Origin of the sequence: uncultured Helicobacter sp., assembly GCF_910577135.1 — a bacterium.
GTDB classification, from domain to species: Bacteria; Campylobacterota; Campylobacteria; order Campylobacterales; family Helicobacteraceae; genus Helicobacter_C; species Helicobacter_C mastomyrinus.
In genome coordinates this window covers 1-57,671 of the sequence record NZ_CAJTLL010000012.1, presented here as the reverse complement: position 1 = coordinate 57,671, position 57,671 = coordinate 1, and the positions used below count along the sequence as shown (strand labels likewise).

The following is a 57,671-nucleotide window of genomic DNA, read 5'->3' as shown; positions in this document are numbered from 1 at the left end:
GATGAGATAGTGCTACTTGATATTACGGCAAGTTATGAGCAGCGAGGCACGATGATAGAGATTGTAAAAAATATTGCTAGAGAAATCTTTATACCCTTTAGCGTGGGTGGAGGAATACGTTCTTTAGAGGATATGTCTGCCTTACTTAATGCGGGGTGTGATAAGATTAGTATTAATAGCGCAGCGATTAAGAATCCACAGCTGATTGATGAGGGTGCAAAGCGATTTGGCTCACAATGTACTGTCGTGGCTATTGATGCGAAGATGATAGCCCCGCATTTATGGCATATTTATATCAATGGTGGGCGAGTAGATACGGGGAAAGATATGGTAGAATGGGTAAAAGAAGTGTGTGATAGAGGTGCGGGAGAAATCTTGCTTACAAGTATGGACACTGATGGTACAAAAAATGGCTATGATAAAGCGATGATAGAATCTTTAGCTTCTTGTGTGAATGTGCCTATTATCGCAAGTGGAGGTGCGGGGAAAATGGAGGATTTTGCCAATGCGTTTATATATGGAGCTGATGCGGCATTAGCAGCGAGTGTGTTTCATTATGGAGAGATTGAAATCAATGCCTTGAAACATTATCTGCAGCAAAAGGGTATTTCGGTGAGAATCTAGTGTGTTTAAAATATGGGGAATGGTAGGCGTGTAAATGATAGTATGTGCGGGTAATGGAGAGTATTTTGCCTTTGCAAAGTCCATAGGCATAGGGCTATGTGAGAGCACCATAGGACTAATGCAAATATGTATGAGGGAATGTATAGATAGTATAGTTTTTGTAGGGAGTGCGGGGGCATATAGTAAAGACATCAATATAGGGGATGTATGTATTGCTGATAGCGCGACACAAATTGAAATCGCATTTTTAGATGGGAAGGCTTATACGCCTTTGGATAATCATATTGAAAGTAATACATTGGGCGAAAATGATTATGTTTCACGTGAAACGCTTAATAGATATAAAAAAGTGATAGTGAATAGTTCTAATTATATTACAACCGATGGACATATTGCTTTAGCTTTTGCAAATGCAGGTATTGCCCTAGAAAATATGGAATTCTTTGCAGTAATGAGAGTGGCGCAATATTTTGAGATTCCGTGTGTGGGTGTATTTGCTGTGAGTAACTATTGTCATCAAAACGCACATAAGGAGTTTATGCAAAATCACAATACGATAAAGCAAAAGTTGCTCGAGCATTCATCATTTATAGAGAATCTTTCTCTTGCATTGGGAAATAAAACAAAAGGTAAACATATATGAAAAGCCTAGATACCAATCCTAGTCTTTATAGCTATACATTAGAGGAGTTATCTGCGCTCATCTCTCCATCATTTCGTGCAAAGCAAATATATCATTGGCTTTATCATCGATATGAAAATGATATATGGCGTATGGATAATATCTCAAAAGTTACACAGCAGTTTTTGCAATCACACTTTGCACTCTCACAGATTCAACCCATACGTGTAGAATGCAGTCGCGATGGGAGTAAGAAGTATCTTTTTGCTACCAAAGATGGACATACTTTTGAATCTGTGTTAATACAAATGCGTGAAAAGCGGAAAAAGGGTGAAGTGTGTGAGAGTGAAAAATGGACGATGTGTCTTTCAAGCCAAATTGGCTGCAAAATTGGCTGTGTATTTTGTTCCACAGCAAAAGGTGGCTTCGTGCGGAACCTTGATGCAAGTGAGATAGTCGAGCAGGTCGTAATGATGAAAAGGGATAATCATATTCCCGCACATAAAAGTGTAAATATCGTCTATATGGGTATGGGTGAGCCGCTTGATAATTTAAAAAATGTCGCACAGGCTATTAAGATTCTCAGTGAATCTCAAGGGTTAAGTATTTCCGCGAGACGACAAACAATTTCTACAAGTGGTATTGCGCCTAAGATTAAGGCATTGGGGGAGCTGAATCTTGGAGTGCAGTTAGCTATCTCTCTGCACGCTGTCGATGATGAGCTACGCTCAAAGCTTATGCCTATCAATAAAGCCTATAATATCGCTGATGTGCTAGAGCAGGTGCGGCAGTTTCCTATCGATACCCGAAAAAGAGTGATGTTTGAATATCTTATGATTAAAGATGTGAATGATGATATAAGAAGCGCGAAAAAATTGCTTTCTTTGCTTAATGGCATTAAGGCAAAAGTCAATCTTATTTTGTTTAATTCTCATAGTGGCAGTGCGTTTGAACGTCCGCAAATAAATGATGTTAAGGCTTTTGCAGATTTTTTAGTGCAGAGAGGATTACTCTGCACGATACGAGAATCTAGGGGTGTGGATATTAGCGCAGCATGTGGGCAGCTACGTGAAAAAGTAGCACAAGAAAATACAAATACTACATAGCTTATACCAAGCCTTAGAGAACTAACTTGATGAATGCAAAGCGGTTATAAGTTAACCTTCAGGCATTTTGTGTGGGGCTATGCTCCACTAAACAAGACTTTGCAGCACTTTAGTGCAACAGCAAAGTCGTAATGTTTCACAGGAAACATTATACAAGTAAAGCAAATATAGAGATTAAAGACGATTTATAGAGGTTTGATGTTTCTATTATAGAATGAAATTAAAAGGAGCGCGAAATGACAGAGCTAGATATGGTGCTTATAGTATTTTTGGCAGCCGTTGTGTTTATAGGAGTAGTGTCATTTTGGTATTTTGCAAAGGATAGAGAATGAGTGAGCAAAGTCATATACATAATAAAAGTCAAGATATGCTCGTGCATATTTGCTGTTCTGTGGATAGCCATTATTTTTTAAGTGAGTTGCAAAAGATATATCCGCAAAGCAGAATGATAGGATATTTTTATAATCCAAATATCCATCCCAAAGAAGAATATGATTTACGATTGCTTGATGTAAAGAGGAGTTGTAATATGTTGGGGGTCGAACTCATAGAGGGAGAATATGAAAGCAAAAAGTGGTTTGCAGATGTAAAGGGATTAGAAGAAGCACCTGAAAAAGGTGAGCGATGTGTCAAGTGTTTTGATATGCGTTTAGAAAAAACAGCACAAGTGGCAGCAAAAATGTCTATCAAGTCTTTTACCTCAACATTGCTTTCTAGTCCGCTTAAGGAACAGAAGATTCTTTTTGCGGAGGGTGATGAGATAGCCCTAGCTTATAATTTGGATTTTATAAAGGTTGATGTGCGGAGCAATGGAGGCACACAAGCTCAAAGCGAATTGGCAAACAAAGATAAGCTTTATAAGCAAACCTATTGTGGCTGTCAGTTTGCTCTCAACAAACAAAGGGAGAAGCAAAGGCAGATTCCATTAGAATTGATGAGTAATATCGGTAAGCAAATTATGCCCGGAAGCAATGAGCAACGCAAACTTATATTCGAAATACGTGATAAGTGTGAGAGTGAAGGGAGGGAATATGCCCTTTATAAACGCTCAAAGATCCTATGGCGCAATTTGCGTAGTGTGTGTATGGATAATGGCGAAGCGATAAATTCTTATGTGATAACACATTCAAAAAGCAAAAATATGGTAAAAACATCAAGTATTACATATGTGAGAGAGTCTATCAAAGATATAGAATCTCAAATGCAAAGTGTAGAAATAGGCTATGCAAAACACGATGATAGCGTGTTTATCAGCATTGATGATATAAATTTACTGCTAAAGACACATTATAAAGATACACAAGAAATGGTATACAATCCTCCTGCTTATGAATGTGAACTATTGCTACGTGCGGCATTATGCGGGGCTGATAGTCTTAATCCCATCATTGTTTTGGATAAATGTATCAAGTATTCTCTTAGAGTCTTTATTGATGCGTATTTTCAAGAGAGCAGTGTGTTTGCTATCACTACATATTAAGATTTTTTGGTAAAATGTTATATTTGTTTAAAAGGAGTTGAGACTTATGCAAGAGCCGATTATGAATATAGAAAAAATCCGTCAGATTCTCCCGCATCGTTATCCTATGTTGCTTGTGGATAGAGTGATAGAGCTAAGAGCCAACAGCAATAATAAAGAACCAGATGGCTATATCAAGGCATATAAAAATGTAACGATTAATGAGGAGATATTTTTGGGGCATTTTCCCCATAAGCCTATTTATCCGGGTGTTATGCAAATTGAGGGTATGGCACAAGCGGGTGGTTTGTTGGCATTTGTCAGTATGTTTGGCGATGATATTACACAGGCAGAAAACAAAATTGTGTATTTTATGACGATTGATAATGTCAAATTCCGCATACCTGTCGTGCCCGGTGATAGGCTTTTATATGAATTAAGAGTGCTTAAGCATAAGGGTAGTGTATGGCAGCTGGGTGCACAGGCGTTTGTAGACGATAAGATTGTATCTGAAGCAGAACTTAAGGCAATGATTGCCGATGCAGATTCTAAAAGTTAAGTTTAGGAATTGGGTATGATAGGAAAAACAAGTATTATCAAAGATGGTGCGCAAATAGGGCAAAATGTCCAAATTGGAGAATTTTGTATTATTGATGAAAATGTAAAAATCGGCGATGATTGCATTATAGGAAATTATGTGCATATTAGTGGTTATACAACATTGGGTAGGGGTAATAAGGTATTTAATAATGCAGCTGTGGGCGTGCCACCACAAGATTTAAAGTATGCAGGCGAAAAGACAGAGCTTATTATTGGAGATGAAAATCTCATTCGTGAATTTACTACTTTAAATCCGGGCACAGCAGGAGGGCGAGGCAAAACCATCATCGGCGATAGAAACTTATTTATGGCATACACTCACGTGGCGCACGATTGCATTGTAGGAAGTGATTGCGTATTGGCTAATAATGCTACGCTTGGTGGACACGTAGAGCTTGGTGATTACGTAAATATCGGCGGTTTGACACCTTTGCATCAATTTGTCAAAGTCGGTAGTGGCTGTATGATAGGTGGAGGCTCTGTCTTGGTGCAAGATTTACCTCCATATTGCCTTGCAGAAGGTAATAGAGCCTATATTAGGGGATTAAATAAACATCGTATGCGCAAACTTTTTTCCCGTGAAGAGATTGATGAGATAAGCCATATATATAAGTTTCTATTCTCGCGTAACGCACCTATACGTGAACTTGCTCAAGCACAGCTTGAATCAAATCCAAGCCATACGATACGTTATATTTGTGAGTTTATCCTCTCAAGCACACGTGGAATCCCCTTTAGAGGAGCAAATAATGGATAATGCCAATAAAAAAGAATGCAGTTTTTGTAAGGCAAAAGAAAGCTCTTATAATCCCCTTATAGCTGGAAGCACACCCGGTGTGTATATTTGTAGAAATTGTATTAGTGTTATTTATAAAACGCTTACGGGCTATATGAAGCACGATAAAGAGGAGAGTGATGAGGAAGAGCCTATGCTTATGAATACCCCCTCTCCTAAAGAGCTCAAAGCACAACTTGATGAATATGTGATAGGGCAAGATGAGGCAAAACGTGTGTTTTCCGTAGCTGTCTATAATCATCATAAGCGCATTATCAAAGGAGAGGAGCAAGTAAGTGAGAATTTACGCGATGTGGAGCTTTCTAAATCTAATATTTTACTTATTGGTCCCACAGGTAGCGGTAAAACACTTATGGCACAGACTTTAGCAAGATTCTTAGATATCCCTATTGCTATTTCTGATGCTACAAGTCTCACAGAAGCAGGATATGTGGGTGAAGATGTAGAGAATATCCTCACGCGGCTTCTTCAGGCGGCGAATGGTGATGTAAAAAAGGCACAAAAAGGTATAGTGTTTATTGATGAGATTGATAAAATCTCACGTCTTTCGGAAAATCGCTCTATTACTCGTGATGTATCTGGTGAGGGTGTGCAACAGGCACTATTAAAGATTATTGAGGGTAGCTTAGTGAATATCCCCCCCAAGGGCGGGAGGAAGCACCCCAATCAAGACTTTGTGCAAATTGATACAAGCGATATTCTTTTTGTGTGCGGAGGAGCATTTGATGGTTTGAGCGATATTATTAAAAGACGTTTGGGTGGCAATGTACTTGGATTCCACGGGGAGAAAAAAGGAAAGAGTGAGGAGAATGCGTTGCTTGAGTTTGTAGAGCCTGATGATTTAATTGCTTATGGGCTTATTCCTGAACTTATTGGTAGGCTTCATATGATTACCACACTTGCCCCCATCAGCAAAGAAGCAATGATGCAGATTCTCACTCAGCCCAAGAATGCGCTTATTAAACAATATCAAAAAATATTTGAGATTGATGGAGCGTATTTGCATTTTGAAAAGGGTGCGATTGAGGCTATTGCAGAGCTTGCTATTGCTCGCAAAACGGGTGCAAGAGGTTTAAGGTCGATTATGGAGGAAGCAATGATTGATTTGATGTATGATTTGCCTGAGCTTGAAGGATATGAAATTACGATTACAAAAGAATGTATTGCTCATAAAGAAAAACCTTTTTTGCTTAAAAAAAGAAAAATATACAAAAAAGAGCCTAATTTAAGACAAAACAAAGGTTTGGCAAAGGATTAGAATGTATAATTTACAATTTATTTTGCATTTTTAAGGAGCTTTTATGCTGATGGATAGACTCATTGGGACTTTTTCCAAAGATGTTGCGATAGATTTGGGGACAGCAAATACTTTGGTTTTGGTTAAAGGAGAGGGTATCATCATCAATGAGCCTTCCGTAGTCGCTGTGCAGGCTGATAGATTCAGCACGGGCAAGATTCTTGCTGTGGGCAAAGAAGCTAAAGATATGCTTGGAAAAACCCCTGATGGCATTCAAGCTATTCGCCCAATGAAAGATGGTGTAATTGCTGATTTTGATATGACTGAAAAAATGATACGTTATTTTATTGAGAAGGCTCATAAACGTAAAACGCTTGTTCGTCCTCGCATTATGGTGTGTGTGCCTTATGGGCTAACAGGTGTGGAGAAGAAGGCTGTTAAAGAATCTGCAATGAGTGCAGGGGCAAGAGAAGTGTTTTTGATAGAAGAGCCTATGGCAGCAGCTATTGGGGCGGGACTGCAGATTCAAGAATCTAAGGGAAATTTGGTCATTGATATTGGTGGCGGGACGACAGAAATTGGTGTGATTTCTTTAGGTGGATTAGTCATTAGTAAGTCTATCAAGGTGGCTGGAGATAAACTCGATGTAGCTATTATGGACTATGTGAGGAAGAAATTTAATCTCCTCATAGGTGAGCGCACAGGAGAAGAGATTAAAATTCAAATTGGTTCAGCCTCTCCTATGGAAAAGCCTCTTGTTATGCAGGTGCGTGGGCGCGACCAAGTGAGTGGGTTGCTTAACACCATTGAGCTTACGAGTGAAGACGTGCGTGAAGCGATGAAGGATCAATTACGTGAGATAAGCAATGCTCTTAAATCTGTGCTTGAATCTATGCCCCCAGATTTAGCAGGGGATATTGTAGAAAATGGCATTGTGCTTACAGGCGGTGGGGCATTAATTCGTGGGCTTGATAAATATCTCTCAGATATTGTGAGGCTACCTGTTTATGTGGGTGAAGAGCCACTTTTGTGCGTGGCAAGAGGCACGGGTAAGGCAATGGAAGACCTAGATTTACTCAATCAACTTGCTTTTGATTAGAGAGAATTATGCGATATAAAATCCTTATTTTTGGGATTGTTTTTTTTATATGTATTTTGGTTTTGATGGAAGTAGATAAATCCATTCAGGCAAAGATTCTAGGAGTAAGCGATTATGTTAAGGCATTTTTCTTAGATTCTAAAGAAAGTATGGAAAATGCTCGCAACAAATACTTTGATCAGGCTAAACAAATAGAGATGCTAAGTGCAAAAGTGGCAGAGTATGATAGGCTGCTACTTGAAAAACAGATACTTAAAGATGATAATGCTAAATTACGTAATCTCATAGGCAGGGGTGGGATTACACATAGTGGTAGTGAGATTCATCAGGCACGTATCATTTCGTTTGCGACATTGGGAGAACGTAATAGAGTGTGGCTTGATACAGATTTGAGCGAATATCGACAGAATGAAAAGATTGAGGATAGAATCTTTGGCATTGTTAAAGACAATGTTGCTTTTGGGGTAGCAGTAGTGCAAAATGGACGATTAGAGGGGTTTTTAAATGGCAATGAAAATTGTCATTATGATGTGTATATTGGGGAACATAAGGCTATGGGTATTGTGTCTGGCTCTCATAAGGGCAAAATGCTCATTGATTATATCCCTGATTGGATCGAAATACGTAAAGGGGATAAGGTCTTTACAAGCGGACTTGATGGTATCTTTTTAGAAAATATTCCTGTGGGCGTGGTGGAAAATGTGCGGGAGAATTATGGCTATTTAAGTGCTGATATAGTGCCTTATGCAAATACAGGAGAACTTGGGTATGTGTGGATTATCGATAGAGAAACACCACAAATAAGCCATACTTTTACACAAGAAGAATAATTTCTATATGCAACAAATTCAAAGCTTCTCCCAGCATTTTTATGAGCAATACGATAGAATCTCATCTTTTTTTCATATTTTTATAAATGCTCTTCGTTCTCCTCATTCTCAAACCCAATTAAAAGAACTTATCAAAGAACTTCGTGCAATTAAGACAAATGACATTGTATTGTTGCAATCCAAGCCTGATGGCAATGCGCTTTTAGTAGAGATTATTACGATTTTGCGGGAGAAAATCTATGCATTATTTTGTGATGGGCATATTTGCGGCACTGAGTATTTTTATATGTTGCTTTTTGTTGCACATTCCCCAGAGGGTTATGTAGAGGTGGATAGACGTTTTGAATCTTTTCTCTCTCTCGCACAAGAAAACCTTTTCTCACAGGGAAATAGCGATACGGAAAATGTCCTATTTATCGAGCTTTATATTCTCTCAAAAGCTTTGATGAATATGTGCGATTTTGAACATCTTGTGCGCGAATATATTATGCTTATCGCTCTTGTAGATATTAACCTTTCTGCAAGCTTGGCACACACCCAATTTATCGTAGATTTTTTTGAAAATCTAGATGTGAGTATGCCTACACTTTTATCATCGCTTAAAACACTTCAAGAGAGGCAAACTTACCTTTCTTATCCACCCTTAGCGCGGCGAAGCATTTTGAATTGGCAGATTCACTGCTTTTGGAATGTTTCACATTTTTTTAATCACCATTTGTGGCTTGAGCTTTATCCGCTATGGCGGGATATATTTTATGCTTTGCTTGAAGGAGGCGATATTGCGGGGATTGATGAGGCGATGTATATGCAGTTTTTTATTTATCATATGTGCGGCAATAACTTTCATCATCAAGCCCAATGGCGTAATTTTTGTGCGGAAATCGATAGTGTAGCAATCAAGTATTATGAGGCTTTTTCTCGCACACAGGGTATTTATGGTGTGAGTAAGATTCACGATAATAAAAGTGGTAAAAAGTGCATAGGCTTTTTGCGCGATAGATTAGTAGGAAATTCTCCCTATAAGGTAGAATACAGCCTTTTAAGCAATCTTTTAGGCGATGAAGACTTTAGGCAAGAATATGAAGTTAAAATCTACACGATGAAGCTATTTGAAAAAAGCGTTGATGATATAAATGTTATCCGCTATTATGAGGCACTTGGCATAGAGGTGGTAGATGTCGTCTCTCCATTGAATACCAAGGGATTCTATAACTCGCATTTGCAGAAAGCCCTCGCGCTCAAAAGTGCCATAAATCGCGATAATGTCTGCATTCTCATTAGCCCAAATAATGGCTATGGCATAAGTGATTTTATCTTCGCCTCGCGTAGTGCACCATTGCAAATATATTATTCACACGGCAATTTTGTCTATGACCTCCCTTGTATTGATGTGAAAATGACACATATCTGCCAAAATAAGCGACATATCCAGCACGAGGGATATGATTTCTATGGCGTGCCTGTGAAAATGCTAGAGCGATTCTATAATCCGCCCTTAAGTGCAGAATCTCAGCAAGAGATGCAATCCTTACGTGCTACATTCCCCCAAAATGCTATTATCTTAGGGACAATCGGGCGTTTAATGAAGCTCCACTCAACTGAATATTGGCAATGTGTGGTGGAGATTATGCGCTTCTTTCCACAAAGTATTTATCTTGCGTGTGGGGGTGGAAATAGCACATTGATTAGCGAGTGCATTATGAACGTGTTTGAATCCACACAAGAGGGCAAGGATTTCTTAAAACGTGTGTATTTTATGGGATATGTTGATAGTGGAATCTATGGGCATATCATCGATATATGGCTTGATAGCTTCCCGCTAGAGCAGGGTGAAAGCCGCATTGAATACACTGCAAAAGGCGGCTTAAGCCTTATGATGAGCAAGCAGGATGAACTAACGCGTAAGCAACATCTCTTAGCAATCGTGCAAAAATGGCAGCAGATACCCCATAGTGATGGCTCACATAAAACAGATGCAGAATGTGAAAATGCCCTTAAAATACTTGATGAAGCCCATTTGCCACTTATTGCCTTTTCACAAGATGAGTATATAAGCAAAGCAAAAGATTTGCTTCAGCTCTACGCACAGGGTGATACAGAGGCTATTAATGCCTTTAAAGAGGCAGTCGCATACGCAAGAAAAATAACTGATGAGATAAAATTATATGAGGGTATTAATGCCTTTAAAGATATTATGGCTTTAAAACCTCAAAATACCCTCTAAAATCAATAGAAATTGATTGGGGGTATTTCCTAAAAATATGTGTTATCATAATAAATAAACATCAAAGGAGCAATGATGAGTGATGAATTTTAATGGCGTAAATTTGGATTGGCTTTTACTGAAGGGAATTTAAAAAGGGTATAGAAATTGAGAGATTAAGTGCAGAGGGCGAATATGTTGATTTCATACAAGAAAAGTGTAACACTTCAACACTATATGCTATTTATGATTGGGACATAATGAAAAGGTTGATGGAAATAAGCCTCGCAAAGAAATCTGCCTTGTCTTAGAATCTCATAGTATGATGTTATGCTGCAAGGCAAGATATAAGATTTTAAAGGTCTTTAGGGTGGTAAATAAGTTAAGCGGTGATGTAAAAATATTGCTTATGCTACACAACTTATTTGTGAATAAAAAGTCTTTACTCACCTTGAGGATTCTAATGATGAAGCATTAGATAATGCACAAATATTAATTAACACCTTAAAAAGGGCGTTTGATGAGTGGGAGAAAGAACAAAAAGAGCTCTAGTATTATGGAGCAAGCAGAACCCAAAGAGAATATTCACAAAGTGATACAAAAGGCAAAGATTGAGGAGATAGCCAAGGCAAAAGAGCTTATTGTCCCAAACACTATTCTTAGGGTGTAAGAAACCTCGCAAGTGCTGCAATATGTGTTTTCTTATGCGATAAGTTTTATTTATATAAGCCTCCCGTGGATTGGGCAAGCAGGACTTATTCCCTACGAGGAATATATTAAATTCGCCTTCAATAGAGATGTAAAAATTTTTCTCAAATGTGGTCGTGATGATACTGGGCGAGGGATAATCAATCGAGTATTGATGAGCTGCAACATTATTCAAATTTTTACAATCTAAAATGCTCTTATGGGACAATGAAGGCATACAATGATCTATGATAGGGAGTTACAATTTTCTTTCATTTTATCCTAGAGAGGAGACAATGATAATTACAGATAGTGCCTCCGCTGTGGAAAAGTGCAAAAAGTATATCGCAAAAAATTTTTAGGAACAAGTTTTTCAAAAAAGCAAGATAATGCAAAGGATAACTAAGGACAAATAAATGATGCAGCGTATTTTAATCCTAGCAGCAGCCAATATAGCTACTTGTCCGCGTGCTATGGCAATGATAAGAGATACTTAAAGATGATTATGAGCTGAATGTGATGGGGATTGATAATGATGATGGCAGCAAGATGTCACCTGTGATAATTAAAGATGCTGTGCAGAGGGAAATTAGCATTAAAAGCTTTAGTTATTCAGCTTATAAAAGGCGCACCAAATGGGAGGAGTTTAAGTTTTATTGCAATGTCGCCCTTCAAAGATGAGACAAACTTAGCTTCATACACAATCGATTAGCGATTACGAGCATTTGCAGCATTATTGCTATGATATGGTGTGCCACGACCTTTTGCTTTTACCTGTGCTATTTACGGGATTAGAGTGGAGCGAGCGCATACATAAAGATGGGGTAAGGCATACAACAAGAGTCATTTTTGACACACAAGAGTTTTATCCATTGCAAAACACAAGCTCTTTGTGTTGGCGAGTGCTTTTCAAACGCTTCAATAGTTATCTTTATGCTACCTATATGCCTAAAGCAGATAGAGTCTTTGCCGCTTCTTCTGCCTTTTGTGAGATGTATAAAAAGCATTTTGAGATTAATGCTCATCCTTTAATGCCCCTGCCACCTTTTTATAATCTTACGCCTAGGGCAGTGAATGCAGAATGTATAAAGATTCTCTACCACAGCGCACTTAATCAAAATTGCGGTATTGATGAGGTGATAGAGCTATGTCAATGGCTTGATGAATGATTTTGCATAGATTTTATTTTTGTCGGGTGGGGGCAGAGGGTATTCCGCACTAAGATAGAATCCCGCATACAAGCCCTGCAATCCCAAGGCAAACATATTAGAATCTTATCTCCACTACCACTTAATCAAATTGTGCCTTTTGGCAATTCCTATGATATAGGGTTTATCTATGTCTCCCCGCATAATTACAACCCCCGCTCCACTTTGTCTAATAAATTTTTGAATACATCCAATCACGTTTAGCCTTGCTTATGCCCCTTTAGTGCAGATGATGGCTCTTGGTGAGAAATATCATAATGTGATTATAACGCGTGATTTTGCTATCCGCTCTTTGACTGATGCGCTTAATGCTCTAAGCTGTGAGGATATTATGCGATATAAGCAAAACTCCCACAAAGCTGCACAGGAATATAACCTATCGCATAATATATCCATTGTGCGCGAGAGTGTAAAGGCACTTTTAGAAAATAAACGCTAGAATCACACATCTTAAAGAAAAATGTTTGCAGTTTTGCTGCACAAATTCATTATTGTATATATCAATTCGAGGGTATAAATATGTGGCATATAATGTTTTTCATACTTTCTATAAGCTTCATTACGATGAGTGGCTGCCTCGAAGCAGACATAAAAAACGCACTAGGAGGCTATCAAACTATGGATTACTTTGAGCGGCAGTTTGAGGGTAATGCTAATATGGGATTGCCAAAATCCGCTACATCCCCGACTATGAAGCCCATCCCTTAATTAATGGTAAGAAAATCTCAAATCATTATCTAAAGCTCAGGATGTGGTGGGGTTTATCCCTAACCCTAAAACAAACACTTAGCACACTCCTATTTCAATAGAATCTTTAAGATTCTCTCATTGCGTAGGGCCGCATTTTGTGCCAATAGATGTGCTTTCACAATAAAAACTCCTACCATTGCAAGAAATACGATAGGTATAGCCTTCAGCAGGATAGAAAGTATGCTTTTTGTTGCTGATTTGTGTTTCATTTGGCGGACAGCCCGTAGCTGCTGCACTTTTATGCTTAAGGCTGCTGCTCGTGGCACAACCCATACTTAAAATCCCCACAAGCCCTACAATACCAATGTAGCAGAACATTCTCATATAATCCTCCTTAAAATAAGAATGATTATATTATACTTTTTATTTTTTGTTTGTAAATAATATACTCATATATATTCCACTACCGCACCACACGGCAATTGCCATTGCTAATGCTAACAAAATGGGTGTGTTTGCTTCAAATGCCCCAACAAGAAATGACATAATACCCGCCAAGGTAAATTGTATTGTCCCTAGCACAGCACTTGCCGTGCCTGAATATGCCTTAAATCGCGCCATTGCTAAAGTCGTAAGGTTAGGCAGTAAGAATCCTAGTGAAGAAAGCGTCGCAAAAAGTGCCATTTCAAACAATATAAAATCCCCTATCATTCCTGCACCTATCAATATACAAGCAAACACACTCATAGCCACAAACGCCTTTTTTAATATATATTCAGGTGAAGTTTTAAGCACAATCTTTGCATTAAGCGTAGAGCATATCATCAACCCTAGGGCATTAAGTGCAAAAATGAGGCTATAAATATTTTTATCTGATGCAAAAACATTCATAAATACAAATGATGAACCCGTAATATAGGCAAATAATGCCCCCATAGCAAATGCCCCTGAAAGCACATAGACCATAAAGATTTTATCGCTTAAAATGAGTTTGTAATGCTTGATGATTTCGTGGTGAGAAAAGGGCGTTTTAGTCTTAGGGGCAGATTCTTTAAGGACAAAGATGATGAGTATATACAGCACTATGCCTAAGCTAAAAAGTGTCAAAAAGATACTATACCATTCAAAAAACCCAAGTAATATAGACCCAAGCGCAGGGGCGAGCATAGGTGCGAGCGAGGAAATTACCATCATCAACGCAAACACACTTGCAGCATCTTTGAGTGCAAACCTATCATTGACTATTGCACGAGCTATCACCACTCCCGCGCAGCCACCTAAAGCTTCAAAAAATCTTAGCACAATGAAGGCATAAATAGAATCTACCAGCACACAGCCAATACTTGAAGTGATAAATAGCACCAACCCCGCATACAAGGGTTTTTTGCGCCCAAAGGCATCGCTTAGTGGTCCATATATCAACTGCCCAAAAGCAAAGGCAATAAAAAATGCCGCAAGTGAAAGCTGTGCGTAGAAATCGCTCACCGCAAAGCTCTCACTTACATTTGGCAAAGCAGGGAGATACATATCCGTAGAAAGTGGCGCGATACTTGACATAAAAGCAAGGATAAAAATCAACAAGAGTTTTTCAAATCCCTTTGGGGAGGATGAATCCCCATCTTTAGCATTATGTATAGAATCTTGGGACATAGGTAATCCTTAAACACAAATTAGCAAAGACTTATAACCGCTTTGCTTACCCACAAAGCCCATTGGCCCACTTCATTGCTTCATGTTCTCTACCACAGCCGCACAGCGCTCACACAATGGGCTAGAATCGCTAACGACAAATTGCCAGCACCGCTCGCATTTGTCTTTTTGTGCCCTATACAGCACAAACTCTTGCCCCTCAATCTCAAATCTTGCCAATGCCTCGCCACCGCTCACTTTGCTCTTTGCCCCAGAGATGATGAGCCATTTATCAAGCAGGGCTATATCGCTAGGAGTTTGCAGCAGCACTTCAAGTGAGGATTTAAGAATCTTTTGCTTTTTAAGGCTATCTAACACTTCGCCAAACTTTTCCCTCACGCGCAATAAATAGGCAAAATCTACATCAACCTGCGTATTATAATGCGCTTTGCAAGGAGTTCTTAGCATATCAAAGACATCTTTATGCGCTCCTTTTACCGCGTGGCTTGCGTGATTAAAGGCTTCATCGGCTGTATAGGTAAGTATAGGCGCGATAAAATGCAATAAAGAGCGCAAAATCATCACCATAGCACTCTGTATGGCACGGCGACGTATAGAATCTGCGCTATCACAATAGAGTATATCCTTGCACAAATCCAAATAAATACCGCTTAGCTCATTTGTGAGGAAGTTCATCACTACACCTAATGCCTTAGCAAACTCATATTCATCAAAGTAGTGATATGCCTCATCAAACACCCTATCGCACTCACTTAGAATCCATCTATCTATCTGCCCTAGCTCATCTTTGCTTACCATATCTTGCGGATTTATAGCTGCATTAGCAAGGAGAAATCGTATCGTATTGCGGATTTTGCGATATTGTTCGCCCACTTGCTTTAATATCTCATCGCTAATATTTTGGTCGCTTTGATAATGGCTGAGTGCCACCCACAGCCTTAGAATCTCACTGCCTTGTGTCTTAATAATCTCATTTGGAGCAATCACATTGCCCTTGCTTTTACTCATTTTTTCACCATTTCTGTCAAAGGTAAAGCCGTGCGTTACCACTTCTTTATAAGGTGCTTTTTTAGCAATAGCACAAGAGAGCAAAAGTGAGCTTTGAAACCACCCTCTATGCTGATCGCTTCCCTCTAAATACATATCTGCAGGATATGCCCCTGCGTCATAGTTATTGCCCTTGATTCTGTATTCATTATCAAGCACCGCACTCCACGTGCTGCCGCTATCAAACCACACATCAAGGATATGTTTACTCTTTGTGAGTTTTTTGCTTAAATGCTGATGGCTTGGGGGCAAAAGCTTCTCTACCTCATAGCTCCACCACGCATCGCAACCTGCTTTTTCAAAGATGTTTGCGATATGCTCTAGCACCGCATCATCAAGTAAAGGTGTATTTGTATCTTTATCAATCAAAAAGGCGATAGGCACACCCCAATCCCTCTGCCGAGAGATACACCAATCAGGGCGATTTTCAATCATTGAATAGATTCTGTTTTTGCCATTAGCAGGATAGAATCTCACCTTTTCTAGTTCACTTAGGGCGACTTCTTTTAAGGTTTTACCGGCAAAAAAGGGCTTATCAAGCAAGATAAACCATTGCGTAGTGGCGCGATAAATCACAGGTTTATGAGAGCGCCAACAATGTGGATAGCTATGTGTAATTATATCTCTCTTAAGCAATGCCTTGCCTAGAATCTTAAAAATACTCTCGTGTGTATCAAAGATATGTTTTCCCACAAATTCGCTTACAAATGCTTCTGGCACAAGCCCCATAGATTCTACCAAAGGGCTAAAATTTCCTTTATCATCAACGGGCATAATCACTTGCAAATTATATTTTAATCCCACATAGTAGTCATCTTCGCCGTGTCCCGGTGCAGTATGCACGATGCCTGTGCCATCACTTACACCTACGTGTTCGCCCAAAATGATAAGTGAGATTCGTTTATTAAGTGGATTTATCGCCTCTAAACCCTCTAATTTTTTCGCCTCAAAAGTGTGTGTGATACCTGCGCTAATGCCAAGCTGCTTTACCAACGCGCTATGTAAGTTTGCCGCCACGATGTAGCCATCATCAGTAAGCACATAAGATTCTGTAGGATTAAAGGCAAGGGCGACATTCGCAGGGAGTGTCCAAGGCGTAGTCGTCCAAATAATGGGCTTCCCTTGTGGGATACCTAGCTTTTTTAATGCCTTATCGTTTAAATCAAAGGCGACAAATATAGAATCTGATTGTTTATCTTGATATTCGACCTCTGCATCAGCAAGCGCACTCTCACACGCCCAGCTCCAATAAATAGGCTTAAACCGCTCTGCCAAAAGCCCTTCTTTAACAAGCGCGATAAGGGCGCGATAAATTTGCGCTTCAAAGGCAAAATCCATTGTTTTATAAGGATTCTCAAAATCTCCTAAAATACCTAAAGATTGAAACTCACTTGATTGAATGGTGATAAATTTTTGTGCGTGTTCGCGGCAGAGGGCGCGGAGCTTGGTTTTCTCTAGGCTATCCTTTTTTGCCTTGCCGATTTTTTGCTCTACCTGCTGTTCGATAGGCAATCCGTGGCAATCCCACCCGGGCGTATAGCGAATATTTTCTCCCTTAAAATAGCGATATTTGATAATAATATCTTTTAGAGTCTTATTCAAAGCATGTCCTATATGTAAATGTCCGTTTGCATAAGGGGGACCATCGTGTAGACAAAAGCTTTTAGCATTGGGGAGGGAGCGAGTTTTAAGGCGATTATAAAGCCTTTCATCACGCCATTTTGCATAGGTTTGTGGCTCATTTTGAGGGAGATTTCCTCGCATTGGAAAGCTAGTATCAGGCAAAATCAAAGTATCTTTATAATTCATAGAGCAAACTCCATATCAATGTCGAAGTCAAAATATGCGATTGTAGCAAAAAATGGGTTTTATTAACAAAAAATATGCTCAAAAACTTTGTTTTCTTCTTTATATTTAAAGCTTAAAGTGATGAAAGACATTCTTTAAAGATTTATTAAATATTGATTATATGCTTCCTTCTTTAATTATACCTTATTTCAATCTCAACTTTGTGTGGAGGTATGCCTCTTTGCTAATTCTTAGGCGCGTGTTATACTCTTAAATATAAAGGCAAAACTATGAGGAGGTGAGGCGCATATAGCTTTTAGTTAGGCTTAAATTTGTAGGAATGTAAGTTTATGATGAGATTAAACCCCCTCTGGCTTTTGCGAAGTAAAAACAAGTACATTATTGAAGTGCTGAAATAATATCTAGCAAAATCAGGCTAACAGATTCGCTGTCTAAAATTATGATTATTGTGTGATACGTTGGGTTGCTTGAATCAAGTTTATTATGAAAAATTTATAAAGTTTATAAAGTAAAACATACATAATCTTAGTTTATTATACTAAAGTTTATTTATAAATTAACCATAAAGTATTGACTTGTTTAATAAAAACATATAGAATTCTCGCACTTCAAAAATTAAGTGCTAAATTTTTGATTAACTTTAAATATATTGCAAGGAGTCCATAATGAAATTTAGACCTTTGGGTGAAAGAGTTCTTGTAGAACGCGTTGAGGAAGATACTAAAACGAGTTCAGGCATTATCATCCCAGACAATGCGAAAGAAAAGCCTCTTGTGGGTATTGTAAAGGCAGTGAGTGCGAAGCTCAAAGATGATAAGGTGCTTAAAGAAAATGATAAAGTCGTATTTGGCAAATATAAGGGCGCGGAAATCAAGCTAGATTCTAAAGAATATATGGTTTTAGAACTAGATGATATTTTGGGCGTTATCGAAAAATAATAAAGCTTAAGGAGTAAGATATGGCAAGTAAAGAAATTCATTTTTCAGATTCTGCAAGAAATAAGTTATATGAGGGCATTAAGCAATTAAGCGATGCTGTAAAGGTAACAATGGGACCAAAAGGGCGTAATGTACTGATTCAAAAGAGCTATGGCGCACCGGCTATTACAAAAGATGGTGTTTCTGTGGCAAAAGAGATTGAATTAGCCGATCCTATCGCTAATATGGGCGCACAGCTTGTAAAAGAAGTAGCGAGTAAGACAGCTGATGCAGCCGGTGATGGTACGACAACAGCTACCGTTTTAGCCTATAGTATTTATAAAGAAGGTTTGCGAAACATCACTGCTGGGGCAAATCCTATCGAGGTAAAACGTGGTATGGATAAAGCAGTAACGGCTATCGTAGAGGAATTGAAAAAAGCAAGTAAAAAAGTAGGTGGCAAGAGCGACATTGCCCAAGTGGCGACTATCTCTGCAAATTCCGATGAAAATATCGGTGCACTCATTGCTGAAGCGATGGAAAAAGTAGGCAAAGATGGCGTTATTACTGTTGAGGAAGCAAAGGGGATTAATGATGAGTTAAGCGTGGTTGAGGGTATGCAGTTTGATAGAGGCTACCTCTCCGCATATTTTGTAACTAATACTGATAAGATGACAGCACAGCTTGAAAACGCCTATGTGCTTTTAACCGATAAGAAAATCTCTAATATGAAAGAGATTCTGCCATTACTTGAGGCGACTATGCAAAGTGGCAAACCGCTTTTGATTATCGCTGAAGACATCGAGGGCGAGGCTCTTACGACTTTGGTAGTGAATAAATTGCGCGGTGTGCTTAATGTATCAGCAGTTAAAGCTCCGGGCTTTGGCGATAGACGCAAGGCAATGTTACAAGATATAGCCATTCTTACCGGCGGACAAGTCATTAGCGAGGAGCTTGGTAAGACTTTAGAATCTGCGACTTTAGCGGATTTAGGAAGTGCGGCAAGAATTGTCATTGATAAAGATAATACGACTATCGTTGATGGTAAGGGCAAGACAAAAGATGTCAAAGATAGAATCGCACAAATCAAAATGGAAATTGAAAACACTACAAGCGATTATGATAGAGAAAAGCTCCAAGAGCGATTGGCTAAGCTTAGTGGCGGTGTAGCTGTTATCAAGGTAGGTGCTGCAAGTGAAGTAGAGATGAAAGAGAAAAAGGACCGCGTAGATGATGCGCTTTCTGCGACAAAAGCAGCAGTTGATGAAGGTATTGTTATTGGTGGTGGCTCTGCGCTTATCCGTGCTTCACAAAAAGTAAAACTTAAGCTTGAGGGTGATGAGGCGATTGGCTATGATATTATCAAACGCGCTATTAAAGCACCTCTTGGGCAAATTGCCGCAAATGCTGGATATGATGCGGGTGTGGTAGTCAATGAAGTAGAAAAAAATGCAAAAGATGGCTTTGGGTTTAACGCTGCTACGGGCGAGTATGTGGATATGTTTAAAGAGGGCATTATCGATCCGCTTAAGGTTACGCGTGTAGCACTGCAAAATGCCGTCTCTGTATCAAGCCTCCTGCTCACTACGGAAGCGACTATTAATGAAGTCAAAGAGGACAAACCAGCTCCAGCAATGCCAGATATGGGCGGAATGGGTGGTATGGGCGGTATGATGTAAGCCCCGCTTCAATTCTCACATATTTCTATTTTTACCCTCCCTGCCATTTGGGAGGGTAGATTCTACTCTTTAAATAAACTCACTAAAATGTTCATCAAGCAAACAATGCTCTAAACTTCTTTGAAATAACTTTCATCTTGCTACGATTACGAATCTTTATGCAACACACAGCAAAATATGAACATTATAAGTGCTTTTTAATGTTTTAATTAGCCTTTTATTTAACGCTATTTTGTGGGGCTTTTCTAAATTTTTAACCCTCTTTTATCGTTTAAAATCCTTATTGCATATTTTTTAAGTCCGCAATTCTCTTTCTTATGTCATCAAAATTGCTTTCAAGCTCTAATTTTCTTGCTGTGGATATATCTATAAAATCTTTTTCTTTTTCTATACCGATAAATTTTCTACCTAAAAGATTTGCCGCTATACCTGTGGTGGAACTGCCACTAAAAGGATCACAGATAAGAGAATCCGTATCACTTGCCATTAAAAGCAGTCTTACAAGCAGATTCAAAGGCTTTTGTGTGGGGTGTTTGCCATTTGCCTTTTCCCAAGGAGCAATCGCAGGGAAGCTCCACACATCACGCATTTGCTTATCTCCATTAAGCTTTTTTAGAATCTCATAGTGAAAAATATGCTTGTGTTTTACGCTTTTTCTTGCCCAAATAATTTGCTCAGTAGAATGTGTCAAATAGCGGCAACTAAAATTTGGCGGGGGATTGGTCTTTTGCCAAGTGATGAGATTTAGAATCTTAAAATCAAGCTTTTGCAAGGCTCTGCCTAAAGAAAAAATATTATGATAAGTGCCGCTAATGAGAATGCTGCCCGTGCTTTTGAGGGCAGTTTTTGCATTGCTTATCCATTCCATATTAAATGCGTCAATATCTGTGATATTTGCTTCTTTGTCCCATTCGCCCTTATTGACACTCACGATTTTACCGCTTTGTATGCTTAAGCCATCATTTGAGAGAAAATAAGGCGGGTCGGCAAAGATTAAATCAATGCTATTTTCACATTGAGGCAAAATCTTATTACAATCGCCTTGATAGAGTGTAAAAAGCTTATCATTGCTGACAAAGCAGGGGTTTAAATCTTTGTCAAAACGTGGCAGTGTCATTTTTAACCCTTTGTATAAAATTTTTAAGATTGCTTAAATTATAAATTTCCACATATTTATAAGCCTCTTGTAGCTTGTTTTTCGCACTAAGCCAACCCTTACCATCAGTAATCCAAATAAATTTATAGTTTGAAAATGCTTCAAATTTAGGGGCTAAATCTTGATAAGATCTTGCTGTTTCGTTCAGCTTACTGCCGCCACCTGTATAAAAGTTAGATTCTATAAAATACGTTTTATTTTTGCCATAAATCACAAAGTCAAATTTTTTAATATCCACCCCAAAGGCTTCGTGCAAATCTTTAAAATCTCTAATATCAACTTGCTCTTTAAAAATGAGTTCAGCCTCAGAAAAAATATTGCTAATACATTTTTCCATAGCTTTGCCACTGCGGTTTTTCCTTGCATTGCTATCAAGCCCCACCTCTATACCAAACACAAAATCATTTAAATCCCTAATATTTTTATTGCAAAAAATCTGCTCTAAACCCGTTTGAGAGATAAACTCATAGATTTTTTCAACGCTTACAAAATAAGTATTTAATGGAACAAAATCCCCCTTTACATCAAGCACCAAATCCTTTTTGTCTCTTACCGCAATAAGAATATGCAACACATTAAAAGCCTTTGGATATTCCCCAAAAAGTTTTTTAATGCAAGCTTTAAGCTCACTCCTCTCTTTACCAAGCAAAAAATTCAAATGATTTAAGGCTATGCTTATATCATCTCTATTTTTTAAGCATTTTTGCCAATCCACAAAGAAATCTAAAGTCCTATTACTCGTTTGAAGGCTTTGTAAAAATGTATCAAAATCAAGCTTATTTTCATCGCCTGCCTTATGTTTTAAGAATTGCTGTAATTATATTGGTTAAAGGTTATTTAATGCTTATATGAGGCATATTTGCATTATCGTCTATCTTTTGTTAAAATATCATTGCTCTAGGTAGAGTTTAGATCCTCTCTCACCCGGTGTTGCGAATGCCTTGTGCGATACCCACAATCGTAGCGTGGATTTGCTCTAAGATTCTCTCCTTTGCTTTTGCATAGCCACAGCTTTGATATTTCTTAATCAATTCAATTTGCGTGAGATTAAGCACACTAAGGTAGGGCTTACGCAAAAGGATAGATTCTCTAACCGCCCTTTGGGAATCTAGCAGCTCACTCTCCCCGCGCAGATGCAGCAGATTTTCCAAAGTCAGCTGATACTCTGTATAAATACATTCCCAAATCCCATCGCGCACCGCCTTATCCGCCACAAATGCGCTATATAGCCTAGCAATATCTAAATCCACTTTAAGCATTGCTTGAGAGATATTATCAATGGTTGTTTTAAAGAAAAGCGATTGCTGATAGCAGTCTTTGAGGGCGTTTTTATCCCCCTTTGCTAACCCACTGCCTAACCCATACCACGCAGGGATAATAGAGCGATTTTGCGTCCAAGCAAACACCCAAGGAATCGCACGTAAATCCTCCACTCTTTGTGTATCCTTGCGTTTGCTTGGTCTTGAGCCTAGATGGAGATTCTGTATAAAGGCGATGGGCGTTGCCATTTTGAAATAGCTCATAAAGCCCTTATTTTCATATACAAGGGCACGATAAGCCGCATAAGAAGCTAAAGATACAGGTTTAAGCAATGCCATAATAGGCGCATCGCTCTCACAAGCGCCATTGAGACAAAATGTATCTGCTACCTCCTTTTTCAGCAAGGCGCATAAAGTGCTTGAGAGATTCTTTTTAGCGATATGTTTGTGTAAGTATTTTGCGCTTATCATCTCGCCTTGCTCTGTTGTTTTGAGTTGCTTATATACGCTTTTAGGCGCAGAGGAGAGAAGCGCTTCTTCTAAGCTACCTCCCCCACGACTCACGCTCCCGCCCCTGCCGTGAAAAAAGTTAATCTTAATGCCTAGCTCATCTTGCAAATGTGTAATATTGCTAATGGCACAATGCAGATTATAATTACTTGCGAAAATCCCGCCATCTTTACTTGAATCCGAATAGCCCACCATAATTTCTTGCGTATTGTCATTATCATACATATATTGCTGATAGTGCGGATTGGTATGAAGCACCTTGATGATATGTTGCGCTCTCTGCAAGTCATCAATCGTCTCAAAAAGCGGCGTGATAGAAATCCTCGCCTTGCCTCTTTTACCCTCACTCTTTTTACCCCCTTTCCATAAGCCACTTTGCTTAGCAAACCACAGCACACAGAGTAAATCACTCGCCTCGCTACTCATAGAGATAATAAAGCTTTGCAAAATCCGCTCACTGATGTGTTTTTTCGCCCATTGTATGCGTAAAAATGCACCTACAAGCTGCTGTGTAGGTTGAGAAAGCTGATCGATAAGCGTATGTAGCTCATATTTTTTGCTTAAGGCGATATTTAAAATCGCGCATTTTTTACTCTCACTCAAATCCTTAAAATCGCTATCGCTTAAACCAAGCAGACAGAAAATCTCGCTTATGCTATTTAAGATGGTATCTCTATGCTCCCTAAAGTCAAGCCCAAATAAATGGAATCCCCCTAAAAGCACAAGATGGCGAAATTCCCTCAAGCCTTGTGCGCTTATGGAATCTAGAGATTCTATAAGCATATCAATATCTGTTAAAAGCTCGTGTGAGTTAGCATAGGTAAAACGCACAGATTCAGGGGCATTAATCGCAATAAGGCGGTTTTTGAGCTTTTTTCTTATGAGGTAGAGTTTTGCGCGGAAAGGCTCTTTGGCATAGAGTGTCGCCTCACTCTGTGGAAGCTCGTGGGTTTCATTATGGAGCGATTGCATAAGGGTGCGAGTGGGCTTCATAAAATCCATAGACAAAGAAAGCTCCCGAATGAGCTTCTCACATTTGTTAATATAGATGTTGATAATCGCATTATGCGTAATTTTCATCACCTTTGTCATAATTTCATTATTCACATAAGGATTGCCATCTCTATCGCCCCCTATCCAGCTTCCTAGCGTGATGGGGGAGGATTCTAAGGGTTTATCAAGTAGGGTTTCAACCGCATTTAGCACTTCTGTGGCAGATTCTAGCACGGAGCTTTCAATGATATAAAGCAGATTATCAAGCTCATAGAGAATCTCCATTTTCTCACTTCTTACTAAATGTGTGTGCCATAGCAATGTGAGGCGGTAAAGTAGCTGATTTTTAGCTTTTTCATCATTGTGCATAAAAATAGCTTTGATATTTTCACTCATTTGATGATGTGCTTCAAGGAATGTGCGGCGACGAGATTCTGTAGGGTGTGCGGTAAAGACAGGATAAAAGCATAATTGTTCTAAAATCGCTAGAGTTTCAGGCTTTTCATAGCCCTCTTTAGCAAGTTCTTGCAGAGTTTTGGCAAGTTTGTTTGATTCCATATTAGCACTTGCATTAAGCTCTTCAATGATATTGAGTAGCATATGATAGAGGGTAAAGGCTTTGATAATAGAGAGTGTTTTATCTTGTGTATTAAGCTGTGTCAAAGTAGCTAAAAGAGTGGTGCTATCGTGCTTTTCTATGGATTGCTTAATGCGGATAAAGGCTTCTTTTAGCTCTACATCGACATTTTGCAAGAGGTGGATAATGGTTTGAAATACAAAATCAATTTGTGCGTTTTCAAGCAAGGGTTGGGGCATAGAATTGCCTTTGTGTTGAGGTCGCATACTATTTCCTTATGGCTTTTTGAAATGGTATTAATTATAACTAAGTTTGTTTTAACTATAATTGAGGTTTTATTTTATTTGAAAGGCGCTTATGCCTAGAAAGGAAAGGTAATGGCATTACAAGTGTATTACGACAAAGATTGTGATTTAGGGCTTATACAAAAGAAAAAGGTAGCTATCATTGGCTTTGGGAGCCAAGGACACGCACACGCGGAAAACTTGCGAGATTCTGGAGTAGATGTGGTAATCGGGCTATATAAGGGCGGCTCTAGCTGGGCTAAGGCAGAGGCGAAAAAATTTAAAGTGCTTGAAGTGAGTGAGGCGACAAAAATCGCTGATGTGATTATGATTTTAATCCCTGATGAGCTGCAAGCTGATGTATTTGCTAAGGATATTGCCCCGCATTTGAGTGAGGATAAAATCATCGCTTTTGGACACGGATTCAATATTCATTTTGGGCAGATTATCGCACCAAAGGGAGTTGGCGTGATTATGGTCGCTCCAAAAGCTCCGGGACACACCGTTAGAAGTGAATTTGTAAAAGGTGGTGGGATTCCGGATTTAATCGCAGTAGCACAAGATACAAGCAGAAATGACGCTAAGGCGATTGCCTTAAGCTATGCAAGTGCGATTGGCGGAGGCAGAAGCGGGATTATTGAAACCACTTTCAAAGATGAGACAGAAACAGATTTATTTGGTGAGCAAGCTGTGCTTTGTGGAGGCGTTACGAGCTTGGTAAAGGCTGGATTTGAGACATTAGTAGAGGCGGGATACCCTGAAGAAATGGCATATTTTGAGTGTTTGCACGAGCTAAAATTGATTGTGGATTTAATCTATGAGGGTGGCTTGGCAAATATGCGATACTCTATCTCAAATACCGCAGAATACGGCGATATGGTGAGCGGTCCTCGTGTGATTAATGCAGAATCAAAACAAGCGATGAAGGCAATTTTATGCGACATTCAACAAGGGCGATTTGCAAAAGATTTTATCTTAGAGCGTAAAGCTGGATATGCACGAATGAATGCGGAGAGAAAGAATCTAAGTGAGCATAAAATTGAAAAAGTGGGCAAAAGATTGCGCTCAATGATGCCTTGGATTGGCGCGAATAAGCTTGTGGATACAGATAAAAACTAAGGCTATATGCTATAAATATTTTATCTTGTCTTATGCGGAGTGAGCGGGTATCTAGTATCCTTTTAAAGCCTCATATTAAAGTGTCATAGGGGCGGGTAGTAATCTAGTAGCGATATGTAAGGGGGAGCAAGGCAGCCAAAGCAATCCACGCCAAACGTCATTGCGAGGGGAGAATCACCGAAGCAATCTACAAGTCAGGTATATTCTCACTTATGGGTAAGCAATTTTGAAATCTTGTTTTGGCCAAAAATGATAGGTTTTGCTTGATATTTATTATCTTAACACTTTAGATTTTTTATTTGTCGCAAAAAGAAAAGGTTTCCCCTCTCCCCAACCTAAAAAAGAATAAAGCGGCGGCTTTTTGCCTTTACAGGATTACTTTTTTTGCAATCGGGGAGAACTTCGCTTTTTGTCCTTACGGAATTTGCTTCGCTGCATCCGCTTCTAGCTTCATACGCACGAAGTGCTTATCCACACTTGCAACATCGGCGGAGTGAGAGGTATATCCTCGAAACTGCCCTCTTTTTTCCCGATGTTTTGCACCACGATAGCTGAGCGAGAAAGTGGATAGGATTATTTTAATAAAACCATTGTTTTATATCTTATCACCAAAGGCATTGTATGAAATCTGCTCCTACTTCTCACGCTTATGAATGCGGACTTTCTCCCAAAAGCGATAAAAACTATCTAGGCTATGGCTCAAGTGTGCGCGATAATAAATTGCGTTTTCATAAAGATTCTGCCTCTCAAGACAGAGAGACAGCAAAGCAGAAAACAAAAGAGAGCGCACATTCGCATTTGAAAAACCTCAAAGATTCTCTGCAAGATGTGCTCAAAGCCTCGCAAAAAGAGCAATTTGTGCTAAAAGTATTGATGTTTAGCGCACTCACTCTAGCGATTTTTGGCATTGGCTTTGGGATTTTGGTAAAGTCTATGGCGGTTATCTTTGGTGGATTTGTAGCGCTTATTAGCATGGGATTAGGGGCGCTTAGTGTGGTTACCTCGCGTTATATTTATAAAGAGGATGATGATATTTTTCAATACGGCTATGTGCGATTTGAACCAATGGTGAATCTGTTTAAGTCTTTAGTGCTGGTATTTGTCTGTGTATATGCCTTTATTAATGCAATTCAAAGCATTTTGCACGGAGGATATGCGGTAGAGCTTGGTGGTGCGGCGATTTATAGCCTATGTGCTTGTGTGTTTTGTGCGTTGCTATTTGGCTATACATTAGTGTATGCAAAGGTGCTAGAATCTGATTTGATTAAAGTAGATAATACTGAATGGAAAATCGATTGTGTGCTGTATTTGGGTGCATTGGCAGCTTTTGGAATTATCTATTTGTTGCCATTTTTTGGCTTTGTGCTTATAGATTCTCAAAGTAGCGAGGCTCACCCCCTAGCACGATACATTGACCCTATGCTTTTAGCCCTATTATCCTTACTGCTTTGCGTGTCGCCTATTCGCATAGCTATTGCAAATTTCAAAGATTTGATTATGGTAGCCCCGCCAGAGATCGATGAAAAAATCACAGCGATTATGGAGGCTTTAAGCGCAGAATTTGGCTTTAGCGATTATGATACGCACGTGGCTAAATCAGGTAGATTCTATATGGTAGAGGTGAATATCCTCACAGATAGGAACTTTAAGCCTGTGAGTATGCAGGAATTTGATACGATAAGAGAGCGGATAGAGAAAGCACTAGAGATACCAAGCTATAAAATATGGCTTTCTGTAAGCTGGACGGCAAATCCTAAATGGCTCTGATTTGTTATAACCAAAGTGTAGGCTTGATATAGAAAAGCGTATAGAACCTTGCCCTAAGGCAAGAATTTAGCGAGAGCAGCCACAGCCACCGCTAAAGAGGGTATCTAAAGGCTCTAGGTTTGGCAACTCTGTGATTTCGCTCACAATGTCTTTATAGGCTATTTTGCCATCTTTGATTACAAAAATAGCTCGAGCTAAAAGTCCTTTAAGCGCACCATCGCCGATTAAAACGCCATATTTTTCTCCAAACTCTTTGGCGATAAAATCACTTGCCACTTTAAGGTTGGTAATGCCCTCTGTACTGCAGAATCTGCCCATAGCAAAAGGCAAATCTAAGGTTACAATCACAGCTTCAGCATTTGGATATGAAGCAATTTTTTTATTAAAATCTCTCGCCTGCGTAGCGCATACAGGAGTATCTAGGCTTGGCATAGTTAAAATGATTTGAGCTTTATTGTTAGCTCCACCAATGGTTATATCGCTTAAATCTCCTGCCTTTAGCGTTACGCTAGGAGCAGCTGCGCCTACCTCTACATTATTTCCTAAAAGATTGACCGGGTTTCCTTTGAATGTTACTGAAGCCATTTTTTTATCCTTTTCACAATAATTTTGTTTTAAGTTTTGAGCTTGGCATTATGCCTTGTGAAGATTAATCAAAAGCAAAATAGGGCAATTCAAGGGTATGGGGTGTTGAAATGTAGCAAGGTGTTAGCAAAGATTGATAGAATCTACCCAAGTTGCGTGATTTTGGTTAAAAAGCTTCGCACTCGCTCACTCTTAGGATTCTCAAAAAATGTCTTTGCCGCCCCCTGTTCGATAATCTCTCCATCACTCATAAAGATGATTCTATGCGCGATAGCTTTAGCGAATTTCAGCTCGTGGGTAACAATAAGCATTGTTTGATTATGGATTCTTTTAATTACTTCTAGCACTTCAGCTATTAGCTCCACATCAAGTGCAGAAGTAGGCTCATCAAAGAGCATAATGCTAGGATCTAGGCTTAAGGCTCTAGCTATGGCTACTCTCTGCTGCTGTCCGCCGCTTAGCTCATAGGGATATGCCTTTGCCTTTTGGGCTAATCCCACGGCACCAAGTTGCGCCATTGCCCTATCATTTGCCTCACTCTTAGGCATTTTTTTCACTACTATCAATGCCTCGCTCACATTCTCTAAAATATTTTTATTCACAAAGAGATTAAAATTTTGAAACACCATTGCTGATTTTTGCCGCAGCCTAAACATCTCCTTTTTGCTAAAATGGGCGAAGTTTAGCTCTATGTCATCGATTCTAATACTCCCGCTATCGGGCTTTTCTAGGAGATTGATACTGCGTAAAAGTGTGCTTTTCCCCGCACCACTTGGACCAATAATAGCAACAATCTCGCCCGTTTGCACCTCTAAATTGATATTTTTAAGCACGCGATGGGCTTTAAAGGTTTTGTTAATATGTGTCATTTCTATCATTTGGCATACTTTTTTCTAAATTTGGCAAAATGCTTTTCGATTTTTGAAAACACCGCTTCAAGCACTACGCACATTACCCAATACATCAATGCCGCCATTAAATAGACTTCTAAAAATTTTGAGCTTCTGCCAGATTCTATATCGGCTAAACCCATAAGCTCAGGCACAGCGATAATCGAGGCTAGGGCAGTGTTTTTAACCTGCATAATGAAAAAATTAAGCAAGTTTGGCAAAGTAATCATAAAGGCTTGAGGGAGGATAATGCGCCTTAGGGCTTGAGTATTTGTCATACCTAGTGAGTAGGCTGCCTCGATTTGCCCTTTATCTACATAGAGCAATGCTGCGCGGAAAATCTCGCATAGATACGCACTCGCATAGAGTGAAAACACAATAAGCGCATAGTAGAGACCATCAAGGTTATGCAAATCAATGCCAATGGCATAGCTTTGTAGCACAATAGGTAGCCCATAATAAAACATAAAGAGCTGCACCAAAAGCGGAGTGCCACGAAAAAATGAGATATAGAGCATAAGCAGGGCGTTGAGGTATTTCACCTCATAGACGCGGATAAGCGCGAAAACAAAGCCTAAAGCTGCCCCGCACACAAAAGAGCCAATAGCTAGGAAAAATGTAAGCGGCAGGGCGGGAAGCAGCGTAAAAAATGTCTGCAAAAAATAGGACGTATCAAACATTATTGGCTTAAGTCTTTACCAAAGTATTTTATGCTTAGATTCTGCAAGTCTTTAGCGTCTATGGCTTTTTTGAGCGCAGCAGAAATGGCATCTCTAAGCTCTACATCTTTTTTGTTAAACACAAAATACACCGGCGTTTTATCAAGGATTATATCTGTAGCTTTGAGCTTGATATTTTGTGCCTTAGCGATGTTAATTGAGCTAATGGGTTCGCCTATGATGGCTTGGATTCTATCTGCACCCAAATCGGCGATAAGGGCAGGAGGATTCTTATAGTATTTAATCTCTATTTTTAGCTCGGGGTGGGCTTTAAGGTAGTTTTCTAAATCGCGTGCATAGTTGCTCCCCACGCTCACGCCAATTTTCTTGTCATTAAGCTGTGTAAAGTCGCTAATGCTTTGATTCTCGCGGATAATCACGCCGCTAATATCATTAAAATATGGATAATGAGAGAAAATATATTTTGCCTCACGCTCCTTAGTCTTGGTGATTTGATAGGCTAAAAGGTCAAATTTACCACTATCTAGCCCGGGAAATACTGCATTCCACTGCACCCCATTGAATTTAAATACAAGCTTTGGGTCGTGTTTGCTTAGAATCTTTAGTACCTCAATGTCATAGCCTGCCATTGCATTTGCCCTATCGACAAATGCAAAAGGGCGATAGGCATTGCTTGTGCCTACTTCTATGGGTGATTTTATATCTTGGGCGTGTGCACTTACAAGGCTAAGCAACCCTACCAGAGCGCCCATAAGCCATTTTCTATATTGTTTCATTTGCTCTCCTTTTATCTAAAGAAATATTATAGAATCTAAACCTTAAAATGCACTTGATAGGAAAGATAGTATTTTAGCTAAACACCTCTTTTTAAGGTGTAATGGCGGAGTGAGAGTATATCCTTAAATGATGATACTAAGGGGGAAAGCAGATAATTTATCAAACCTGCTTTACATTTTGTGTGAAAAGAGGTTTGATGCTAATGGTAGCCGATGTGTGTCGGCTCCCCTACTATTTACAATTAACTTAATCCTAAAGCATATTAGATGTAAAGGCGAGCGATCTGAGAGAGCAGATAGATTAGAATCCAGATTGAATAGTATATTACGTGCCACTAAAGAAGCATTAAAAAATGATATTGCAAAAATTAAAGCTTTAGATAAAAAGACAAATCCTAATAGTAACGTAGAGCCTAAAGGATACAGAGTAGGAAAGGTGTCGCTTCAGCAAGTATCAATTAATAAGACAAATAGGAAGGATTGGTATTCGATTCACGTTGATTGATAAAGGCTCGTATACTTTATTTAAATTCCCCAGAAAATCTAGTTCGTATATTGGGTAGAGATATATCAAATTTTATTAATATGAAAGGTTGTAAAGTAAAAGAAGTAAGATTTTACGTTTTGTCAAAAACAAGAATAACCTTTTCCGTTTCATTTTTTGTTCTGGATTAGATAAATGCTAGCCCCTACACTCACTCCGCTTAAATCTTACCAGCAATACTCACAGGTATCATGGTATAGAGAAAAGGAACCCTCTCAAGGAGAGCGAAATAGTAAGAGTAGTGTTAAGAGAATAGAATAGGTAGAAAAAACATATCTGCTAAGAATCCGGAAAATATATAACCCCTTTCTTTGCAGAGGAGAGTATATGAAATAAGGGTCTTTTTGTAAAAAAAAGAAATAGCTTATAATTTAGTATAGCGTCTCTGCTACATTGATTACTATAAGTGCCAATTCTGCATTGAGAGGCTTTTTGCCTTAGCATTTATATGGATTCTCGCACGATGAGGCTCTCTCCTAAATCTAAAGATTCTATAATTTTCTGCTCTAATGCCCTCTGTTCCCCATTATCTACTTCGTGGTCATAGCCTAAAATATGTAAAAAGCCGTGAATAAAAAGCAAGGCAATCTCATCTTGTGTGCTATGCCCTAGCCTTTGTGCGACACTTTGAGCTAATTCTACATTTATCACCACGCTACCTAGACATAGCCCCATAGCATTTTTGCTAAGATTTGCACTATCCGCACATATATTTTGAAAGCATATATCATCATAGTGCAAAGGGAAGCTTAGCACATCAGTTGCGCTATCTTTGCCCCTTGTTTGTAGATTTAGCTTTTGCATAGAAGGATTATCATTTGCTAATACCTCTAGGCTAAATGCGCTAAAATCCCCCTGAATCACGCCCAAATCCCCTATCCGCGCTAAAAGTGATTCTAAGAATCCTAGCGAGGCATAATGCTCTTTACATATATCAAGTGTAGGCATTGCTTTAGCCATAAACGCTCCATTGTGCAAAAAAAGTGAAATTTATGTTTCTATGGTGCGAGTATAGCCATAAAATGCTTTTAAAGTGCTATAATTCACACTCTTTTATTAGCACTTTAGCAAGAGGCAGGGCAAGGATAATGGTAGATTATGGCATTAATTTTTGGAGTAATAATGACTTTATTATCGCCGATGGCAAGGTAAAGGTGAATCATAAGCATAAACCAGCGCTGATTGACATCGTCCAAGAAGCCCGAGAGAGAGGCTATAAAGGACCTTTGCTCTTACGTTTCCCGCATTTAATTAAAAATCAAGTGGATAAGGTGTTTAAAGCCTTTGAGGGCGCCATTAAGGAGTATTCTTATAAGGGTAAGTTTAAAGCGGTATTTCCCTTGAAAGTTAATCAAATGCCTAATTTTGTGCTTTCACTTGTAGAGCAAAGTAAAGATAAATGCTATGGGCTAGAGGCAGGGAGTAAATCCGAGCTAATCCTTGCTATGGCTTACACGAATGAAAATGCTCCCATAACGGTGAATGGCTTTAAAGACAAGGAGATGATTTCTCTAGGCTTTAGCGCAGCAAATATGGGACACGACATTACGCTTACGATTGAGGGGCTAAATGAGCTAGAGACGATTATCGAGGTGGCAAAGGAGCTAGGCGAACCCTACCCCAACATCGGCTTAAGAATCCGCCTTCACAGCACGGGTATGGGCATTTGGGCGAAAAGCGGAGGTATAAACTCAAAGTTTGGATTGACAAGCACAGAGCTTTTAGAGGCGATTAATATGCTTGAAAAAGAGCAATTACTGCATAAATTTACAATGATTCACTTTCATATAGGCAGTCAAATCAGTGATATTTCACCGCTTAAACGTGCTATTAGAGAGGCAGGGAATATCTATGCGGAGTTACGCAAAAAAGGTGCGGAGAATCTGCAATGTGTCAATATCGGCGGAGGCTTAGCGGTGGAATATACCCAGCACGAGGGTGCGAATAATCGCAACTATACATTGAGCGAGTTTAGCGGCGATGTAGTGTTTTCCCTGCGTGAGATTGCTAAGAATAAAAATGAGCCAGAGCCGGATATTTTTATTGAATCTGGACGTTTCATCGCGGCAAATCACGCCGTGCTCGTTGCCCCTGTCTTAGAGCTATTTTCACAAGAATATGACGAGAAGGCTTTGAGGCTTAAAGAGCATAATCCTCCGCTTATCGAGGAGCTTTTTGACCTCTATAATAGTGTGGTGGAGAAAAATGCAATTGAATATCTGCACGATAGCCTAGATCATATGGAATCTTTGCTCACACTTTTTGATTTGGGTTATATTGATTTACAAGACCGCTCAAATACTGAAGTACTCGTGCATTTGATTATTAAAAAAGTGATTAAGCTCTTAAAACATAAGAATTTTAATGAAATTTTGCAGATTCAAGAGCAGGTGCAGGAGCGCTATTTGCTAAATTGTAGCTTTTTCCAAAGTCTGCCTGATTATTGGGGATTAGCACAGAATTTCCCGGTAATGCCCCTTGATAGGCTTAATCGCCGCCCAAATCGTAGCGCGAGTTTGTGGGATATTACTTGTGATTCCGATGGAGAGATTGCATTCAATGCGCAAAAACCCATCTTTTTGCACGATGTTGATGTAACCAAAGAGGAGTATTTCTTAGGATTCTTTTTGGTGGGAGCGTATCAAGAGGTGCTAGGTATGCGGCATAATCTTTTCACACACCCTACAGAGTTTAGTGTGAGCTTTAATGATGATAGTAAGGGACACGAGCTAACCAATCTCATTGAAGCACAGACGATTTTAGATGTGCTTGATGATTTAGACTATGATACAAAGGACATCGAGCGGCGATTGAAGCAGCACATTGAGGATAATGAGAGTCTAGATAGTGAGGGTAAGAAAGATATGCTTGGGCGGCTTTATGTGATGTTAAGTGAGAATGGCTATTTGCGCACAATTACAACTAAGGGAGAATAGGCACAAGTGGAATCAAATATATCAAATCAACACATAGCACAAACAGAACAAAAAGTGGGTTTGTGGCGTATCATTAAAGAGGATTTTTGCATAGTGAGGCAAAAAGATCCCGCTATTAATCGCAGCATTGAGCTGTTTTTCAACTATCCCGGATTGATTGCGCTCGTGCATTATCGCATTGCCCATCGTTTCCACAAAGCTGGATTCAAAGTATTGGCGCGTATCATCATGGGGCTTACGGGCTTTATTACTAATGTCGATATTCACCCCGCAGCACAAATAGGCAGACGCGTGTTTATCGACCACGCTACTGGTGTAGTGATAGGCGAAACCGCCGAGGTGGGAAATGATGTGATGATTTATCAAGGGGTAACGCTAGGGGGCACGAGTTTAGATAAAGTCAAGCGACATCCTACAATTGAAGATGGCGTGGTGATAGGTGCGGGAGCGAAGATTCTAGGGAATATACGTATCGGGGCGAATGCAAAAATTGGGGCAAATTCTGTAGTAATTAAAGATGTGCCCAAAGACTGCACGGCGGTGGGAATCCCCGCACGTGTGATTGTAAAGGGGCGCGCACAAGGTATAAATGCGGTAAATAAGCTACCTGATATTGATAGAGCGCTGTTTGAGTATCTTTTCAAGCGTTTGCAGATGTTAGAATCTACTACAGAGTGCTGCCATACAAAAGAGCTAGAGGAACTAAACGCGCTCTATGCACATTTTTTAGAAGCATTAAAGGGATAGCGTTTATTAGAGGGAGTCAAGGGAGGATTCTCAACCTCTAAAATGTATTTGGTAGAGAAAGTGTTAGTTTTACCCTTAAGGGATTTGTTTAGAGGCTGCATAAGTGCGTTCTTTTATGCTTGCAGGATTTTGCTATTTTTTAAGCAATTCACCTGCAATTGAAGCAGCTCCACCCGTCTTTTCATCAGCTTTTTTTCATAGCTTTTTGCTTTTGTTTTTCAAGCTCTGCTTTTTGTTTTTCAACTTCCGCATTAGCGGCGTTTTTAAGCTCTTTTTTTGTGTCTTCTGTGATGTCTTTAACACTTTTGCCACTTGCTAAGTCAGAAGCTGCTCCTAGAGCCTTGTCTTTAATGTCAAAAGCATTTGCGAAAGTACCACAAACTGCTACGGCTAACAAAACCGAAATAACTTTTCTCATGGAATCTCCTTATGATTTTGAAATTGCGAAAAAACGCGAACTATTTATATCAAAAAAAAAAAAAACGAAAGAAAAGAATCAAATAGTGATAAATTATTGATGTGATGTGTCGTTTATATCCATATCGTTGGGATTTGGATTCCAGCATAGGCTTGAGTGAATCCACGCCTCATAAGCCTTATGAGACTGTGCTTCAAATGCTATGATTTCAGGCACATCATAGCTATGGAGCTTTAAGAGCAGGGCTTGTATATCCTTGTAATATGAGGGTAGCGTTTTAAACGTGAGTAGCCATTCCTTTGATTGATGTATCGTGTAGTCTTGCTCTTTGCTTTCTCTCCAAAGATAGGCACTTGTGATCTTATGATACTGTGCACAGGCTACAAGGTGCGATTCTAAAAGTGATTGAGCTAAAAACTTAGCTTCCTTTTTGCTAGCGGTGGTAGTGTGGATAATGAGCATAGGAATCTCCTTTTTTATCGTATTGGTTGTGATTATAGCTTAATTTCTGTTTCTATTTTTTGCAATGCAGTCCCGCATTTAAGGCTAACTTTTTTAATTAGGAATAAATATAAAGAAGGTAAAAAATCAAAGAAAATTATCTCTTATTCCTAGTAAAACCTTAATATTAAAGCTATTTAGGATTATCATTTATGTGTATATAACATTCTAGGAAACTCGCAGTTTTTAAAAGTATTATTTGTTGTCGTGCTTCATCTTTTGAGTGTGTTATATATGTTTGCCCAGCTATCACAGACAGCTCCTTGTAATGCTGGAGGGTATTAATGTAATATCACGACTAATACTACTAACACAACTACTTTTTATTCAATAGCAATGGAACACAAGATACGACAATCACTATCAGCCCTAATGTTGTCCTCAGTATGCAAGAGAATGTAAAATTGGGGTAATTACTAATCGTAATACATCTGGCAATGCTCTTAATTATTAATATAGGGCAGGGGGTGATAATCATCCCTAGAGCGGAGAGGGGTTCCTATTACGTAGTGATGCTGGCACAAATACCATAGCCAATCATTCTGGCACAAGAGTGAGCCTCACGGGCGGCATTACCAATTAATCCATTTTGCTTTGATGTTTTGCTGTAAAATAAGTGTTAGCTCTTTTTTATGCGCACTATGCTTTAAAAATACACTTGCAATGTAATTTTTTGCAAGATTTGCTTTAATTTATTTAAAGTGCAAAGGCAAGATAGAATCCCTGTTTCTTTTATTATTTGTGAAACCCTTAGATTTATGCTACCTATTCGCCATTATGAGTATAAAAGTTTAAAAAATCTTTATCCATTTTTGCAAACACAATCAATTTTGCTATACTTAGATACTACCAAATTTCACACAAAGGACACATTATGAAAATTACTTACACCCTCACAGATGAATCTCCCGCTTTAGCGACATATTCATTTTTACCCATTGTTAAGGCATTTTTAAAGCACGCCAATATCGATGTAGTAACTGCTGATATCTCGCTTTCTGCTAGAATCTTAGCGCAATTCCCCAATTCTTTAAATCCTAATCAGCGCGTAGAGGATACACTCTCGCTTTTAGGTGAGCTTGTCAAAACACCTGATGCGAACCTTATCAAAACGCCCAATATCTCCGCTTCAATCCCCCAACTAAAAGCTGCTATCAAGGAGCTTCAAGCAAAGGGCTATAATGTGCCAGAATTTCCCGATGAGCCAAAAAATGATAATGAGAAAAATATCAAAGAAAAATACCAAAAAGTGCTAGGCTCGGCTGTGAATCCTGTACTGCGTCAAGGCAATAGCGATAGGCGCAGCACAAATGCAGTCAAATCCTACGCGCAGAAAAATCCCTATCGTGTCGTGCCTTTTAATAAAGATTCTAAAAGCTGTGTCAGCTATATGAAAGAAGGCGATTTTTTTGATAATGAAAAGGCGGTTTTGATAGTATCTCCCACTACGGCTAAGATTGTATTTAGAGATTCTAATGGTGAAAAGGTGCTAAAAGAAGGGCTAAAATTGGAGCAAAATGAGATTTTAGACGCCACTTTTATGGATACTAAAAGGTTAAGCGCATTCTATGAAGCACAGATAGAATCCTGCAAAAAGCAAGATATTCTCTTTTCTTTGCATTTGAAAGCCACAATGATGAAAGTAAGCGACCCTGTGTTATTTGGCTATGCAGTTAAGGCGTATTTCAAGGAGCTTTTTGAGGGCTTTAAAGATGAGTTAGAAAGCTTAGGCGTAAATGCAAATAATGGCGTGAGTGAGCTTTTAGCAAAGATAGAATCTAGCCCCAAAAAAGCGCAGATTCTTGCAAGATACAATGAGATTTTAGAAAAAAGTGCCAAAATTTCTATGGTAAATTCCGACAAGGGCATTACTAATTTGCACGTTCCAAGCGATGTGATTGTCGATGCTTCTATGCCTGCTATGCTTAAAAATGGTGCAAAGCTATGGGATAAAGAGGGCAAGGAATGTGATGCAAATGCGGTGATTCCGGATAAAACGTATGCGACTATTTATGAAGCCGTGATTGAGGATTTAAGGGCAAATGGCACACTTAATCCTGCGAATTTAGGAAGTGTAAGTAATGTGGGGCTAATGGCAAAAAAAGCACAAGAATATGGTTCACACGATAAGACATTTATCGCGCCTAATGATGGGGAATTTGTAATTTTAGATGCGGATAATAAAGTGCTACTTTCTCACAAAGTGCAGAAAGATGATATTTATCGGGCAAATCAAGCAAAGTATGACGCTGTGCTAAATTGGATTGATTTAGGCATTGAGAGGGCGGATATTACGGGTGATAAAGCGATTTTCTGGCTTGATGAAAAACGCGCGAGTAATAAAATTATGATTGATTTAGTGCAAAAACGATTGAAAGAAAAGGGCAAAGATATCGCTATTCTTGCCCCTAAAGAAGCCTGTTTAGAGTCTTTAAAGCTCATTCGCGCAGGGAAAAATGCCATTTCTATCACAGGCAATGTGTTGAGAGATTATCTCACGGATTTATTCCCGATTTTAGAGCTTGGCACGAGTGCGAAAATGCTATCTGTCGTGCCTATGCTTAATGGTGGAGCGATGTTTGAGACAGGTGCGGGCGGGAGTGCGCCTAAGCAAGTCGAGCAGCTCGTAGATGAAAATCATTTGCGTTGGGATAGCTTAGGTGAGTTTTTAGCCTTGCAGGCAAGCCTTGAGTTTTACGCACAAAAGTGCAATAGCTCTAAGGCAAAGGTGTTGGCTGATGCGCTTGATAGTGCTATTGGGCAGTGGCTTAATAATAATAAAGCTCCTTCACGCAAGGTAGGCGAGGACGACAATCGCACGAGCCATTTTTACTTGACATTATATTTTATACAAGCCTTAGCAAAGCAAAGCGCAGATACGCAAATCGCTGCATTTTTCACACCCTTAGCCGAAGAGATAATATCAAAAGAAGCCACAATCCGCAATGAATTTAATGGTGCACAGGGTAAAAAGGTCAATTTAGGCGGATATTATAAATTTGATGATATAATGGCGGAGAAAATTATGCGCCCAAGCAGTAGTTTCAATGCGATTATTGAAAGGATTACTAAGGGTTAAGTTTAACTTCGATGATTGGAGGGATTAAAGAATGAGTATGAAAATGATAGTTGCACGTGTGCTTTGTTTGGCTTTATCGTGCCATATTTGCGCTCTTGGAGCTACCAATACAAATACAAGAACCACGGCTGCTAAAAAAGCTAGGCAAGCCCCGTCTAAGCAGGTATCACAATTAAAGAGCTTTAATTATGAACTAGGCGTGGCTGCTGAAAGCTATAGCTATCACGAAACTCAAAATAACGAACAGGTAATGAAAATATCAGGGCTTATGTATGGAGTGCAAGGAGGCATTACGCACAATGTTACATCTTCTTTTAGACATAGCTTAAATGCAGCCTATTACACAAGTGCTAATACTCGATATGATGGACACGTTTGCCCAAATCAAGGTGGTAGAGATCAATGTCAGCCATACAAAGCAGATTCGAGTGATTGGTTTTCTTTTGCGCAATATATGATTAATCCGCGAGTGCAAATAGATGATGCGATTATTGGTTATAACTTGGGTGCAGGCTATCGGTATTTGTTTAATGACGTGGATTCTATATCTGCGTATAGACGTGAGCAACATTATGTGTATTACTTGCTGGGGCTTGATATATCCGCGCCTCTTTCGCCTAGAGTTTATGCTAGCTTTATGGCACAATATCGAGGGCTTATCAAAGGTTGGAATAAATCTTATGCAACAGATATTGGTTGGGACTATGATTTATCTTTCACGCAGACACGTGGAAGTGGGTATTATCTCGCTTTAAGGGGCGATTACAAATATAATAGAAACTCTTCCTACTTTATGAAGATTTATTATGAATATTGGAATATTTTAGATTCAGACTTTCAAACTGCCTATCAAAATGGTCAGTCTTTGGGCAGTTATGTAGAGCCAAATAACTATACACATAGTATAGGGGTAAATGTAGGCTTAGCTTTCTAAGGTTTGTCTAGACAAGACCTTTTAGCCCTTGAAGGATTAACCGCCTTTTGCGTTGAATGCCCTTACGGGATTCATCTAAAGAACTTTTGCTTTGTAAGCACAGATTCACGTAGGCTTTCACCTCTCTTCTGCTGGAGCGTCTCCCACCTTCACTTTAAAGATATACCCTCTTCTACAAAGAGAGCGGGGAAGTTGAGCCTTCTCATAAAAAATAGAATATAAATTCTCTAATTTCCCCACAAGTGGATATATCCTCACTTGCATAAAAATAAAATTGCACGAAGTGCAGACATTAAAAGTGCAGGTCGGGGGTGGGGATATAAGGGGGAGCGAGAGGGAGCAATCCAACGAGCTGTCTTCTTTAAGCCCCTCCCCCTTATAGATAAAGAAAATAGACTTAGAGATTCTAAGCCTTAGAATCTTACTTGATGAAATCCCGCAAGGGTAAAATAAGGTGAAGCCGCAATTTTAACTCTATCTTTCAGGCGGAAATAGAGGGCTTAGCTCTTATTCTTAAGAGCTTTTACAAATGTAGATTAGCATTTCGTGCAAATGCGAGGGCTTTAGCCCTGATAGCGAAGGCATAGATAGATTAGAATCTAAAGGCTATTCCCTCAAAGATTTTAGGCGCGAATATCAAGCAAATGTGTTTGAGCTTTGTAGGTTGGTTCTTCTTCTGTTAAACCCTCTGCATTTTTATGTGAATCTTGGGCTTGTTTTTTCTCACTTTCCCTCTCGCGTTTTTTCTCTTGTTTGTCATCGGGGTTAATTGCTTGGACTTCGGGCGAGGGAGAGACTTCCTGCACGGCTTTAAGCTTATCGACAAAGTCTTGCATATTTGCATTAAGCGTAAAATCTACTTTTTGCATATTGTTTGCGTGTTGAATACTGCCAAGCTGGGAGTTTTGATTGATATATGTAACATTACCAATAGGACTAAGTGCCATAATAACCTCCTTTTTGCTTTATAGAATATCGTCTTTTTTTTCAAACGATCGTTTTTGGCAAAACAAAAATAGCAAATACGATTCTAAATTTGCCTACTCACAAGTAAAGCCTCACTTGTATAAATAAATCACACGAAGTATTTGCGGCACAATATTTAGTTTGCGCAATCATTCAAGCCCATAAAGTTAAATGACTAAATCCTGCCCTCTATCGAGAAAAAAAATGCTCTACCACTCGCGCGGTAATAGCTATAATAAGTGTGATTAAAAAGATTTGTGATATTAGCACCCATCTCAAAATGCTTGTTGATTTTCCAACCTAGCTTGATATCAGCAATTGTGTAGCTATCAGTAGCTCCATATATACCACTAGGCGTGAGCTTATTATCCGCATTTTTATAGGGCTTACTTGCATATTCTACCCCAAAACTCCCATATATCTTAGAGCCATCATAGCTAATCGCGCTATATGCTAAATGACTAGGCACACCAGCGACTTTATTTCCCTCTGTGCTTTTCTCTAAGCTTTTTAAAATTACAGAATCCATAAAAGTATAGGTAATATGCACATTTATGCCATAGCCCACAGGGAGAGAAAGGCTAGATTCTATGCCTTGTATGCGATTTTTACCCAGATTGTCATATGCCCCTCGCAGAGTCGGGTTAAAATATGAACTTGAATACTGCATAATGGCATTGCTTGTTGTGTTATTAAAATAATACATTTTCACTATGCCATATTGTGTGTTAAAAGTCATAGGAATATCCTGCTCTATCCCTATATCAAAGCTTAGCACATTTTCAGGCTTTAAGTTTGGATTGCCCTTTATAGCTGTGCCATCAGTAAGGTTTCTATTACTAAACATCTGCGCGAAAGTAGGGGCTTTGAAAGCCTCACCAAAGGAGAGTTTGAATCTTGTGAGCGTATGCGGGGTAAAATTAAGCGATATTTTAGGGCTAAGTGTTTGTTTGGTATTATTGCTATATATATCATTATCTTTATATATCCCATAGCCCTGCCAATAGTCATATCGCACACTTATGTTGCTATAAAATCCCCTAAGATATTTATTCCAATCGCCCTGCCATTGTGTAAAAACACCTATAGCTTGAGTTTTACCTCCTTGCTTATAGCCACTTGTAGGAGAATCGCTAAGAGTTGCATTCATATCTTTCCAATTTTCAATATAATGTTTTTGCTGCGTGTAGTGATTATGCCGATATTGTGCGCCCACTAAAATTTTATGAGATTCATTAAGGGATAAGGCATACAGCATATCGAGATTATTTGTTTGGTATTTATGGTTGGTTTGTGAGCCATCGCCGCCATAAATGCTTGTATTTGCATTTGTTGGATTTACCCCACCATCAGGATTATTGAATCTATCCCACCCAAGGATATTATAAAACTTCACTTCTATGTGGCTATCGTGCGGCAAATAATGCTTATAGTTTAAAGATGAGATGAGCTGCGCGTAAGCTTCCTTGCCGATATTTCTACCATAGAGAATGGGTGCGGGTTTGCCACTATCCACATCGGCATTATTACCATAGCTAGGAATGCCATTTTGTGTAATAAATGTGCTTTGATTCTTATGGTCATATTGATACATATTCCACCGCAAATAGCCACTTAATGTGCCATTATCGCTTGTATCAAGTTCGGCTTTGAGTGAGCTATCATAGGTTGTGTAGGCTTGTGCGCCCATATCACCGATATTATATCGCAATGCCCCGCTGTTAGAATCTAATGTAGGCTTTGCACCTTGATAACCGCTCACATCTGCTACCACGACAGAATCCGCCGCATAGCCTTGTGAAGTAGTGATGCCCAATGAAGCCTTAAGGCGCAATCTTTTATCTAGTAGTGCATCGCCTATACTCATAAAGCTATGAAAAGTATTTTTAGGCGCAAATGATGTGCCTAGGGCATTACCATAACCAAAGATAGCTTTTGCACTAAATGCAGTAGGCATTGTAGTAATGAAATTAATCGCTCCAGCCACCGCACCGCTGCCATAAATGTTTGAAAATGCCCCTCGTACTACTTCAACCTGGGCAATGTCGCTAGAATCCATCGCGGTAAGCATTTTTGTGTTATTGTTAATATCATTTAAGATAATACCATCAACCATAATAGCTGCACCGCTTAAACCTCGAATCCTTACGCTATCAAATGTATCCATACCACGTGACTTACTCTGTTGTAACCCCTCATATCCCCTTAAAGTATCGCTAAACTTGCGATTAGGACGCAAGGCAATATCTTTTTGGCTCACTACACTGACATTACCCGGAGCTTCATCAATAGCCGTATCTATGCGTGATATACTTACTATGCTTTGAGAAAGTGTTACAGAATTTAGCTCTTTAGCATTGATTATTGAATAAGCAGATAAAATAGCCATAATAGAAATGGATAAGATTCTAAGCTGCATAATAATACCTTTTATGTAAATAGTTTTATAAATATTACTATAATATGAAATATATTAAATTAGTATTACTATCAAATAATAATCTTGCTAGAATGACTAAAAATATTACAAAAAACTACATTTTATTATCTATATATCAGGAAGAATGATTTTTGCAGCAGTAGTCTCTTGTCTGTTTATGATTTTTCACGAATATGTTTTAGAATCTAAGCTTTGTTTTTATACAATTTCATCTCCTCTTATCCTATCACGCACAAGGCTTTATATTTATGATAAGTAAGCATTCAATCGAGGCTCTCAAGCAACAAATAGATATTATAGAAATTGTTGGTGCGTATGTGGAGCTAAAAAAGGCTGGGAGTAACTATGTAGCCTGCTGTCCCTTCCATAATGAAAAGACGCCTAGCTTTGTGGTAAGCCCTGTAAAAGGATTCTATCACTGCTATGGCTGTGGCGTGGGGGGCGATGCGATTAAGTTTCTTATGGAATATGAGAAAATTAGCTTTGTAGAAAGTGTGGAAAAAATCGCTGCGATAATGGGCTTTACGTTGGAAAGAGACAAACAATATGAAAAAAAGCCCCAAAGCCTTATACTTGATGAGATGATGAGATTCTATCAAAAATGCCTCCTCTCCCATCAGGCTTCACTTGATTATCTTGCCTCAAGGCATATTTCTAATGCCAGTATAGAAACTTTCCGCTTGGGCTATTGCGGGGCAAGTTTTGAAAGTCTTAATTTCATTAAGCAAAAAAATCTTAGCAAAAAAGAGGCGCTAGATTTTGGCGTTATCGGGCAGGATAGCGGACGTGAATATGCGCGTTTTAGCAATAGAATTATCTTTCCTATACATTCCCCTAATGGCAAGGTAGTAGGCTTTGGTGGGCGCACCATAAGTGGCGATAGGGCAAAATACATTAACTCCCCCCAAAGCAAAGTATTTAACAAATCACGCTTACTCTATGGCTATTACATTGCCAAAGACAAAATTTACAGGCAAAAAAAAATCATCGTGTGCGAGGGCTATCTTGATGTGATTATGCTTCATCAGGCAGGGTTTGATTGCGCAGTGGCTACGCTTGGCACAGCCCTTACCAAAGACCATATACCGCTTTTACGCAAAGGTGAGCCAAAAATCATCTTAAGCTATGATGGAGATAAAGCAGGTATAAATGCTGCCTTCAAAGCAGCGCAAATGCTCTCTCACGCGCATTGTGATGGCGGGGTGGTCATCTTTGCCAATGGAGCCGACCCTGCGGATATGGTGGTAAATAAGCAAATCAATGAACTTAATGAAATCTTTGCCGCTCCTATGCCCTTTATTGAGTTTGTTCTCACACATATCGCGCAAAGTTATGCCCTTGAAAATCCACTACAAAAAGAAAAGGCATTAGCAGAATCTACACAATTCCTCCATACATTAACGCCCCTTTTACAGGAGGAATACAAGCCCCTTGTAGCGCGGCTGCTTTCTGTGCCTACGCGACTTATCCATACCCAACGCACACAAGCCCCCTCGCTCCCGCCTCAGCTCCTCCTCCATACGCAAGATATTGCCGAACTCACTTTGATTAAAACATTCCTAGAGCAGCCTACATTCATTGATTTTGCGATTGAATACATTGACATATCGCTTTTTAGCTCTAAAAAAGAAGAGTTTCATCTTCTTATGAATCAGCAATACGAAGCCCCGCCGCTCCTAAGTATTGCTATTAATGATAAGATAAAACCTTTAAGCGATTTACCGAGCCTTAAAGAACATTTGCGATTATTCATCACTAAAGCGTATGAACGTCTCTTAGCGCATATACCTCATAGCGATATGAGTTTGCAGGATAAAAATGCGTTAATTAAGGATACAAAACATAAAATTCTACAACTCAAACAAGGAGAATTACTGCCCTATGTTAGCCCTAGCACTTTTTAGCGGAGGCTGTGATAGCCTCATTTCTATGAAACTCCTCAAAGACCAAGGCATTGATGTGATTGCCTTGCATTTTGACATCGGCTTTGGAGGGAATAAAAGTAAGCTTACATATTTTCAAAATGCCACCGCGCAAATTGATGTGAAACTTCAAATCCTCGATATTAAGCGGCAATTCTTTAATGATGTGCTTTTTAAGCCAAAATATGGCTATGGCAAATACTTCAATCCCTGTATTGACTGCCACGCGAATATGTTTGCTAATGCATTTGATTATCTGCTAGAGGTAGGGGCGGACTTTGTCATCAGTGGAGAGGTTTTAGGGCAACGTCCCAAATCGCAACGCAAAGAAGCCCTCGACCAAGTAAGAAAGCTCGTGCGACGTATCGGGGAAAATGCGAAGTTTGATAGTCTCCTTTCACGCGATGGAAGCAATCCTAATAAGCCTAGATACCTTGATGAGCTGCTTTTGCGCCCTATGAGTGCTAAGCTCCTAGAGCCAAGCTTCCCGGAGAAAATGGGCTGGGTAGATAGAGAAAAATTACTTGATGTGAGTGGGAGAGGGCGTACAAGGCAACTTGAGATGATTAAAAACTATGGATTCAAATATTTTGAAAAGCCCGGTGGAGGCTGCCTCCTCACACAAGATTCTATCGCGCTTAAAATCAAAGACCTAAGCGCTCATCGTCAAATGCAGTTTGAGGATATAGAAATGATTAAAGTCGGGCGTTATCTTGTGCTAGATGAGGGTGCAAGGTGTGTCATCGCGCGTAATGAAGAGGAAAATGCCAAACTTAAACAACCTAATCCTTTAATGGAGCATATTGTCTTGCTTGATTGTGTAGGACCGCTAGGCATTGTAGAATCTAATGCTTCTAGGAATGATAAAATATTAGCTGCGCGTATTGCCCTAAGCTATGCAAGAACGCAAGAGACAAACGAATATAGAGTGCAAATTGGCGAGGAGGTGTATTCCCTGTTGCCGCTTGATAGACAAAGTGCGCAAAGCTATTTGCTTTTGAGATCATAAAATAGAATCTAGCATTACGCTACGCTATCATTAGAGCAGTTTCTCACTTAAGGGGTAAAAATGGGTTTTGATATTATGGGCTTGCATATATGGGATCTTAGTCAGCCATTTGGCTATTTTGAAGCATTTAGTGGCATTATCGTGGTGCTTTTATGTGCTGCCTTAGTATTTGGAGTATTGCGATATTTCCGCCCTCCACGAGGATAAAAATATTAAATGTTTTTGCCCTTTTTTACTCTATGGGTTTAAATAGGCTTTATCCTATCCCTTTCTATGAGCGGTTTAAGCCCTAAAGGCTGTGAATTAAGGTGTTAGATTTGATAATACGGGCTTTATTTACTTACTAGGAGGATTTATGAAAAAATTGAGTTTAGTAGCTTGTGCGATATTGTTTGCTGGGTGTTTATCAAGCTTGCCTACATTACAAGCAGATTTGGAAGAAAGCGCAAAGACACAAGTGGCTCAACAAATACAAAAACCCTTAGAGCTTACGTATGGCAAAGTGCTTAATGAAGAAGAGCTTGTAAGCCTTAATCAATGTGTGTCAGGGGAGATTGTGCGCCAACTTACACAAGAAGAGAAGTTGTTTCTAGGTGGCAGTGCGGTTGAAAAAGCATCAGTGGTAGAGAGTGCAAAAAGCACAGCACAAAAGCTTTTGCCCACAAGTGATGAGGTAAAAAATGCTATTAAAACCTGTTCTGTGGCTATTGGTATAGCAAAAACCATTGAGAAACTTAAGTAAGCATATCCTTTTAATTTTCTTTATTATGCAATCCATATCCTTTGTTATGCTGCACAAAGCTTACAAGGCTTAATTGCATTTGCGTAAAATATTTACTCTATATCAAGCTCTCTGCTATAATTTTACCTATAAGTAAAAAGGAAAAAGTCAAAAGTAGAGCTTGATATTTTGGAAACCCTCATATTAGCCTCTCTTATAGTTATATTTGGGATTTTATTACAAATGCATAGATGCACTTCAGGGAATCTACCTCGTATCAGGGCTTTTGATATTTTTTGCGATTTTGCGTATGCTCTCAATTGGAATCCGTGTAAGCATTTTAGCTTGGGTTTTGTGCTTCTTAAAATGCTTGATCGTAATAATGAGTAATTTCTATTTTACTATCTCTAGCTTTGAGGCTACAAAGCCGCGTGGATAATTTCTCTAAAACTTTCTATTTTCAAACTCGCCGAACCTACTAGCACACCTGAAACATTTTGCAATGCAAGAATCTCCCCTGCATTAGTGCCATTCACACTACCACCATAAAGCAAAGGTGCAGGTGTGAGGGTGGAGAGCATATTATGTGTGGCTTGAATCTGCTCCATTGTAGCACTAACCCCTGTGCCAATCGCCCAAATAGGCTCATACGCGATAATAAGTTGAGGATAGCTCACATCAATACCACTAAGCTGTGCACTTAAAAAGTCTTTAAGCGCATTCTCTCCCCTCTGCCGCACTTCTAGGGGCTCACCTATGCAGTAATATATACAGAACCCCGCTGCTTTATAGAATTGAAACTTTTTGTTGATGAACTCTTGGGATTCGCTAAATAATGTGCGCCTCTCACTATGCCCTATTAAAATGCGTGAGATATGAAATTCTGTTAATTGACTTAGCCCGATTTCTCCTGTGAATCCACCATTTAAAGCAAAATAAGCATTTTGCGCTCCTATATGAAAATGTGTGAAATCATCATTAAGCAAGGCGCTTGCAGAGGGGAAAATATCTACCTGCGGGGAGGCTTTAGTATTTGACTTGATATGTGTAAGGAGAGATTCTAGTTCTTTGGCATATATTTGCACCTCTGCGCGTGTGAGATTGGCTTTGAAATTAGCGGCAATGATGGGCAGCATTTGAAATCCTTTGTGATTAAGTTAATTAACCTTACTTGCAAAAGCTTATAAGTGGAGGCTTGGCATATTTATACTTGTTTGAATGCCCTTTTGTTTCACATTGCAAGTGTTAAGTTTTTAAGATTTAAAATCCGTATTTTACATTCTTTTTTGTTTTTTTATATTAGTGAAGTATGTCTATTATGCCTTTGCCATCAGGGCTAAAGCCTCTGCTAATCCCTAAAGGACACACTTATAACTAAAGCTACACCTTATTTATCAAGTGAGATTTTAAGGTATAGAATCTCTAATTTTATTTTTTTGTAAGGGGAGATTTGGTTCTTTTTGCCTCTAGCTTAAGAGAGGGGCTTTTATTCCCTACTTCAGCTCTGCCCAGTTTGTCCCTATGTTTATCCCACATTTTAGTGGCACTTCAAGCGTATAAATATGATTCATAATATCTGCCACAGCATAGGCATATTCCTGTGCCTTCTCACTTGGAGCTTCAAAAATCAGCTCATCATGCACTTGTAAGAGCATTTTTAAATCGCTCTTGCTATAGATTCTGTGAATCTCAAGCATAGAAAGCTTTATTAAATCCGCCGCACTCCCTTGAAAAATCGAGTTAATGCCCTCACGCAAGAAATTTGCCTTCATAAATTCCGTAGCCCTACTAAAGTCAAAATACCGCCTATGTCCTAGCAACGTCTGTGAGTAGCCATTCTCAAGTAAAAAGTTTTCCTGTGCGCTAAGATAATCTTTAATCGTAGGAAAAAGTGCAAAATAGCTCTCTATGTAGCTTTTTGCTTCTTTGAGTGGAATTTGCAGAGTTTGTGAGAGTTTCTTGCTCCCCATACCATAGATAAGCCCAAAATTAATAGACTTCGCAATGGAGCGCTTCTCCTGCGCGTTTTCTATCCCAAAAAGCCTTGCTGCCGTCTCAAAATGTATATCCTTATCCTGTTTGAAGGCTTCAATCAATGAAGTATCCCTGCAAAAATGCGCTAAAAGCCGCAATTCAATCTGCGAGTAATCAATGCTGATAAGGCTATGTCCCGCCTTGCTAATAAAGGCTTGGCGGATTTTGCGCCCCTCTTCGCTCCGCACGGGGATATTCTGCAAATTGGGCGATTTGGAGCTTAGCCGCCCTGTGGCTGTGCCATTTTGCAAAAATGATGTATAGACTCTATGCTCACTATTTGCCGCCCCAAAGCGCAAAAGCGGCTCAATATAAGTGCTTTTTAGCTTATTGCTCTCCCTATAATCAAGTATGAGATTCACAATCGGGTGGCTGTCTTTAATCGCTAGAAGCGTCTTTTCATCGGTGCTTAAGCCGCCCTTAACACTTCGTCCCGCCTTTAGCCCTAAGCGGTCAAAAAGCACATGGGAAAGCTGTTGAGGGGAATTGAGATTGAAATTCTCCCCACAAGAGGTGAAAATATCTTTGCTGAGTTGTGATATATGCTCGCTCGCCTTGTCTTTAAGCGATTCTAAAAGTGCCATATCTACTTTAATCCCCTCACATTCCATTGCCATTAGCACCTTGATAAAAGGGAATTCTAAATTATAGGCTAACTCTAGGATTCCACCCCATTCACGTGCGTGAAACTCCTCTTCCAGGCGATGATAGAGAGCAAATGTCGCTGCGGCATCTTCAGCGGCGTATTGTGTAGCGGCAATAATATTCACTTGTGAGAAGTTCTCCCCCTTTGCCACGACAGAATCAAAACTAATCATTGTATGTTTAAACCACTTCATCATTTGCTTATCAAGTCCCACAGGAGCGATAGAATCATACAGCCAAGAGAGAATCATACTATCATATATCGCCCCCTTATGTTCTAGCCCCAAAGTGCGATAGATAAGCGTTAAGTCAAACTTAAGATTATGCCCGATAAGTGGATATGTGAAAATCCGCGCGATAATGGATTTTGCAGATTCTAGAGAAATTTGCCTTCCTACACCTAGGTAGCTATGCCCCACCGGCACATAATAGGCATTCTTACCATCAAAGCAAAAGGAGAATCCTACCAAATGCGCCTCCTGCATATCCAAGCTATCACTCTCGCAGTCAAAGCCCACTTTCGCCCCCTGCGGAATGGTATCTAGCATAGATTCTATTTCTTCCACACTATCAAGCAAATGTGCTTTAAAAGCAAAAGTTTGTGAGGATTGCACACTCTCAAGTGTAGAGCCTACACCTCTTTGTGCGCTTCGCCGCTGCTGATAGCGCTCGTGCGGGGATTGCACCTTAGAGATGATATTTTTTAACCCATAGGTTTTAAGCTCGTCCATTATTTTTAACATAGGATTAGATTCGGGCATTAGACATTTGCTTAAATCAATGCTTTGTAGCAAATCATCGTGCAGCGCCACAAGTTTTTTGCTTAAAAACGCGCTTTGCTTGCCTGCTTTTATGAGATTAGCTATCCGCTCACTCACCACATCTGTTAGCTCATTCTCACGCGCATACATAGATTCTATATCCCCAAAATGCGCGATAAGCTTTTGTGCGCTTTTAGCACCTATGCCCTTTATACCCATCACATTATCGCTGCTATCGCCTACTAACGCCTGATAATCGATAAAATTTTTAGGCTTCACGCCATATTTCTCTATGCACTCCGCTTCACCGATATTGCGTTTCCCTATGGGGTCATAGATGTAAGTATCTTTATCGATGAGCTGATACAAATCCTTATCGTGACTAATAATTCTCACCGCGATATTTTGGGCGTTAGCGACTTTATTAATCGAGGCAATCACATCATCAGCCTCATAGCCCTCAATGCTGATATTCAAAAAGCCCATTTGCTTAATCCATTCAATCGCAATAGGCAGCTGCATAAGCAATTCTTGTGGGGGCGATTGGCGATTGCGTTTATAAGCGTCAAAAATCTCGCGCCTTTTATTTTCCCCTCCGCCCTCTAAAGCAAACATAATATATGTGCAAGATGGGTCTTTATAGAGAGACTGCAGCAAATTACAGAATCCTACAAGTAGCCCTGTGGGAAAGCCCTGTGCATTTTTAAGAGGGGGTAGGGCATAAAAGCTTCTAAAGAAAAAACCAAAAGTATCAATCACGCTTAAAGTATGCATAACTTTGCCCCCTCTGTCTTAAAATGTATCAGTATTTTGAGATTCTAAATGCTAAAGCGAGGCAAAGCCTCATAAATAAGTCAAAAATTGTAACCAAACAATACTTCGAGAATACTTTAAGCATAATAAGACCATGTAACAATTAAAGAAATATTATAGATTCACTAGTCTATCGTTCCTACACTGTTGTGGCTATCGCCACCGCGTAAGGCTCTTTTTACAGAGAGAAGCCCTGCAAATGCCTTGCGTGTGTAAGACTACGTGGCACTTTAGTGCAATAGTGTAGCAATGATGAATCTACCCATAACAATATGTTCTAAACCAAAAGTTGCGGTAAGTGGTAAATTCTTTTGGCAAGTGAAAAAAATTTCTTCTGCACCCGCAACTATCAAAGGGGATTTCTTCTGCCCTTTGAAATACACCTATCGTTTTGTATCCTTAATATCAGTGTGTTTGACATTTACTTCTCTTAGCGTGTACAAAATGAGAACTTCATTCATTTTGGTAGAAATTATGTCAAGATTTTGCTTATTTCTTAAAATTTTTTTAAACATTAAGCAAAATTTCAGGGGGGGGGACTTAAAGAAGTCGGTTCGAGGATATACCTCACTTGCAGATAGACTAGGGATTCTAAAATCTATGCTTCAAAACTTATTTACAAGTATGTAAAAAATACTAGGGATTTGAAGTAAAAGGCAGGGGGGGGGCAAAGCCCCCATAAAGAAAAACATTGAAGATAAGACTTAGCCTCTGCTAGGTGTGTCGTGATGAACGCTTAGAGTGCCTTTAATATCGCTTAAAATCGCACAAGCAGCTTCATTGGCACTGCCCATAGCACAAGCTACCATCGTAGTTACCCCGCTCACAAGCCCAGCAGCATACACGCCCTCTTTTATCATTTGCCGTTCTTTGGTTTTGAGCTTGATTTTATTAGGCTTTGGCATAAGGGTGTGCGGCTCTACAAAGCCCTCTAAGCCTTTAATATCACACTTTGAAGCACCAGTTGCCACGATGATATAATCTGCTTTTACTTCATTGCCCACATTATCTTTAGTGATGAGATTGACCTTTTCCCCGCTAATTTCTGTAACGCTTGATTGGATATAGCGCACTTTGAGCATAGTATCTATTTGCCCTTTGATATGAGAGAAAATCGCTTCAGCCTTAGCGCCTTTTGGGAAAAATGGCACATTATAAATCGCCGCTGCCTTTAAATCTGACTGATTGTCATCAAAAATAGTAATATCAAAGTCAATCTCATTATTTTTAGCTGCTGCAAAAAATAGCGCAGCACTAAGCCCAGCAATACCACCACCTATAATTGTAATTGTCTTTTTCATTTTTACTCCTTGTTTTTAGTAGAGTGAGATTATATTCAAATTTTGTGAGAGAATGTTAATAATGTAATATTTTTTAATCTTTAAGCAAATCTTCAGGGGGGTGGGTGGGTGTATAATTTTTCCTTTAAAGGAAAAATTAAAAGGAGAGAATATGCAAGAAAATACAGGGCAGATTCAAAACAATGCAGGACACATTAATGATAATAATGTAGTTCAAGCTTCAGTAACAGCAACAGCTTGGGAAGGTAAAGTCCCCAAACAAATATTAGATATGCTTAAAAGTAGATTAGCAAAAAATAGCTTCTTTAGGAATGATACAGCTTAAAAGTCCTGTAGTGGGATTACTCTTTGGTGCACTTGGTGTAGATAGATATTATAAAGGTGATGTAGGGCTAGGTATAGGTAAATTCCTTAGCGCATTTATATTTGTTGGATTTATTTGGGCATTTGTGGACTTATTCCTTATATGGAAAGGGATTAAGAAAGATAATTTTGAAAAAGTCAATTCACAGCTTTTACTCTGTGGTGTGTAGAGATAAGGAGGGGAGAATGAGGAGGATGATTTTAGGAAGTATTTTTGTATTTTTAGTTGTGAGTTTTATGGGCGCACAGGAGGTAGCACCAGACAAATTGGCTCGGCAACAGACAACACTTCTAACACAAATGTGTGATAAGAAGTTTGATGAATTAGAATTGCCAGAAGGGCAAAGAAGGGATTTTATCACAATTTGTGTTGGAAGTGTTCTTGATTCTCCAGATGGAGATTTTATTAATGCGGTATTAAAAAAATACAAAATCAACCCGCAAAAGGTAATAGATTCTTATATGTGCATTTTCCACGATAAATCATTGTGTAATTTTAAGTAATGAAGGAGAGCAAAATGAAAATCTTAAAATGTGTTTTTTTGGTTGGAAACATAGTCAGTTTAGGGCAAAGTGCAGATTTGCAAAGCTTAAAGGCAAAGGCTAAAGAGATAGCTGCAAATAGCGCACAAGGCACGAAACTAGGTAAAGAGTAGGATGTCTTGTTTGATGAGAAAAAGAAGATAGTGAGAGCTTATTTGCCACATTTGCAAGAAGCGCAAGAATTGGGCGATAGGGCTGAGTATAATGCCTTGATTGATGAGCGCGATAATGAGCTTGCTCCTATTGAGCACAAGATTAAGGAGACAAATAGCAAGATAGATACGGTTTATAAGAAAGGGCAGAATCTCCTTAGCAAAACAAATGTTCAGCAGGAAGTTCGAATCCAACACAAACGTGTAAAAACCTTGAAAGTGAATTTTATAAATGCCTAGAGGATTTTAACAAGAAAAGAACGCAGGTATATCAAGATTATTTCAAGGCAAAAGATAATTTCATAGCAAAGTATAGCCGCTAGATATGCTTGAGGAGTAAGCAATGGGAGGGATTTTAAAGGGTTTGATTATAGTATGAGTGTTTTAGTCAGTTTAGGCTGTGTGGATGTGCCTTTTCTGCAAGGGTTTTTTGAAACTCCACAGGAGAGGGCAGCTAGGATACAAAAAGATTATGATGAAGCCTTTGCCCAGTATGCATCCATAGCAGAAATGAGCTAAAGGCTGTAGCAGATGCTAAGAGAAAAATGGAGGAGACAAGAAAGGCTTATGAAAGTGCTAAGAGCATATATGACGAAGCTGAAAGGAAAATATTAAGTGAAGGGAACAGGATACGTTCTAATGCTCTTGAAGAATTTCATAATACTTTCAATAGGGCATTGGAGAAATTAAGCTTAAAGGAAATCACTATTTATGAATTTGAGAATATCAGGGATAGAGCATTTTATAGACAGAATCAAATACTTACGGAGAGCTACCATGATGACGCTAGAGAGGTAGGGAACCTAGAATCGAGTGATAAAGGGAGAAAACTCAATCAAACTTCACGTGCTTATAAAGAGGCTCAAAAGAATTATGAGGAAGAAGTGATTGGAGCAGCGATAGCAGATGTCAAGGCAGCACAAGAAGCAAAACAAAATCTTAAAAGAACAGATTATGATATAGATATCAAAGAAGCGCAAGAAACCTATAAGCTGGAGATAATAAAGGCAATGCAGAGCAAAATTCAGGCAAAAAGTAGTTTGTAGCTTTTATGTAAAACCCTTACACTAGATACCAAAAGAAATGCTAAGCATTAATGAGTTTAAAGATGAAACTATTGATACAATAATGGGTGAGATTGCTACTAAAGTTTTGTGTGAGCGCAAATCGCAGAGCTGCATTCAAATGTGATAAAAAAAGGCTAAAGATTGTCCCTACCACCGCTTCAAAGATATGCCTCTCGCTCCTCTACAAAAAAAGAATAGGGGGGAATAAAAATATTAGTTTGTTTTTTATATCTTAAAGAGGAAAATCCCGTTGATAACACAGGCATCACACCGCCTTTAGATTTAGCGAAAACTTGGATAAAAGTTGGAACTTTAAAGTTGTCCTACACAGGACAAAGCTTGGTGAGTGTCTCATTAAGAGAATGCTTGATTTTGCTATATCTAACAATATATTTAATCTCTATCTTACTACTTTTTCAAAACACACAGCATTAATCAACCTACTAGGGCAATATGGGTTTAAGCAGTGGGGCAATAAAGGTGATGAACTCGTCCTGATAAAAAACATTGCAACAACTTTAAAAGAGATGCAACAGAATATATGTCTTGATTTCTCCTCAATAAATACTAAAAATGTCAGTAAATATATTTTAGGTATTTACCGCAGTATCATACAGGAATGTTTTCGGATTCAATGCTTAAAACAGAGGATTTTAATATACTAAAAGATTTATCAGAACCCAATAGTATTCATAAAGTTTATCTCACAAGTATGAGAAAAATTGAAAATCTCAAAAAGGCGGTTTGATTGTTATCTACCGCAATAAAGATGAGAAAGCTTCCAATGCTAATTATTCCTTTGTTGCTAGTTCATTATGCGCAGTAGGAGAGTATAAGGATATGAATAATTTTAGTGAGGAGGAGTTTATCAAATATTGTAAGCCCCACAATATTTTTGCTGAAGTGCAATTAAAAACAATATTATCAAAATAAATAATTCCCAAAAATCATCAAAATGACTTATTGAAATATTCCCATCAATTAGGCGATATTCCACATCTCTTATGTTTGCAATTTTTTCTTCCATATAAATACCCCATTAAATTTTTGATTTGCACAAAACTTTAAGCAATATCCTCATAATTCATCACAACAACCCCCTGTTCCCTTGTTTGTTTCAACATTAAGAGAATACCCACTTCTTTGCTCTCTATGATTCTAAATCCCTTATATAACTCTCTCACTAAGGTGCAATCATTGTAGCGTAGGATAAATTTGCCCGAATGTTTTTAAGCAAAGCACATAGTTTCTTATGCTCCTTTATACTAAAGGTTCTTTGCATTTTATAGTAGTTTCCTGTCCCTACATAAGGCGGGTCGAGGTAAAAGAGAGAATCGGGGCTATCATATTGCAAGTGAGTTAAACAAACGCAGAAGCAACCTTATTGGTAAGCCCATAGTCTTGCAGGGTGAGGATAAGGCATAAGATGAGTTTTTAAAAGAGCTTGTCAATAATCGCAATTTTAGAAAGTTTCTCTATGAGTGTAGCTCTGCCATTGCTTATGGCTTTGCGAGTTTTATTATCAATTATAGACAAGAAAATAGCAGAATCTACCCTCAATTTGAGTTTATCTCACCTCGCTATTTTGAAAGCAATAATGCCTTTATGCCCTATGTTTCTGAAGGTGGGAATAAGATATATCTTAAAGATAATGAGGAGCTAATGCGACTTTTTCTTAATAGCGCACTCTTTTGGATAGATTCTACTATTGATAGGGGATAAGATGGCTTCTAAAGCAATGCTTGAATTTGACTTTTCACTTCCGCCAAGTGAGGCTATTGCTTTTTTGCAGAGCAAAAATCCTGAAGTGCTTAATGAGAATTACTGAAGGGTTGTGGATTGGGATTGTGAGGAGGAAGCCACTATGGATTATTAAATCTGCTTAAATTTAATGTTTGAAATCAAAGTAAAACCGCCCACTTTGATTTCACACGAGGGATTACATTATGATAGGCAAGATGGTTATAAAATTAACTATCTTGCCAATTCACACCAATAGTTTCTAATGTCTGTTTTTTATAAACAATCTTTAACGTATAGGTTTTTACATAAAATGTTCCTTTAGGATATTCATACTCATTCTCTAATATTTCTTTAGCTTGTCTTTTGATACCTCCGCATATACCTGCAAGAGCTTTTAAAAATCGCTCTTTATGTGTATTATAGAGCTGACTAACAATCAACTTACAATCTTTGGAAAAGTTAAAATGCTTAAATAAGTCATCAGGTGAATCAATCTTAGCCATTCACATCATCTTGTGTAGCAGGGATAACATCTTGTAAAAAGACTGATTCTAATGGCATTATCTTTCCTTGCTCTATGGAGTGCCATAGCTCATCGTGTGTCTCTTGAGAGATTTGTGAAGCACTCTTATCAAGTAAGTCTATAATGACCTTATCTAATATGCTTATCTCTTGCGGACTAAAGGCGTCTAAATTTGGCTCTTGCAAACATAAAAAAGATTGTTGTGTGTAGCCATATTTAGATGTTTCAAATGTTTGAATAATCCCTTCTTTTTGCATAGATTTTAAAATTGAATTAATATTTGTAGGCATAGGACCCTGAGGCATTTTTCTATACTCTAAATTTGTAAGTTGCTTAAAGTATTTATGCATAAACTCTCTATCGGCAAACCATAGAATTTTCACAAGCTTCACTTTGCCAAGATTTTTAGGAGAGTTATTGCATTGAAAATAATTAATGATATATGCAATGGTTGCCTCTGTCTTATTCAACTTTGCCACCTTAGTATAATTTGAATGTTTGTATTATATTAAGTTTTAATAATATAAAGATTAAATCGACTTTTTTTGTAAATATACTCTTTAGTAGAATCTCTACACCAACACCCCGCTTATACTCAACTCCTTTGTATGATAAGTGATATTCCTAGAATTATCCATAAGCCAATCTTT

The 57,671-nt window shown here is 38.9% G+C and carries 54 protein-coding genes and 3 pseudogenes (1 of these 57 running past the window's edge); 35 read left to right on the top strand and 22 right to left on the bottom strand.

The features are described 5' to 3' along the window. The 16 genes from hisF to QZ289_RS07375 form a co-directional block, all read left to right on the top strand. Window positions 1-624: the 3' portion of an imidazole glycerol phosphate synthase subunit HisF gene (gene hisF / locus QZ289_RS07450; RefSeq protein ID WP_295701131.1), read on the top strand. Its footprint begins 138 nt before the window's first position; only the last 624 of its 762 coding nucleotides appear in the window; the start codon falls outside the window, past its left edge; its stop codon occupies window positions 622-624. A 34-nt stretch (window positions 625-658) separates the two neighbouring features. After that, window positions 659-1,267, top strand: a complete 609-nt coding sequence (locus tag QZ289_RS07445; RefSeq protein WP_295701119.1) for a purine-nucleoside phosphorylase — start codon at window positions 659-661, stop codon at window positions 1,265-1,267. Beyond that, window positions 1,264-2,352, top strand: coding sequence for a 23S rRNA (adenine(2503)-C(2))-methyltransferase RlmN (gene rlmN / locus QZ289_RS07440; protein WP_295701117.1), 1,089 nt, complete (start codon window positions 1,264-1,266; stop codon window positions 2,350-2,352). The genes QZ289_RS07445 and rlmN overlap by 4 nt, the downstream gene beginning before the upstream one ends. Before the next feature lie 328 nt (window positions 2,353-2,680). After that, window positions 2,681-3,832 (top strand): epoxyqueuosine reductase QueH, encoded by a 1,152-nt coding sequence (locus tag QZ289_RS07435; protein ID WP_295701115.1) that lies wholly within the window; start codon window positions 2,681-2,683, stop codon window positions 3,830-3,832. A gap of 46 nt (window positions 3,833-3,878) precedes the next feature. Then, on the top strand, window positions 3,879-4,370 hold the full coding sequence (gene fabZ, locus QZ289_RS07430) for a 3-hydroxyacyl-ACP dehydratase FabZ (protein WP_295701112.1): 492 nt from the start codon (window positions 3,879-3,881) through the stop codon (window positions 4,368-4,370). A 15-nt stretch (window positions 4,371-4,385) separates the two neighbouring features. Beyond that, window positions 4,386-5,168: an acyl-ACP--UDP-N-acetylglucosamine O-acyltransferase gene (lpxA, locus tag QZ289_RS07425; RefSeq protein ID WP_295701109.1), complete on the top strand. Its 783-nt coding sequence runs from the start codon at window positions 4,386-4,388 to the stop codon at window positions 5,166-5,168. Further along, on the top strand, window positions 5,161-6,465 hold the full coding sequence (gene clpX / locus QZ289_RS07420) for an ATP-dependent protease ATP-binding subunit ClpX (protein ID WP_295701107.1): 1,305 nt from the start codon (window positions 5,161-5,163) through the stop codon (window positions 6,463-6,465). The genes lpxA and clpX overlap by 8 nt, the downstream gene beginning before the upstream one ends. A 43-nt stretch (window positions 6,466-6,508) precedes the next feature. Next, window positions 6,509-7,543: a rod shape-determining protein gene (locus tag QZ289_RS07415; RefSeq protein ID WP_295701104.1), complete on the top strand. Its 1,035-nt coding sequence runs from the start codon at window positions 6,509-6,511 to the stop codon at window positions 7,541-7,543. Between the two features lie 8 nt (window positions 7,544-7,551). Beyond that, the gene (gene mreC, locus QZ289_RS07410; RefSeq protein ID WP_295701100.1) at window positions 7,552-8,373 is read left to right on the top strand and encodes a rod shape-determining protein MreC; all 822 of its coding nucleotides are present in this window, start codon (window positions 7,552-7,554) and stop codon (window positions 8,371-8,373) included. 7 nt (window positions 8,374-8,380) lie between these two features. Beyond that, the gene (locus QZ289_RS07405; protein ID WP_295701098.1) at window positions 8,381-10,597 is read left to right on the top strand and encodes a hypothetical protein; all 2,217 of its coding nucleotides are present in this window, start codon (window positions 8,381-8,383) and stop codon (window positions 10,595-10,597) included. A 229-nt stretch (window positions 10,598-10,826) separates the two neighbouring features. Then, complete coding sequence (locus QZ289_RS07400) at window positions 10,827-11,054, top strand: hypothetical protein (protein WP_295701096.1); 228 nt, start codon at window positions 10,827-10,829, stop codon at window positions 11,052-11,054. Between the two features lie 42 nt (window positions 11,055-11,096). Further along, on the top strand, window positions 11,097-11,246 hold the full coding sequence (locus QZ289_RS07395; protein ID WP_295701094.1) for a hypothetical protein: 150 nt from the start codon (window positions 11,097-11,099) through the stop codon (window positions 11,244-11,246). Between the two features lie 536 nt (window positions 11,247-11,782). Then, complete coding sequence (locus tag QZ289_RS07390) at window positions 11,783-11,944, top strand: hypothetical protein (RefSeq protein WP_295701091.1); 162 nt, start codon at window positions 11,783-11,785, stop codon at window positions 11,942-11,944. Window positions 11,945-12,009: 65 nt separating this feature from the next. Next, window positions 12,010-12,432 (top strand): hypothetical protein, encoded by a 423-nt coding sequence (locus tag QZ289_RS07385; RefSeq protein WP_295701088.1) that lies wholly within the window; start codon window positions 12,010-12,012, stop codon window positions 12,430-12,432. 262 nt (window positions 12,433-12,694) lie between these two features. Beyond that, window positions 12,695-12,910 (top strand): hypothetical protein, encoded by a 216-nt coding sequence (locus QZ289_RS07380; RefSeq protein WP_295701085.1) that lies wholly within the window; start codon window positions 12,695-12,697, stop codon window positions 12,908-12,910. 80 nt (window positions 12,911-12,990) lie between these two features. Beyond that, on the top strand, window positions 12,991-13,179 hold the full coding sequence (locus QZ289_RS07375; RefSeq protein WP_295701082.1) for a hypothetical protein: 189 nt from the start codon (window positions 12,991-12,993) through the stop codon (window positions 13,177-13,179). Between the two features lie 117 nt (window positions 13,180-13,296). On the opposite strand, the gene QZ289_RS07370 is transcribed toward QZ289_RS07375, so the two are convergent. From QZ289_RS07370 to ileS, 3 genes are all read right to left on the bottom strand, one after another. Further along, on the bottom strand, window positions 13,297-13,545 hold the full coding sequence (locus QZ289_RS07370; protein WP_295701079.1) for a hypothetical protein: 249 nt from the start codon (window positions 13,543-13,545) through the stop codon (window positions 13,297-13,299). A gap of 39 nt (window positions 13,546-13,584) precedes the next feature. Further along, window positions 13,585-14,811 (bottom strand): multidrug effflux MFS transporter, encoded by a 1,227-nt coding sequence (locus QZ289_RS07365; protein WP_295701076.1) that lies wholly within the window; start codon window positions 14,809-14,811, stop codon window positions 13,585-13,587. A 72-nt stretch (window positions 14,812-14,883) separates the two neighbouring features. Next, window positions 14,884-17,667, bottom strand: a complete 2,784-nt coding sequence (ileS, locus tag QZ289_RS07360; RefSeq protein ID WP_295701074.1) for an isoleucine--tRNA ligase — start codon at window positions 17,665-17,667, stop codon at window positions 14,884-14,886. Window positions 17,668-18,332: 665 nt separating this feature from the next. Between ileS and groES the strand changes: the two are divergent. Both groES and groL read left to right on the top strand, forming a co-directional pair. Further along, a pseudogene (gene groES, locus QZ289_RS07355) lies at window positions 18,333-18,596 on the top strand (co-chaperone GroES); the annotation flags it as partial. A 29-nt stretch (window positions 18,597-18,625) separates the two neighbouring features. Then, entirely contained in the window at window positions 18,626-20,263 is a 1,638-nt protein-coding gene (gene groL / locus QZ289_RS07350; protein WP_295701071.1) for a chaperonin GroEL, read from the top strand. Window positions 20,264-20,543: 280 nt separating this feature from the next. Here groL and QZ289_RS07345 read toward each other — a convergent pair whose 3' ends face one another. From QZ289_RS07345 to QZ289_RS07335, 3 genes and pseudogenes are all read right to left on the bottom strand, one after another. Next, on the bottom strand, window positions 20,544-21,380 hold the full coding sequence (locus QZ289_RS07345; RefSeq protein ID WP_295701069.1) for a site-specific DNA-methyltransferase: 837 nt from the start codon (window positions 21,378-21,380) through the stop codon (window positions 20,544-20,546). Beyond that, window positions 21,361-22,203, bottom strand: a pseudogene (locus QZ289_RS07340) (type II restriction endonuclease); the annotation flags it as partial. The gene QZ289_RS07345 and the pseudogene QZ289_RS07340, both read right to left, overlap by 20 nt. Window positions 22,204-22,339: 136 nt before the next feature. Continuing rightward, a complete protein-coding gene (locus tag QZ289_RS07335) occupies window positions 22,340-25,024 on the bottom strand; it encodes a phosphoenolpyruvate carboxylase (RefSeq protein WP_295701066.1) in 2,685 nt (894 codons plus the stop codon). A 111-nt stretch (window positions 25,025-25,135) separates the two neighbouring features. Between QZ289_RS07335 and ilvC the strand changes: the two genes are divergently transcribed. Together ilvC and QZ289_RS07325 are read left to right on the top strand one after the other, a co-directional pair. Continuing rightward, the gene (gene ilvC, locus QZ289_RS07330) at window positions 25,136-26,161 is read left to right on the top strand and encodes a ketol-acid reductoisomerase (RefSeq protein WP_295701064.1); all 1,026 of its coding nucleotides are present in this window, start codon (window positions 25,136-25,138) and stop codon (window positions 26,159-26,161) included. Between the two features lie 621 nt (window positions 26,162-26,782). Further along, on the top strand, window positions 26,783-27,928 hold the full coding sequence (locus QZ289_RS07325; protein WP_295701062.1) for a cation transporter: 1,146 nt from the start codon (window positions 26,783-26,785) through the stop codon (window positions 27,926-27,928). A gap of 66 nt (window positions 27,929-27,994) precedes the next feature. On the opposite strand, the gene tpx is transcribed toward QZ289_RS07325, so the two are convergent. From tpx to ybeY, 5 genes are all read right to left on the bottom strand, one after another. Beyond that, the gene (gene tpx / locus QZ289_RS07320; protein ID WP_295701057.1) at window positions 27,995-28,513 is read right to left on the bottom strand and encodes a thiol peroxidase; all 519 of its coding nucleotides are present in this window, start codon (window positions 28,511-28,513) and stop codon (window positions 27,995-27,997) included. Between the two features lie 143 nt (window positions 28,514-28,656). Further along, window positions 28,657-29,391 (bottom strand): amino acid ABC transporter ATP-binding protein, encoded by a 735-nt coding sequence (locus QZ289_RS07315; RefSeq protein ID WP_295701054.1) that lies wholly within the window; start codon window positions 29,389-29,391, stop codon window positions 28,657-28,659. Beyond that, a complete protein-coding gene (locus QZ289_RS07310; protein ID WP_295701052.1) occupies window positions 29,388-30,083 on the bottom strand; it encodes an amino acid ABC transporter permease in 696 nt (231 codons plus the stop codon). Before QZ289_RS07310 ends, QZ289_RS07315 begins: the two co-directional genes overlap by 4 nt. Beyond that, window positions 30,083-30,859 (bottom strand): transporter substrate-binding domain-containing protein, encoded by a 777-nt coding sequence (locus QZ289_RS07305; protein WP_295701050.1) that lies wholly within the window; start codon window positions 30,857-30,859, stop codon window positions 30,083-30,085. Before QZ289_RS07305 ends, QZ289_RS07310 begins: the two co-directional genes overlap by 1 nt. A 988-nt stretch (window positions 30,860-31,847) precedes the next feature. Beyond that, window positions 31,848-32,363, bottom strand: coding sequence for an rRNA maturation RNase YbeY (gene ybeY, locus QZ289_RS07300; protein ID WP_295701047.1), 516 nt, complete (start codon window positions 32,361-32,363; stop codon window positions 31,848-31,850). A gap of 128 nt (window positions 32,364-32,491) precedes the next feature. Between ybeY and speA the strand changes: the two genes are divergently transcribed. Together speA and cysE are read left to right on the top strand one after the other, a co-directional pair. Then, window positions 32,492-34,339 (top strand): biosynthetic arginine decarboxylase, encoded by a 1,848-nt coding sequence (gene speA / locus QZ289_RS07295; RefSeq protein WP_295701129.1) that lies wholly within the window; start codon window positions 32,492-32,494, stop codon window positions 34,337-34,339. Window positions 34,340-34,345: 6 nt separating this feature from the next. Beyond that, window positions 34,346-35,086 carry a serine O-acetyltransferase gene (gene cysE / locus QZ289_RS07290; RefSeq protein WP_295701045.1) on the top strand — a complete coding sequence of 247 codons (741 nt, stop codon included), beginning with the start codon at window positions 34,346-34,348 and terminating at the stop codon, window positions 35,084-35,086. Window positions 35,087-35,270: 184 nt separating this feature from the next. Here cysE and QZ289_RS07285 read toward each other — a convergent pair whose 3' ends face one another. After that, window positions 35,271-35,504 carry a hypothetical protein gene (locus tag QZ289_RS07285; RefSeq protein WP_295701041.1) on the bottom strand — a complete coding sequence of 78 codons (234 nt, stop codon included), beginning with the start codon at window positions 35,502-35,504 and terminating at the stop codon, window positions 35,271-35,273. Between the two features lie 93 nt (window positions 35,505-35,597). Continuing rightward, window positions 35,598-35,966 carry a divalent-cation tolerance protein CutA gene (cutA, locus tag QZ289_RS07280; RefSeq protein WP_295701038.1) on the bottom strand — a complete coding sequence of 123 codons (369 nt, stop codon included), beginning with the start codon at window positions 35,964-35,966 and terminating at the stop codon, window positions 35,598-35,600. Window positions 35,967-36,879: 913 nt separating this feature from the next. On the opposite strand from cutA, the gene QZ289_RS07275 reads away from it, so the two are divergent. Further along, window positions 36,880-39,084: an NADP-dependent isocitrate dehydrogenase gene (locus QZ289_RS07275; RefSeq protein WP_295701037.1), complete on the top strand. Its 2,205-nt coding sequence runs from the start codon at window positions 36,880-36,882 to the stop codon at window positions 39,082-39,084. Between the two features lie 37 nt (window positions 39,085-39,121). Then, window positions 39,122-40,018, top strand: a complete 897-nt coding sequence (locus tag QZ289_RS07270) for a hypothetical protein (RefSeq protein WP_295701035.1) — start codon at window positions 39,122-39,124, stop codon at window positions 40,016-40,018. 623 nt (window positions 40,019-40,641) lie between these two features. Here the strand turns inward: QZ289_RS07270 and QZ289_RS07265 are convergent. Together QZ289_RS07265 and QZ289_RS07260 are read right to left on the bottom strand one after the other, a co-directional pair. After that, a complete protein-coding gene (locus tag QZ289_RS07265) occupies window positions 40,642-40,965 on the bottom strand; it encodes a hypothetical protein (RefSeq protein WP_295701033.1) in 324 nt (107 codons plus the stop codon). Between the two features lie 194 nt (window positions 40,966-41,159). Further along, a complete protein-coding gene (locus QZ289_RS07260; RefSeq protein ID WP_295701030.1) occupies window positions 41,160-43,403 on the bottom strand; it encodes a TonB-dependent receptor in 2,244 nt (747 codons plus the stop codon). Window positions 43,404-43,672: 269 nt separating this feature from the next. Here QZ289_RS07260 and dnaG point away from each other — a divergent pair, with 269 nt between their 5' ends. From dnaG to QZ289_RS07240, 4 genes are all read left to right on the top strand, one after another. Next, complete coding sequence (dnaG, locus tag QZ289_RS07255; protein WP_295701028.1) at window positions 43,673-45,328, top strand: DNA primase; 1,656 nt, start codon at window positions 43,673-43,675, stop codon at window positions 45,326-45,328. Then, window positions 45,306-46,355, top strand: coding sequence for an argininosuccinate synthase domain-containing protein (locus QZ289_RS07250; RefSeq protein WP_295701026.1), 1,050 nt, complete (start codon window positions 45,306-45,308; stop codon window positions 46,353-46,355). Before dnaG ends, QZ289_RS07250 begins: the two co-directional genes overlap by 23 nt. A 60-nt stretch (window positions 46,356-46,415) precedes the next feature. Next, complete coding sequence (locus QZ289_RS07245) at window positions 46,416-46,562, top strand: hypothetical protein (protein ID WP_295701023.1); 147 nt, start codon at window positions 46,416-46,418, stop codon at window positions 46,560-46,562. Window positions 46,563-46,710: 148 nt separating this feature from the next. Continuing rightward, window positions 46,711-47,097, top strand: a complete 387-nt coding sequence (locus QZ289_RS07240; RefSeq protein ID WP_295701020.1) for a hypothetical protein — start codon at window positions 46,711-46,713, stop codon at window positions 47,095-47,097. Window positions 47,098-47,495: 398 nt separating this feature from the next. Here QZ289_RS07240 and QZ289_RS07235 read toward each other — a convergent pair whose 3' ends face one another. The 3 genes from QZ289_RS07235 to QZ289_RS07225 all read right to left on the bottom strand — a co-directional run bounded on the left by QZ289_RS07235 (window position 47,496) and on the right by QZ289_RS07225 (window position 52,630). Beyond that, window positions 47,496-48,212 carry a triose-phosphate isomerase gene (locus tag QZ289_RS07235; RefSeq protein WP_295701017.1) on the bottom strand — a complete coding sequence of 239 codons (717 nt, stop codon included), beginning with the start codon at window positions 48,210-48,212 and terminating at the stop codon, window positions 47,496-47,498. A gap of 357 nt (window positions 48,213-48,569) precedes the next feature. Further along, window positions 48,570-51,290, bottom strand: coding sequence for a DNA polymerase I (polA, locus tag QZ289_RS07230; RefSeq protein WP_295701014.1), 2,721 nt, complete (start codon window positions 51,288-51,290; stop codon window positions 48,570-48,572). Between the two features lie 743 nt (window positions 51,291-52,033). Continuing rightward, entirely contained in the window at window positions 52,034-52,630 is a 597-nt protein-coding gene (locus QZ289_RS07225; protein ID WP_295701011.1) for an FAD-dependent oxidoreductase, read from the bottom strand. A 151-nt stretch (window positions 52,631-52,781) separates the two neighbouring features. Between QZ289_RS07225 and QZ289_RS07220 the strand changes: the two genes are divergently transcribed. From QZ289_RS07220 to QZ289_RS07190, 7 genes are all read left to right on the top strand, one after another. Next, window positions 52,782-52,955 (top strand): hypothetical protein, encoded by a 174-nt coding sequence (locus QZ289_RS07220; RefSeq protein ID WP_295701009.1) that lies wholly within the window; start codon window positions 52,782-52,784, stop codon window positions 52,953-52,955. Beyond that, window positions 52,942-53,163 carry an NINE protein gene (locus tag QZ289_RS07215; RefSeq protein ID WP_295701006.1) on the top strand — a complete coding sequence of 74 codons (222 nt, stop codon included), beginning with the start codon at window positions 52,942-52,944 and terminating at the stop codon, window positions 53,161-53,163. Before QZ289_RS07220 ends, QZ289_RS07215 begins: the two co-directional genes overlap by 14 nt. Window positions 53,164-53,179: 16 nt before the next feature. Then, entirely contained in the window at window positions 53,180-53,497 is a 318-nt protein-coding gene (locus tag QZ289_RS07210) for a hypothetical protein (protein ID WP_295701004.1), read from the top strand. 14 nt (window positions 53,498-53,511) lie between these two features. Further along, window positions 53,512-53,649: a hypothetical protein gene (locus QZ289_RS07205; protein WP_295701001.1), complete on the top strand. Its 138-nt coding sequence runs from the start codon at window positions 53,512-53,514 to the stop codon at window positions 53,647-53,649. Window positions 53,650-53,679: 30 nt separating this feature from the next. Further along, a complete protein-coding gene (locus QZ289_RS07200) occupies window positions 53,680-53,928 on the top strand; it encodes a hypothetical protein (RefSeq protein ID WP_295700998.1) in 249 nt (82 codons plus the stop codon). Window positions 53,929-54,063: 135 nt separating this feature from the next. Further along, window positions 54,064-54,207, top strand: a complete 144-nt coding sequence (locus tag QZ289_RS07195) for a hypothetical protein (RefSeq protein ID WP_295700994.1) — start codon at window positions 54,064-54,066, stop codon at window positions 54,205-54,207. A 26-nt stretch (window positions 54,208-54,233) separates the two neighbouring features. Continuing rightward, the gene (locus tag QZ289_RS07190; RefSeq protein WP_295700993.1) at window positions 54,234-54,734 is read left to right on the top strand and encodes a hypothetical protein; all 501 of its coding nucleotides are present in this window, start codon (window positions 54,234-54,236) and stop codon (window positions 54,732-54,734) included. 889 nt (window positions 54,735-55,623) lie between these two features. On the opposite strand, the gene QZ289_RS07185 is transcribed toward QZ289_RS07190, so the two are convergent. The 4 genes and pseudogenes from QZ289_RS07185 to QZ289_RS07170 all read right to left on the bottom strand — a co-directional run bounded on the left by QZ289_RS07185 (window position 55,624) and on the right by QZ289_RS07170 (window position 57,491). After that, window positions 55,624-55,782: a hypothetical protein gene (locus QZ289_RS07185; protein WP_295700991.1), complete on the bottom strand. Its 159-nt coding sequence runs from the start codon at window positions 55,780-55,782 to the stop codon at window positions 55,624-55,626. Between the two features lie 37 nt (window positions 55,783-55,819). Further along, window positions 55,820-56,106: pseudogene (locus tag QZ289_RS07180) on the bottom strand (DNA adenine methylase); the annotation flags it as partial. Window positions 56,107-56,725: 619 nt separating this feature from the next. Next, window positions 56,726-57,001: a hypothetical protein gene (locus tag QZ289_RS07175; protein WP_295700988.1), complete on the bottom strand. Its 276-nt coding sequence runs from the start codon at window positions 56,999-57,001 to the stop codon at window positions 56,726-56,728. Beyond that, window positions 56,994-57,491 carry a Panacea domain-containing protein gene (locus tag QZ289_RS07170; protein ID WP_295700986.1) on the bottom strand — a complete coding sequence of 166 codons (498 nt, stop codon included), beginning with the start codon at window positions 57,489-57,491 and terminating at the stop codon, window positions 56,994-56,996. The genes QZ289_RS07175 and QZ289_RS07170 overlap by 8 nt, the downstream gene beginning before the upstream one ends. Between the last annotated feature and the right edge of the window lie 180 nt (window positions 57,492-57,671).

What these genes read in the sequence shown, in the direction of transcription:
- QZ289_RS07315 (WP_295701054.1), bottom strand. Translation starts at nt 29,391, where the DNA reads ATGATAGAAATGACACATATTAACAAAACCTTTAAAGCCCATCGCGTG.
- QZ289_RS07265 (WP_295701033.1), bottom strand. Translation starts at nt 40,965, where the DNA reads ATGGCACTTAGTCCTATTGGTAATGTTACATATATCAATCAAAACTCC.
- QZ289_RS07190 (WP_295700993.1), top strand. Translation starts at nt 54,234, where the DNA reads ATGGAGGAGACAAGAAAGGCTTATGAAAGTGCTAAGAGCATATATGAC.
- QZ289_RS07435 (WP_295701115.1), top strand. Translation starts at nt 2,681, where the DNA reads ATGAGTGAGCAAAGTCATATACATAATAAAAGTCAAGATATGCTCGTG.
- tpx (WP_295701057.1), bottom strand. Translation starts at nt 28,513, where the DNA reads ATGGCTTCAGTAACATTCAAAGGAAACCCGGTCAATCTTTTAGGAAAT.
- groL (WP_295701071.1), top strand. Translation starts at nt 18,626, where the DNA reads ATGGCAAGTAAAGAAATTCATTTTTCAGATTCTGCAAGAAATAAGTTA.
- QZ289_RS07445 (WP_295701119.1), top strand. Translation starts at nt 659, where the DNA reads ATGATAGTATGTGCGGGTAATGGAGAGTATTTTGCCTTTGCAAAGTCC.
- QZ289_RS07275 (WP_295701037.1), top strand. Translation starts at nt 36,880, where the DNA reads ATGAAAATTACTTACACCCTCACAGATGAATCTCCCGCTTTAGCGACA.
- cutA (WP_295701038.1), bottom strand. Translation starts at nt 35,966, where the DNA reads ATGCTCATTATCCACACTACCACCGCTAGCAAAAAGGAAGCTAAGTTT.
- QZ289_RS07270 (WP_295701035.1), top strand. Translation starts at nt 39,122, where the DNA reads ATGAAAATGATAGTTGCACGTGTGCTTTGTTTGGCTTTATCGTGCCAT.
- QZ289_RS07220 (WP_295701009.1), top strand. Translation starts at nt 52,782, where the DNA reads ATGCAAGAAAATACAGGGCAGATTCAAAACAATGCAGGACACATTAAT.
- QZ289_RS07395 (WP_295701094.1), top strand. Translation starts at nt 11,097, where the DNA reads ATGAGTGGGAGAAAGAACAAAAAGAGCTCTAGTATTATGGAGCAAGCA.
- QZ289_RS07385 (WP_295701088.1), top strand. Translation starts at nt 12,010, where the DNA reads ATGGTGTGCCACGACCTTTTGCTTTTACCTGTGCTATTTACGGGATTA.
- QZ289_RS07175 (WP_295700988.1), bottom strand. Translation starts at nt 57,001, where the DNA reads ATGGCTAAGATTGATTCACCTGATGACTTATTTAAGCATTTTAACTTT.
- QZ289_RS07305 (WP_295701050.1), bottom strand. Translation starts at nt 30,859, where the DNA reads ATGAAACAATATAGAAAATGGCTTATGGGCGCTCTGGTAGGGTTGCTT.
- QZ289_RS07245 (WP_295701023.1), top strand. Translation starts at nt 46,416, where the DNA reads ATGGGTTTTGATATTATGGGCTTGCATATATGGGATCTTAGTCAGCCA.
- QZ289_RS07310 (WP_295701052.1), bottom strand. Translation starts at nt 30,083, where the DNA reads ATGTTTGATACGTCCTATTTTTTGCAGACATTTTTTACGCTGCTTCCC.
- dnaG (WP_295701028.1), top strand. Translation starts at nt 43,673, where the DNA reads ATGATAAGTAAGCATTCAATCGAGGCTCTCAAGCAACAAATAGATATT.
- QZ289_RS07415 (WP_295701104.1), top strand. Translation starts at nt 6,509, where the DNA reads ATGCTGATGGATAGACTCATTGGGACTTTTTCCAAAGATGTTGCGATA.
- QZ289_RS07260 (WP_295701030.1), bottom strand. Translation starts at nt 43,403, where the DNA reads ATGCAGCTTAGAATCTTATCCATTTCTATTATGGCTATTTTATCTGCT.
- QZ289_RS07205 (WP_295701001.1), top strand. Translation starts at nt 53,512, where the DNA reads ATGAAAATCTTAAAATGTGTTTTTTTGGTTGGAAACATAGTCAGTTTA.
- ilvC (WP_295701064.1), top strand. Translation starts at nt 25,136, where the DNA reads ATGGCATTACAAGTGTATTACGACAAAGATTGTGATTTAGGGCTTATA.
- QZ289_RS07225 (WP_295701011.1), bottom strand. Translation starts at nt 52,630, where the DNA reads ATGAAAAAGACAATTACAATTATAGGTGGTGGTATTGCTGGGCTTAGT.
- QZ289_RS07325 (WP_295701062.1), top strand. Translation starts at nt 26,783, where the DNA reads ATGAAATCTGCTCCTACTTCTCACGCTTATGAATGCGGACTTTCTCCC.
- QZ289_RS07285 (WP_295701041.1), bottom strand. Translation starts at nt 35,504, where the DNA reads ATGAGAAAAGTTATTTCGGTTTTGTTAGCCGTAGCAGTTTGTGGTACT.
- QZ289_RS07335 (WP_295701066.1), bottom strand. Translation starts at nt 25,024, where the DNA reads ATGCGACCTCAACACAAAGGCAATTCTATGCCCCAACCCTTGCTTGAA.
- fabZ (WP_295701112.1), top strand. Translation starts at nt 3,879, where the DNA reads ATGCAAGAGCCGATTATGAATATAGAAAAAATCCGTCAGATTCTCCCG.
- QZ289_RS07405 (WP_295701098.1), top strand. Translation starts at nt 8,381, where the DNA reads ATGCAACAAATTCAAAGCTTCTCCCAGCATTTTTATGAGCAATACGAT.
- QZ289_RS07390 (WP_295701091.1), top strand. Translation starts at nt 11,783, where the DNA reads ATGGGGATTGATAATGATGATGGCAGCAAGATGTCACCTGTGATAATT.
- rlmN (WP_295701117.1), top strand. Translation starts at nt 1,264, where the DNA reads ATGAAAAGCCTAGATACCAATCCTAGTCTTTATAGCTATACATTAGAG.
- QZ289_RS07375 (WP_295701082.1), top strand. Translation starts at nt 12,991, where the DNA reads ATGTGGCATATAATGTTTTTCATACTTTCTATAAGCTTCATTACGATG.
- QZ289_RS07250 (WP_295701026.1), top strand. Translation starts at nt 45,306, where the DNA reads ATGTTAGCCCTAGCACTTTTTAGCGGAGGCTGTGATAGCCTCATTTCT.
- ileS (WP_295701074.1), bottom strand. Translation starts at nt 17,667, where the DNA reads ATGAATTATAAAGATACTTTGATTTTGCCTGATACTAGCTTTCCAATG.
- clpX (WP_295701107.1), top strand. Translation starts at nt 5,161, where the DNA reads ATGGATAATGCCAATAAAAAAGAATGCAGTTTTTGTAAGGCAAAAGAA.
- QZ289_RS07365 (WP_295701076.1), bottom strand. Translation starts at nt 14,811, where the DNA reads ATGTCCCAAGATTCTATACATAATGCTAAAGATGGGGATTCATCCTCC.
- QZ289_RS07345 (WP_295701069.1), bottom strand. Translation starts at nt 21,380, where the DNA reads ATGACACTGCCACGTTTTGACAAAGATTTAAACCCCTGCTTTGTCAGC.
- QZ289_RS07195 (WP_295700994.1), top strand. Translation starts at nt 54,064, where the DNA reads ATGAGTGTTTTAGTCAGTTTAGGCTGTGTGGATGTGCCTTTTCTGCAA.
- QZ289_RS07235 (WP_295701017.1), bottom strand. Translation starts at nt 48,212, where the DNA reads ATGCTGCCCATCATTGCCGCTAATTTCAAAGCCAATCTCACACGCGCA.
- polA (WP_295701014.1), bottom strand. Translation starts at nt 51,290, where the DNA reads ATGCATACTTTAAGCGTGATTGATACTTTTGGTTTTTTCTTTAGAAGC.
- QZ289_RS07185 (WP_295700991.1), bottom strand. Translation starts at nt 55,782, where the DNA reads ATGGAAGAAAAAATTGCAAACATAAGAGATGTGGAATATCGCCTAATT.
- QZ289_RS07210 (WP_295701004.1), top strand. Translation starts at nt 53,180, where the DNA reads ATGAGGAGGATGATTTTAGGAAGTATTTTTGTATTTTTAGTTGTGAGT.
- QZ289_RS07370 (WP_295701079.1), bottom strand. Translation starts at nt 13,545, where the DNA reads ATGAGAATGTTCTGCTACATTGGTATTGTAGGGCTTGTGGGGATTTTA.
- ybeY (WP_295701047.1), bottom strand. Translation starts at nt 32,363, where the DNA reads ATGGCTAAAGCAATGCCTACACTTGATATATGTAAAGAGCATTATGCC.
- lpxA (WP_295701109.1), top strand. Translation starts at nt 4,386, where the DNA reads ATGATAGGAAAAACAAGTATTATCAAAGATGGTGCGCAAATAGGGCAA.
- QZ289_RS07240 (WP_295701020.1), top strand. Translation starts at nt 46,711, where the DNA reads ATGAAAAAATTGAGTTTAGTAGCTTGTGCGATATTGTTTGCTGGGTGT.
- mreC (WP_295701100.1), top strand. Translation starts at nt 7,552, where the DNA reads ATGCGATATAAAATCCTTATTTTTGGGATTGTTTTTTTTATATGTATT.
- QZ289_RS07215 (WP_295701006.1), top strand. Translation starts at nt 52,942, where the DNA reads ATGATACAGCTTAAAAGTCCTGTAGTGGGATTACTCTTTGGTGCACTT.
- speA (WP_295701129.1), top strand. Translation starts at nt 32,492, where the DNA reads ATGGTAGATTATGGCATTAATTTTTGGAGTAATAATGACTTTATTATC.